We start from the raw sequence: 57,671 nt of genomic DNA, 5'->3' as shown, positions 1-57,671 counted from the left end.
TTTTCCTTCTCTTAAAACGCCTGCCGGAATATCGTACCAACGCGGCGGATATTCATAAGTTACATTTCCGACTTTTGTTCCGTTGATGTAGGTGACATCTGCATCTTTTATTCTTCCTAAATTTAGAAAAGCGGCTTTTCCTGCCTGATTTTTGGTTAAATTAATTTCTTTTCTGAACCAAACCGAACCTTCAAAAGAACCTTCTTTATCTTCCCAAGAACCTGGAATGTTCATTGTTTTCCAATCAGAATCGTTTAGGTCGAAATTTTCCCAATGTTGGTTTAATCCGATATCGCTTTGGTCGAGTTCTGCGTACCAAGCCTTGCTCAACGCCTGTTCGCCAGATTCTGTAGATTTTATCAAATCATCGTTCTGCCATTTTTTTGCTTCGTCCAGATATTCAGGATATTTTTTCAGAGAATTTTCATCCATCCACGCCTGAATCGGAGAACCGCCTAAACTGGAATGAATAATTCCAACGGCCACTTTATTTTTCTGACTTAATTCTTTAGCAAAAAAATAGGCAACTCCAGAAAAATTAAGAATCGTTTGTGGATTTGTAGCTTCCCATTTTCCGCCATCAAGCTCAGTTTGAGGTGACTTAAAATTATATTTTTGAGGAACCGTAAAAAACCTGATGTTCTGATTATTTGCATTTTTGATTTCATTCGCATAAAGCGGAGTCAGTCTGCGCATCGGAAGTTCCATATTCGATTGCCCTGAAGCGAGCCAGACATCACCAATGAGAATATCTTTTAATATAATTTCATTGATGGTCATCGTGTAAGGACCTCCGGCTTTCTGCTCGGGAAGTGTGATTTTCCAGTTCCCGCTTTGGTCGGCTGTGGTTTTATATTTTTTATTGAGGAATTTTACTTCTACTTTTTCTCCTGCATCAGCTTTTCCCCAAACATTCAGTTTTTGGTTACGCTGCAAAACCATTCCGTCTGAAACCAGCGCCGGAAGCTTGATTTTGGCTTCAATGAAAATGCAGAATATGCAGAAAAACAAGCTTAAAATTGTGTTGAGTTTATTGTTCATATGGGGTTAAAATATTTTTAAATAAGTCTTGTCAAGGTTTAGAACCTTGACAAGACTGTTTAGTTTTTATCTGGCACTTGGTTCAGCAATCTTACTTCAATGATTTTCGGTGTAAGCGATTTTTCATTTGTATTAAATTTTACATTAAGAATCTCTTTCCTGCTTTCTGATTCCGGAATCGGGATTAATAATGATTGTGGAGAACCGCCCATTTTTCCATCGAAATTTTTAGAAATAACTTTCACTCCATTGATTTCTGCATTCAAAGTACGGTTGTTATTGGCATCAAAATAAATAAGATAAAGGTATTTTGCATTTTTATCCTTATTTCTCATCTGGTAGCTGAACCAACCTTTTGCCTCACGGAAATGGCGGTCTTCCATATACCCGGTGCTGGAATCTTTGCTATCGATGAAATGGTCGGATTCCGGCTGTTGCTCTCCCAACTGGATTTTATCGGTTGTGATATTATCCAGTTTTCTGATTTCCTCTTCTTCTTTGGCTTTCTGTTTTTGAATAGCTTCAATTTTATCCTGATTCGCCTGTGGAAAATAAATGATGTAACGCTCTTCCTGAATTTTATAAAACGGAACCAATTCTAATCCGTTGCTGAATTTATTCTGAGGGTATAAACCTTTCAATCTGAATGTCAGATCTTTTTCGTTAACAGTTTCCAAATGACTTAAAACAGAAGTTGAACTGCCCAAAATGGTAGGGATTTCATTCAAAGGAATTTGTGGTCCGTGCGCGATATGTCCACCTCTGCTGTCATCGGCGAAAAGTCCGTCCTGATTTTCTTTTCCGTATTTCGCAGCCAAAACAATCGGGCCATATTTAAACGCGAAATAATCCGAATGGTCAGGAAGCTGCTCTGCGGAAAGATGCATCGGCATTTTCACTTCTATAACATCTCCTTTTTTCCATTTTTTATTAATAGTAAAATAACCTTCAGCATCTACAGGAACATTGACATTTTTACCATTCACTGAAATTGTAATTTCAGAAGCTTTTGCCCATTCCGGCGCTCTTAATTTTAAATTTAAATTTGATTTCGGAACAACATCAAAAATCAGTTTTGTTGATGGATTTTCAGGGAAATTATTTTCCTGTCTTAGAACCAATTTCTTTTCAGACCATTTTAAAATAGATGGAATAAATAGATTCACGTACAAATCTTCATCGGAATACGCATAAATCATTTCACCATATTTGGCGTGATTTTCCATTCCGGAGCCTACGCAGCACCAAAAGCTGGTTTCCGGCTGGGAATAAACCCTGTAATGACCGGGACGCATCGGCGTGAAGTAGACAAAACCGCCTTTTTCAGGATTTTGGGTGGAGAGAATATGATTGTATAAAGCTCTTTCGTAATAATCTACATACGATGATTTTGGATTCGTCGCATACAATTCTTTGGAAAGTTTCAGCATATTATACGTATTGCAGGTTTCGGGACCTTCGATACTTTTAATCATTCCGCTGAAATCATTGATCGGGTTAAAATGTTCGCTCACACTGTTTCCTCCGATGATCGCTGATCTTTTTTGAGTGACATTGGTCCAGAAAAAATCTGCTGCATTGCTCCATTCTTTGTTATTTTCTAAATCTGCAATTTTTTTAAAACCAATCACTTTTGGAATCTGTGTGTTGGCGTGGATTCCTGTGAGTTTATCTTCCTGAATCAACAACGGATTTAAAATAGCGAGATGTGAAAAACGATGGGCAAGCTTTAGATATTTCAGATTTTTTGTAATGTCATAAACGTCGGCAAAAACTTCATTCAGACCGCCGTGCTCGCTGCGAAGCATATCCTGAATCTGTTCATCGGAAAGTGCGGAAACTTCATCAGCCATCCAATCTGTAAGCTTTATCAGCATTTTTTTTGCTTTCTCACTATCCGCATACCAATAAGCATCGCGTAAACCTGAATATATTTTGTGAATATTATACAACGGAACCCAGCGGTCATTCAGACCGAAAGTCGCTGCCCGGATATTTCCATCGGCAATTTCTTTCCAGATTTTTTTACCGTTCGGAACGCCAGAAAGATAGCCGTTTCCTGAAAGATTCTGGCACCGCTCCAATTCATCAATCATATAATCCAAACGCTGCCTGATTTTTGGATCGCCTGTTGAAGCGTACATCAAAGCTAAAGCAGAAATGTAATGACCGCCGATATGACCATCCAATCCTGTATTTTCCCAATTGGGATAGTTTTCTTTTTTAGGTTTCAGCCCTGCTTCTTTCAGATAGGGTGCAAGAAGCCGGTCTGCATCCATCGACAGGATATATTTCTCATCCGTCTGCATTGCTTTGCTGAAAATACTTTCGGAAAGATGAACCTTGTTGAGCGGAAAGTAGCTAACATTTTTCTTTACCTGCCCAAAAGCTATTGTAGTAAAGCCTAAAAGTAATATCAGTGATTTTTTGTTCATTAATAAATGTTATTTCTACATTTCTAAAATAAAAGAAAGTATTCAGATAGCAAACAACTTTCATCGTTTAGCAATATGTTCTTTTGAAAAAACATTTTGAAATAAGTAAAAAAAACTTTTACAAGCCCATACCTTATCATAAAAAACAAGAATAGACAAACTATAGAATATCAATTAAATAAATGTAATTCCGTCATTATCAAAATACATATCGTGTGTTTATAAAAACCAGAAAAAATATACATCCGGACTTATCGTATTTTAATAATATCCCTGAAAAAAAGCTGAGTGAAATTCCGGATCAAAATTTTAACATATTTTTAACATTGTCTTCATATAGGATTTACATTAATTTCAGCAAATAAATCATTTAAACGGTAAAAATAATTACCCAAAACACCACATGGAACCAATAAATTCTCAAAAAAAAGTTAAAACACGAAAAATAAAGTGTAACAAATACATTTATTTAAATTTCATAATAAAATCTATCTCAAAAAATTTAACTTTGTATAAAATCATTTTTGATGGAAGAAAATTATCTTAATTATCCCAAACATCTTGTGGCAGTTGACTGTATCATTTTCGGTTTTGACGGAGATAACCTGAAAATTCTTCTGGTACAAAGAAATTTTGAGCCAAAGAAAGGAGAATGGTCCCTTATGGGTGGCTTTGTTGATGATAAAGAAAGTTCTGACCAAGCCGCCAATCGTGTTCTGAATACTTTAACCGGACTAGAAAATATTTATTTGGAGCAACTGAAAACCTACACAGAAATCGATCGTGAGCCCACTGCGAGAATTATGTCTATTTCATATTATGCTTTAATAAATATTCAGGATAACATTCAAATCAATGAAAAATACAGCGCCAAATGGTTTGACCTGAAAGATCATCCTGAACTTATTTTCGATCATAATTCAATGGTAAAAGATGCCGTTTTGAGACTGAGAAGAAGGGCAACGACAAGGCCGATTGGCTTTGAACTTCTCCCTAAAAAATTCACGATGAAGGATCTCCAGAATCTTTACGAAGCTATTTTTGACGAAAAATATGACAAACGAAATTTTACCAGCAAAATCAATGCATTGGATGTTCTGGTAAAAACTAATGAAAAAGATATGAGCTCTTCTAAAAAAGGGTCTTACCTTTATACTTTTGATGAAGAAAAATACAATAAAAAAATATCGGAAGGTTTTATGTTTAAAATTTGAGTTTAAAAACTTCCGGTAAATTTCACTTTGATTCCCAGCTGAAAATTGCCAATCGTTTTGAAAATTTCGATTAAAGTAACCCTTTCTATCTTCGTTAGTTTATTGATTTCGACATAATTATCAGGGTGTTTTTTGTCAGTATTAATTTGATTTGCCTGATTTTTGAGCCGAAGCGCCATCAGATAATAGTAAGACTGATGCATTTCGTTATATTGCTGCTGCGTGAAAATTCCGATTTCAGTCAGTTTTTTCATTCTTTCGCCCGTATTTTCCATTTCCAGATGGTTTTTCAGTGCGTAGACACGCACCAAATCCACAATTGGAGACATCGCCGTTTTGATATCGAAAACTTCTGATTTTCCAATGGTTTGAGTTTTTATCCTCTTAAAAAAAGTCAAAGGAGGTTCATATTGCAGTGCATTTTTCGCAATATGTGCAAAGAAAACCTGATTGGGTGAAACCAGTTTTTCTTTGATAAAAGTTTTCAGTTCACGGACAATATTTTCGTCACCATAAATGAAACGGAAATCAAAAAAAGTAGAAAATTTCATTGCATTTTCCGGCACAGATTCTTCAATCCATTGGGTATAATTTCTTTTCCAGTGAGAAAGAGAATGCGTCCATTGCGGATTGCTTGCCATAAAACCGCCTTTGCAGTATTCGAAACCAATCGTATTGAGATCGTCCGAAACTCTTTTGGCAAAATCCATAAAATATTCCCGCACCATTTCCCTATGTTCGTTGGCTTTGTCTTCGTAGATGATCCCATTATCCTGGTCTGTACTGAGCGTCTGCTCTTTCCTTCCTTCGCTTCCTGTAACAATGAAGGCAAATTTCGCAGGTGGTTTTCCTATTTCCTTTATGATTTTTTCTATTACTTTTCCGGTTATCGTGTCGGCAATCGTAGTGATGACCTGACTGGCAATTTCGCCGTGCACTCCCCTTCCTAAAAGCTGATTAATAATATCCGGAACCTGATTCCATTTTTTGCGGAGTTCTTCGGTATTTTCTGCCTGCTTTACGGACTGGATAAAAACCAGCGGACTTTGCGCCTGCTCGCTCAGCAAACGGTTTCTGCTCAGAAAACCTACATATTCTTCATTGTTTTTCACCAAAAGATACCTTGATTTGGTTTTGAACATCATCAGAACTGCTTCATACAAATAGGCATCGCTGGAAATACTGACAATCGGATTATCCATCACTTCTGAAATGGCTATTCTTGAATCCAGACAACGGGCGATGACATTATCCCGTAAGGTAATATCTGTCGCGTAACCAATAATCTCGTCACTCCCGGATTTTTTGACAAAAATACAGCTTACCTTATTGGCTGCCATTACTTTAGCCGTTTCAAAAACAGGTGTGTTTTCTTCGCACGAAACGATGCTTTTGTAAGCAATACCTTCAATTTTTCTGGAATACAACTGATCAGCTGCGAAATAACTTTCCTCGAAAGTAGCGGGTGTTTTTACAAAATGTGAAAACTCTTCATCCAGCATTTTTTTGCCAAAATCTGAAGTGAAATAGTGGAAAAAATCTTCGTAGGCATTACACAGTTCGTAAAACTCCTTTCTGGGTAAAGTGTAAACTACGGTTCCTTTTTTGGCTATGGCAGATTTCAATGCACGAACCCTGTTTAGAATAATGGAAATTCCGCCAAAACAATAAGGTTTATGATGCTTGGTTACTGCTCTTTTGTTTTCTGAAGCGTCGAAAAAAAAGGTTTCATATTCACCGGATGCTATAATGCTTACTCCTGTCATTTCGGTTACATCCTGACGATAAATAAGCGTATCTTTAGAAAACTCGGTTTTAATCAATGTTTCAGAGATCTCTGCAAGAACCGTTTCAGGTAAAAGATGAAAAGGCTCTGTTATTTTTAACAAAGAAATTATTTTTTCTTCCATGTGCTATTTCATCTTATTTGTTAAAAATTTTAATTTACATTCGATTTCGTGATGGATTTTCTGAAGTTCATCCTCTGAAATTTCTCCACGTAAACGAATTTCAAAGAAACATTTTGCCGTCATTTCCGCATCAATCATAGCATTGTGAGAGCGTTCCATCTTTTTATTGAAAAGAAATTCAAAAAGCTGGTTCAAACGAAGATAAATTACGTTTGGATTTAAAATATAGTCTTTGCTTTTTAACATTGTGCAGTAAAAACGACTTTGCTGAAAAGGGTTTTCCAGACCTGCTCTATGAAAATCACAACTCAACGTATGAATATCAAATTCTGTAAAATGTCCAATAATTAACGGTTGATATTTCTGAATATCTGCTGAAAGTTTTTCTAAAACAAAACTTCTTACTTGTCCGTTTTTGCTTAAAAATTCTCTGGTAATTCCGTGTATTTTAAAAGATTTGGCACTAATTTTTAAATCGTCAACATCAATGTAACAATTTGTTCTTTTAACTTCTCTACCGTTTTCATCATAAATAATCCACGAAACCTGAATTGCTGAAGGCCAGTTTTCTGTTTCAGAATAAGGCAGATTCCAACGTTTCGGAATTCCAGTTGTTTCGGTATCGATAAAAAGGAGATATTTTTTCAAAACTTTATTTAAAATTACAAAAACATTAGAACTTTTAACAAAAATAGGATGCCCATAACGACATCCTATTTATTATTTATTTTAAAACTACCAGAATCTCACGTAAAGAGCGGTCAATAAGAGAACCGTCACTACGATCATAATCAAAGTTCTGTTATCTACTTTAAACATCGTTGCATCAATCGCAAAAGCCTTCGGATTCACTTTCGGACCAGCCAAACTTATCATTATCATTACGACAACTGTGATAAAGAATGACCATCCCATATTAATCAGAAATGGAATTTCTGTAATGGTGTGAACGACGCCGTTTTCTAATTTTTCATACGTGAAAGCCGTATATAGCCAGGTTTCTTTCCCGAAAATATCGACAGCAAAACTGTTAAAGAAAATCGCAAGTAAAAAGCCCAGAAGAACTCCTACCAAAGCTGCAGTTCCTGTAGTTCTCTTCCAGAACATTCCCAAAAGGAACATCGCAAAAACACCCGGACTGATAAATCCTGTATATTTCTGTATGAATGTGAAACCACCTTCTCCTCCGATTCCCAAAACATCCGTCCACGTAAATGCCAAAGCAACAGCCATTGCGATGATAATTGCCCAACGTCCTGTTCTTACCATCTCAATTTCGGTGGCATCTGCTTTCAGGTATTTTTTATAAATATCTAACGTGAAAATAGTGGAAATACTGTTTACTTTTCCAGCCAAAGACGCTACGATTGCCGCCGTAAGTGCTGCAACTGCAAGTCCTTTCAATCCTGTTGGTAAGAATCCTAAAATAGCTGAATATGCACCATCTTTTACCCCGTTGAAGCCAGGTAAATGTCCTTTTGTATATAAAACATACGCTGCAATTCCCGGAAGCATTACGATAATGGGCATAAATAATTTCAAAAATCCTGCGAATAAAATTCCGGTTCTTGCGGTTTTCAAATCAGCTCCCAAAGCACGTTGAGTAATGTACTGATTGCATCCCCAATAATTCAGGTTTACAATCCACTGACCTGCAAAATACATCGCCAGTCCTGGTAAAACCACATATTTCTGAACACTCAGGTTTTCCGGCATTGCCAAAGTTGTTGTGGTGGTCGTTGGTTTGTCTAGAATTAATTTAAAATGTTGCGGTGCTTCATTCATCAAAGTCTGAAAACCTGCAAAAGCATTTCCTACAGCCGCTCCGTTAATTCTCTGGTCAACAATCTGTAATGCCATATAAACCGTTGCAAAACCTCCGATAATCAAAACTGCCACCTGAATAACATCGGTATATCCGATTACTTTCATTCCGCCCAAACCTATCAGTAAAGCCATCAGAAGCAATCCAACCATGATGATATGAAGATTATTTCCACCCAATAAAGTATCGATCGCCAGAGCTCCCAAATAAAGAATTGAAGTAAGGTTTACAATTACATAAAGAAATAGCCAGAAAACAGCCATAATCAGGGAAACCGATTTGTTGTACCGGGTTTCCAGAAATTGCGGCATCGTATAAATCTTATTTTTAAGATAAATCGGAATAAACCACACGGCGATGATAATCAATGCAATCGCTGCAATCCATTCGTAAGCTGCAACAGCAATTCCCACGAAAAATCCTTCCCCACTCATCCCGATGAACTGTTCCGCAGAAATATTGGACGCAATCAAACTGGCTCCAATCGCCCACCAGGTAAGTGAGCCTTCTGCAAGGAAATAATCTTTACTGCCAGTAGCTGCAGATTTTTTTCTGTTGTAAATCCAGATTCCGTAACCGGCTACCACCACAAAATAAACAAGAAATATGATGATATCAATTGTTGCTAAGTTTCCCATAATTTATTTTTTAACTGAGAATTTATAAATCGTTTTAGTCTGATATTTTTGCCCTGGCTTAAGCTCTGTTGAAGGGAAAGAAGCTTGGTTTGGAGAATCCGGAAAATGTTGGGTTTCTAAGCAAAAACCTGTTCGGAATTCATTTTTCCCACCGGTTTTGGTGTCGAATTTCCCATCAAGGAAATTTCCGGAATAGAACTGAACACCCGGTTCGTCTGTCAAAACTTCCATCACTCTTCCCGATTCAGGATGATACACTTTTGCGATGCTTCTCATTCCGCTTCCGTTCAGAATCCAGTTGTGATCGTAGCCTTTTCCTTTTTTCAATTGGTCATCATTTGCATTAATATCTTTTCCGATTGGTTTTGAAGTGGTAAAATCAAATGGACTTCCTTTTACAGGCTTCTGTTCGCCGGTTGGAATCAACGTTTCATTCACAGGTGAGAATTTATCTGCATTGATTTGCAATTCGTGGTCGGTAATCGTTTTTGAGAAATTCCCTGAAAGATTAAAGTATGAATGTTGGGTAAGGTTAACAACCGTTTCTTTATCCGTTGTTGCTTCGTAAGAAATCTCCAAAGCATTGTCGTCTGTCAATGTGTAGAATACCGTTGTAGACAATTTTCCCGGATAGCCTTCTTCGCCATCTGCACTTGTATAAGTCAGTTTCAACGTCGGGAATTTTGCATCTTTTACAGGTTCAATATTCCAGAATTTGGTATGAAAACCTTCTTTTCCACCGTGAAGACTGTTTGGTCCGTCATTTTTATCAATATTGTAGGTTTTACCTTCCAAAGTGAATTTTGCATTGGCAATCCTGTTTCCGTAACGTCCGATCAACGCTCCGAAATAATAAGGATTTCCGTTGAAATAATCTTCAGGTTTTGTGAAACCTAAAACGACATCTTCATATTTTCCGTTTTTGTCGGGAGCCGTGAGTGAAGTGATAATTCCACCGAAATTAATGACTTCCATCTTCATCCCGTTTTTATTGGTTAATGTATATTTTTTAATGGAATCGTCTTTTGCCGTTACTCCGTAATCTGAAACTTGTATATTTTCCATATCTTCTTTTTGAGGCTGATTACTATTTTCTTTTTTGCTGCATCCAACAACACACAAAAGCGCAATAATAATCAGATTGTAGTTTATTATTTTCATAGTTTGAATAATTTTGCAAGATTAACGATAATAAATTTCATTCCAGCGAAGATTGTTCTTAAAATCACGGATTTTTGTATTTTCATCAATAACTAATGACTCAATGCCTGCAATTTCTGCAAAATCTTCCAGCTGTTCAGCACTGATATTTTCACTATAGCACGTATGATGTGCTCCACCTCCCAAAATCCAGGCTTCTGCTGCGGTGAACAAATCAGGAAGCGGTTTCCAAAGGACTCTTGCCACAGGAAGTTTTGGTAATTCCTCTGTGATCTCCAATGCCTTTGTTTTGTTGATTAAGAGTCTGAAATGATTTCCAAAATCCATTAAAGCGGCGTTCAGAGAATCAATATTCCCTCTTGAATTGAAAACCAGACGTACAGGATCTGCCTTGCCGCCAATTCCCAACGGATGAATTTCACAAGAAGGTTTGTCAACCGCCAAAACAGGATCAACTTCCAGCATATGAGAGCCCAAAACGGAAGGATTTGAAGGATTCAAATGATAGGTATAATCTTCCATAAAGGCATTTCCGCCTTCCAGACCTTGTCCCATTGTTTTCATTGCACGAACCAAAGCTGCGGTTTTCCAGTCGCCTTCTCCTGCAAAACCGTAACCTTTTTCCATTAGTCTCTGAACGGCAATTCCGGGAAGTTGTTCCAAACCGTGAAGGTCTTCAAAAGTATCTGAGAAACCTTTGAAACTTCCATCTTTCAGGAATTTTTCTAAACCTAATTCTATTCTTGCAGCGGCTTCAAGTGATTTTCTATGGCTTCCGCCTGAAAGAAGAGATTCTGCCATTTTGTAAGAGGCTTCGTATTCTTCCATCAAAGTTTTAATTTCGCCATCGCCAATAGAATTAACAACGCTTACCAAATCACCGATTCCCCAAGTGTTTACCGAAAATCCAAATTTTGTTTCTGCTTCAACTTTATCACCATCCGTCACGGCAACATATCTCATATTGTCTCCAAAACGTGCAAATTTTGCTCCCTGCCAATCGTCCCACCCTGCTGCAACACGGCTCCAGTCTCCGATTTGTTTCTGAACTCTTTCTTCAGCCCAATGTCCGACAACTACTTTTCGGTTTTTGCGAAGACGGCTTACCATAAATCCGAATTCCCGGTCGCCGTGTGCTGCCTGATTCAGGTTCATAAAATCCATATCCATCGTAGACCACGGAATATCCTGATTGAACTGCGTATGCAAATGCAGCATTGGTTTTTGCAAAGCCGTCAATCCGCGAATCCACATTTTTGCAGGAGAAAACGTGTGCATCCAGGTTACGATACCGATACAATCTTTTGCAAAATTGGCGGCCGTAAGGGTTTCAAAGATTTCTTCCGTGGTTTTTACAGTTGGTTTTAAAACAACTTTTACCGGAATTGATGAAGAAATATTAAGTGCTTCAACAATTTTCTGTGAATGTTCGGCAACCTGAGCCAAGGTTTCAGGTCCGTATAAATGCTGACTTCCGGTGATGAACCAGATTTCTTTTGTATTGAGAGGTGTTAACATATTTTATAAATGATAAATTATAATTGATGATTGATTTTTTAAGCGAATTGCTAATCGCCAAAAGCTAACAGCTATTTACTGTCCGTAGTAGGCATTTTTGCCGTGTTTGCGTTCGTAATGTTTTTTGATGAGAGCATCTTTCAGGCGTGGCGCCTCCGGGTTAATTTGTCTTGTGCGATACGCCATTTCTGCAATCGTTTCCAGAACTTTGCTGTTGTAGACGGCTTTATCTGCGTTTTTCCCCCAGGTGAACGGTCCGTGATTTCCGATGAGCACCATTTCCACTTCTTCGTAAGACAGTTCTTTTTCTTTAAAGCAATCGAGGATCTGAATTCCGGTATTGTATTCGTAATTTCCTTCGATTAAGTCATCCCGCATTGGCGGTGCACAGGGAATATCTGCCGTTAAATGGTCTGCATGTGTGGTTCCGAAAATCGGAATATCCATTTGAGCCTGTGCCCAAGCCACCGAATAAATAGCGTGTGTATGGGAAATTCCGCCAATGTTTTCCCAGTTTTTGTAAAGGTAAGCGTGGGTTTTGGTGTCGGAAGAGGGTCTTAGGTTTCCTTCAACCACATTGGCATCGTAATCTAAAATCACAATGTCTTCCGGTTTTAAAAGTTCGTAGGGAACGCCGCTCGGTTTGATGGCAAAGATTCCTTTTTCACGGTCGACGGCACTTACGTTTCCGAAGGTGTAAACGACCAGCTTTAAGGCATCCAACTGCATATTGGCTTCGTAACATTCTCTCTGGAGTTCTTTATATATGCTCATTTTTTTTATTAAATGATTAAAAGATTAAATAATTTAAAAATTACAGGTCTCTGCTTTGCCTAAAGCAGGTTCTTATTGATTTCCGTCAGCCTTGTCAAGGTTTTGAACCTTGACAAGGCTGACCAGTTCAATTATCTCTTTTTTTATATGAACCGATGAATCTCGTTCCTCGATTTTCATGCAGCCCGGCTTGAGCGGAAATCCTTTTTTGCTGATGGAAAAGCATTGGCAAAAAAGATTGGGAGCGGAAGACGGATAAAGCTGCCATAAAAAATAACTGGTAAAGGTTGTTGGTTCTTAATCTATTAGCAGGCCGCCTCTATGAGGCTTAATGCTCTATTGACATTATGATCGGCTATTAACAGTTCGCTCCTACGGAGCTCCTAAATCTGAAAATTGCTGTCAACTATAAACTTTCAACGATTTGCTTCTTTTTTGATTGGGTATTATTTTCTGTAAAGTCGGCGAGAATCTGATATTGATTCATCAATTCTGCATATTTTTCCACCTGATCTGCCTGAGGAAAATACTCAGCTTCGAAATCTGAGCCCATTTTCCTGCTTGCTTCCTGAACATTCGGGTAAATGCCTGCCGAAACTGCCGCATAAATTGCTGCTCCCAATGCCGGAGCCTGATCAGATGCAGCCACAACGATCGGCATATTCAGGACGTTTGCCAATGTCTGCATAATAAACGGGGATTTTCTGGCAACACCGCCGATTCCTATGACTTTATTGATTTTTACGCCTTCTTCTTCAAAACGGTCGACTATTTTTTTGGAACCGAAACAAATGGCATTCACCAACGCTTTGAAAATATGTGGGGCTTTTGTACCGAGCGAAAGATTGCTGATCGCAGCTTTGAGCTCCTGATTGGCATCTGGCGTTCTTCTCCCGTTGATCCAGTCCAAGGCAATAGGAATGGCCTCTGAAAGAGGAATTTTTTCTGCCTCCAAAGTCAGATTTCGGATAAGATTATTTTCTATTTCTTCTTTTAACAATTGTTTTTGATTGTCGTCAATCGCATTGGAATTCATCAGAATATTGTGAACAGGCCAAGTCAGAATATTCTTGTACCACGCCAATACATCACCAAATGCAGACTGACCGGCTTCAAGACCAATTAAGCCCGGAATCACGGAACCGTTTACCTGTCCGCAGATTCCTTTGACAGTTTTCTCCTGGATAACTTCGTTAGACGCGACCATAATATCGCAGGTAGAGGTTCCCATAATTCGGATGAGCGTATTTTCTTCCACTTTTGCACCGACTGCTCCGGAATGGGCGTCGAAAGTTCCTACGGTAATCACAGTGTTGGGTGTTAAACCTAATTTTGTCGCCCATTCCTGATTCAGATTTCCTGCAACCTCATCGGAAGTGTAAGTTTTATCGTACAATCTGTCACGAAGTTCAGCCAAAGATGGATCTAGCAAACTGAGAAACTCTTTTGACGGCAGCCCGCCCCATGATTCGTGCCACATTGCTTTATGCCCGGCCGCACAACGGCTTCTTTTGAATGCTTTTAAATCCTGATGATCGGAAAGGAGAAATGTGATATAATCGCAATGTTCCATCCAGCTGTAAGCGGAATTTTTTACTTCTTCATCTTGTCTGTTGATGTGCAGAATTTTTGCCCAAAACCATTCGGAGGAATAGATTCCGCCTTCAAATTTGGTATAATCTTCGCCGCCCCAGTTCCTTGCCAAATGATTAATTTCTTCGGCTTCGTTAATGGAAGTGTGATCTTTCCACAGCACCATCATTGCATTGGGATTTTCTTCAAATCCGGGAGTTAAAGACAATGCTATTCCGTCTCTGTTCACAGGAATTGGCGATGAGCCTGTGGTATCTATACAGATGCTCACAATGGTTTCTGCCGCCACTCCACTTTCTCTTACTACATCAGAAATAGTTTGTTGCAGACCTTCAATGTGATCTGAAGGATGTTGGCGAAACTGATTTTTTTCAGGCTGACAGAATTTTCCCTGTTTCCATCTTTGATAATAGCTCACGGATGTGGCTAGTTCGGCTCCATTTTCTGTATCAATCAGTACAGCACGAACGGAATCTGTCCCATAATCCAGCCCTATAACATATTTCTTCATTTTTATAATGAATTAAGTTTTAATAATATTTTGATACACCCTGCGACAAGCTTAGGGGCGAGATTGCTAATGCTAAATATTTAAGCTTATGTTTAATTTGATGATTAAAAAGAATCATTTTTAATTAAGTCTTAATAAATCCATTACATTTCTATTCTTGAAATAACACAAATATAAGATTCTATTTTAAATAAATGTATAAAGTACACTTAATTTTATTTTTCCTTTCGTGTTCGTATCTGAGGCTTATTTAATTTTTAAAACAACCAGTGAATGGGCAGGAATTCCCATTGAAAATGCTCCTTTTTTAATGACAGAATTATCTTCAACAGGCTGTATATTTTCTGTTTTAAAATCATTCTCTGCAGAAAGTGCATCAGCTGCTAAGACTGTTTTCGTCACTTTTTGTCCCAGTTTTATATTTTTAGGATTAATTTCCATTAACTTTTTCTGAGAATCGGTATTAACAATTTTGATGATTACTTCATTTTTTTCACTGTCTTTTACTGCCGTTGCATAGAGTTTGTCCTGGCCGCTGACCGGGGTTTTATTGTGGTAAATCTTCAGTAAATCAGTTCCTCTATTATTCGAAAATAACTTTTGAACATAATAATTGGGAGTTGCATAAGATTGTAAATTGTTAAACCAAATTAAATCCGGTGTCCATTGCCAACCGTCTGCGTGGGCAAAAAGCGGTGCATAAGAAGTCATTGTTACCACATCTGCGTTTCTTTCCAATCCTGTCATAAAAGCGGCTTCCGACAATGCAGTCTGCCAATTGTTTTTGTTATCGGGTTTTACTACTCCAACCGACTGTGCGGCATATTCTCCGGCAAACACTTTTGGTCCGGAACGATCGTAAGCATCATAGCGTGCGGCATTTTTTGTAAACCATTCGGGTGAATTATAATAATGCTCATCAACAATCTGCGCATTGAGTTTTTTGAGTTCTTTCCAGCCGTAATCGAAAAATTCACCGTCAGGCGACGGTCCGCTTCCTGAAATGATTTGGATGTCCGGATATTTAGCGTGAATGGCTTTTTCAAAAATTTTGTAACGTTCGATGTAATCTTCTCCCCATTGTTCATTCCCAACGCCGATATATTTCATATTGAATGGCTTCGGATGTCCCATTTCAGTACGAATTTTACCCCATTTTGTACTTTCGTTTCCATTAGCAAATTCAATTAAATCTAAAGCGTCCTGAACGAAAGGATTTAATTCTTCCAGATGAACCAATTCGCCTGTGTTGAACTGGCAAGCCATTCCACAACTTAAAATCGGTAAAGGTTCTGCTCCCAAATCTTCGGAAAGCTGGAAATATTCATAAAAACCTAATCCAAATGACTGATAATAATCGGGAGCAAGACGGTGTGCAAACCCTGAGCTCCATTTGTTGATGAGATATTCTCTGTCTGCCACATTGCCCAATGTTTTTTTCCATTGATATCTTTCGGCAAGTGTTCTGCCTTCCACAATACAACCTCCGGGAAAACGTAAAAATCCGGGTTGCAAATCGTATAATTTCTGAACTAGATCTTTGCGTAAACCACCCTTTCTTCCCTTCCAAGTATCTTGCGGGAAAAGAGAAATCATATCCATATTAATGATTCCGTTCCCGGTAAAAGTTATTTGCAGTTTTGCTTTTTCAACCGTTCTTGTTGGCAAAAAAACAGTGGCATATTTTTGCCAGCCTTTTCCTTTGATGATTACCGGAACTGTAGAAATTACGGCTCCATTTTTGTCAACCAGGCTTACATTGATGGCAGAAATATTTCCAGATACATTTTCCAGATCGAAACTGAAATCATATTTGGCATCTTTATGAAGTCCGATTCCCCGAAAACCTTCATTTTCCAAGATGTACTTTTTATCATTATGAACGGTAATTCGAGCGTAGTTTTTATTGGTTTTGGAATGATCCGAATAAATGGTCAAAAACCCGGAATCCAGATTATGCGAAAGGGTTTGCGTATTTTGCTGCTTCCAACCCGTTAAAGGCTCATCAAACTCAAAGCTTCGGTTTTTAATAAGCTCGGCATAAATGCCTCCATCGGCTGCAAAATTGATATCTTCAAAGAAAATCCCATACATTGTCGGCTGGATTTTAATGTTGGTAGGAGTTCCATCAAGATCTAAAGTAAATTTTGAGTTTTGCGCTGATGAAAATGCAACGCAACTTGTGAGAAGAATGGTGAAGATTTTATTTTTTGTTTTCATTGATACTATTTTTGATTGTCCAGATAAACACTTCGACTACAGTCAGTGTAGCATTTATAATCGTGAACTTTTAATTGAATGTATTATTCTTCTATTTATTGATAAACCTTATAGGTTTTAAAAACCTATAAGGTTTCCTACATTGAGAATAGTTTACTTGACTTTCAACCGGATACTTTTTAAATCTGAGTTTTTTGAAGTTCCTCCGTAGAAAATGGTATAATCTCCTGATTTTGTAACTAAGTCATCTGCTTTTTCATCATAAAATTTAAAAGATTCTTCAGAGATATTTAACTGGATATTTTTTGTTTCTTTTGATTTGATTAAAACTCTTTCGAAAGCTCTCAAGGTCTTTACGGGCGCTAAAGGATCATTATTTCTTTTCACATACACCTGCACCACTTCTTCCCCATCTCTTTCTGAAATATTGGTAACCGGAAAGGTTATCGTAATATTCTCATTAGGATTGATGCTACTTTTACTCAATTTTGCATTGCCATAAGTAAATTTTGAGTAGCTCAAACCGTGACCAAATGCATACAAAGGATCTTCGGTCATATAGCGATAGGTTCTTCCTTTCATATCATAATTCTCAAAACCCTGATGCTTGCTTGTTGTCGAAAGTGCATTATCCAATTGCTCAAGATTTTTGTAAAAAGTAATCGGTAATCTTCCGGAAGGATTGTAATCTCCAGCTAAAACATCGGCCACGGCAGTTCCGCTGGATTGACCGCCGTACCAGGCATTCAGCAATGCGTCATAATTTTTTTCGTCCTGCTGCAAACCAAGGGCACTTCCTGTACAGAGTACAAAAACCACAGGTTTTCCTGTTTTTCTTAATTCTGTCAGCAGTTGACGCTGAACTTTCGGAAGCTCAATTGAAGTTTTATCACCGCCTTTGAAGCCTTCTGCGCTTACCAACATTTCTTCTCCTTCCAGACTTGGGGAAAGTCCGCCTGCGAAGATAATGACGTCGGCATCTTTCACTTTTTCTCTTACCGATGAAAAATTTACGGGATCTTTTCGGTACACTTCAAAGGCAATGCTTACGTATTTCCCTTTCTGGCTGTGACGTAGTTCTATCTGATACTCTTTCCCTTTCTCCATTTTCACAGGAAATTCCGAAGGATGTCTTGCATCGGGACCTTTTCTGGTAGCGATTTCTTTGCCGTCAACAAAAAGTGTGTAAATATCTGATGTTGCCGCAGAGAATATCACTTCGCCGGAATAACTGCTCTTAAAAATACCTGATATTCTTGCTGAAGTATTTTCTCTGGCAACTCCCGGAGCAAGCTGGGTTCCGCCAAAACTATTGTAGGTAATTCCTGTTTTATTAACGGAAATATTAACCGGTTTTTCTTTTAATTCATTATTATTAAAAAACTCAACCTTCATTCCTTTTTCACCGTTTTTCTGACTTACAAAATTCTGGTAAAGAGATGTTCTGGATGATGGGTCTGCTACCTCACTCCCTTTTTCGTAAATGATTTCTGCATTTGGAAATTTAGCTTTAATTCCGTCTAAAATCGTTACCGTTGAAGAAGGTGTTCCGTTGTAATTTCCCAGCTGCATAATTCCGTCATCGGCATTGGGACCTACAACAGCAATTTTTTTAATATTTTTATTTAAAGGCAGGGCATTTTTCTCATTTTTCATTAGCACAATAGACCTTTGAGCCATTTTCAATGCCTGTTCTTTGTGTTCTTTAGAATCTACCGCAGAATAAGGAATATTGTTCCAGTGAACAGAAGATTTAGGATCAAGCATTCCCAGCTCAAACCAGCCTTTCAGGATTCTGCGCATCGAAATGTCGAGATCTTTTTCGGTGATCAATCCGCTTGCCAGGGATTTATTAAGATTATTGTACGTATCTCCGCATTCCAGATCTGTAGAGTGCTTTAATGCATCTGCTGCAGTTGTTTTTTCGTCAGGATGTGTTCCGTGGTATTTTTCCTGATAGAAATCTGCCAAAGCCCAACAGTCTGAAACCACCATCCCGTCGTATTTCCATTTGCCACGAAGAATTTCATTAAGCAAAGTATTGTTGGCGCAGCAAGGCTGACCGTCAAATGCATTATAAGCACACATCACTTCTCTTACATTACCTTCCAAAACCAGAGCTTTGAAAGCCGGAAGATAAGTCTCATACAGATCTCTTTTGGAAATTTCGGCATTATAGGAATGCCGGTTCCATTCCGGACCGCTGTGAACGGCAAAATGCTTGGCACAGGCATGGGTTTTAAAGTATTTAGGATCATTTCCCTGCAGACCTTTTACAGCAGCAACACCAAGAACGGAAGTTAAATAAGGATCTTCTCCGTAAGTTTCCTGACCTCTTCCCCATCTTGGATCTCTGAAAATATTGATGTTTGGAGTCCAGAATGTAAGACCTTCATAACGTCCGGTTTTATGAGCTTCATCGAAAGATCTATTGTATTTTGCCCTGGCTTCGTCAGAAATCATTTCAAAAGTTTTGAAATGCTCTGAAACATCCCAGGTTGCTGCCATACCGATTGCCTGTGGGAAAACAGTAGCCGTTCCTGCTCTGGCAACACCGTGAAGCGCCTCGTTCCACCAACCGTAAGCCGGGATTTCCAGCCGGGGAACAGCTTTGGAATTATCCATCATCATTCCGATTTTTTCATCCACTGTTAGCAATCCTAGGAGGTTTTCAATTCTTTGTTCAACCGGAAGACTGGGATTCCGAAACGGGTATTTATAATTCTGGGCAAAACCAAAAGTACAGACTACTATTGATATGGTTAATAACATTTTGTTCATATGATTGATTTAAAGCAGTTTTTTTATTGAAACACATAAAATATTATCACTGAATATTGCTTTACAATGCAACAAATACAAATATAAGATTCTATTTCATAATAAATGTATATATTACACTTAATTATAAACTATAAAGAAAAAAAGTCACCGGAAATGAACCGGTAACTTTATTAAAAAGCATATTGTACTTAGGCTTGATCAAGATTATTGTTTTATAAACTTATTTTTGATGTTTTTTCCTGAACCGGAAATTTCAATAAAATATACTCCTGAAGGAAGCTTTGAGATATCAATTCTGTTTTTGCCACTGGCCAGTTTTGTGTTATAAGAAACTGTACTTCCTTTTGCATCACTAATTGAATATACTGCGTCAGAAAGCTTCCAATCAACAAAAATTTCATTTTTAGCCGGATTTGGATACAAGACAATATCATCTTTCATTTCTGTTACATTATGTACTTTAAGTGTAGCAAAGCTCAATGGAAGAAAATTATTCGTATAGGTATTGTTTTCAGTAAGATATCCCTGGAAAGAACTGATTACGGGCTCATTACCCGCCGTTACTTTATAAAAACCTGTCACTCCGTTTTCTGTTTTCAGTACATATCCTCCCGCAGCTACTTTTATAGACTGATAAACACCATTTATCTGGTTGACCGTAATTGCTTTTGGTGTAGATACAGCGCCTGATCCCGTGAATGTTTTGCTTCCTGTAGCGTTGATCAATACAGGAACATTGGCAGGAATCACTCCATTGGAAATAGGTGTGCATTCCACACTTCCTGAGCCCGGCTGTATCATATACGCCGTAACTCCCGAAGGAATAGCTGACTGAAAAGGTAAAAGAACGATTCCGTACCCGTTGAAAGTTCTTGTATATGTTGCGGAATTTGCTGTGAAATTAAACGGAACCTGAAAGTCCTTGCCCTGGTCTGAAAGAGTAAGTGTATTGCAGAGATTTCCTGACACCACGTTTGTGTTGGTATTGCTTACAGAACTATTAACATAGAATAAACTGTTTATGTTTTGAGAGGCACTGATCCAGCTTGATGTTGAATTAATTCCAGTCACATTTCTAAAATCTAATGAAGTATAATATTCATTTTCTAAGGCATCCATAAGATTACTATCAGTCGATGCGTATGCTGCTTCAAACTTAGATGCTCTTTCGTTTCCTACATTGAAATAAACATCACCCAACGTCAGGGTAAGAATTGAACTGTAGTTTCCGCTTCGAAGCCCTATGATTCCTTTGCAGCCATACGGAAGAACTGTTCTGGAAATATCAAATACCAGATTAAAGCTTCCGGAACCCGGAGCAGGAAATGCTACACTGCCATAATTATGGTTTCTTACCGTTCCGTTGGCATCAACGTAATATAATGTGGTATTGGATGAAGTCGGCAAGTTGCTTGTTGTATAATTTAATACATTAAAAATTAACTTGTTGTAACGGTCGTCAAGATTTAAATATCCGCTGCCAGCATCTGTATATGAACTTATCAATGGAGTGGAGTTATAGAAGGTAACCGTTTTTCCGCTCAACTGGTAATCAGTACCAAATGCCGAATTAGTCGAGATTTGAGCTTCAATTTTATTATAATGAACATCGCCGCCTGTCATTAATGATACCGGTCTGTCGCCACTTTTATTAAAAGCAAAAGTCATTACACTGGAAGGGCTCACCTGAACCGTCGGACGGAAACTTGCCGTACTGAAAGAGAAGGATGATGACGCCATATTCAAGGATTGTGACGTGGTGGTCTGTACTCCTGAAGTCGTAAAGAATGGAAGATCAACTTTAAGATCATATGTGTTGGAAGAAGAATTGATAACAACAAGGGTAATCTGGCTGCCGTCCAGCGAAATATAAGAAGAACCTTCTAAAGTTCCGCCTGAGGTTTCCCATTTTGCATCAATTCTTGTTTTGCCTATGGTATTTTTAGCATATTGGGATAAAATATATCCTCTTTTTGTCATCTCACCCGCCACAGTGCCATTTGTACCATCACCCATCATTCCGTAGTATCTTTTTGATGCGTAGTGAACCCATGCATTGATATTACCAAGCATAGCATTATTTACGCTTCTTGCAAAAGTGAAACCGTCAATCGACCAATTAAAGTCTCTTGCAGGCACATTGGTATTGGAATTCCAGTTGATGAGATATTCTGTTTGCCAGATTTGTTTATTATGATTTTGAAATTGCTTGTATACCGACTGCGTAGAGCCATACTGATGAGCTCCATACACTTCAAAATTAGCCATTACTGCAGGACTTAAAAAAGCATTTGCGAAATTATCCGTAAAACCGACACTTTCCGGAGCAATAACGTTACAGTTGATCAAATGTCCATAATCTTTAACGAAAGTAGCAATCTGCGTTGGTGTCCAGATACATCCCTGATACTGTGCCATTTCATCAGGTTCATTCTGTATAGAAATATAATCGAGTGTAACTCCATTGGCAGCCAGATAAGTCACGAAATTGTTGAGATGAAGAGCATAATCCTGGTAATTTGCAGGTTTCAAATAACCAATCTGCTGTACTCCGTTCGTATCTGTGTATACTGCGTTAACGTGATTATTGGTTTTCCATGCTGCAGGCATTGTCCAAGGACTTGCAAATACAATCAATCCCATTGATTTTGCTAACTGTGCAGTGGCCAACACTTGTGGCCAGTTCGAACTGTCTTCCGGAATATACAGCCTCAGCATATTGTAACCTGCATCTGTAGCACCGGTTCCCCAGAGTTTCTGAATTTCTGCGGTAGTCATGTGATTGTAAGCAAACTGGGGACTGCAGACGAAACCTCCGAATCCTGTAATGTTCTGATAAGTAATATTCTTATCAATTTTTACTTTTGCCTGAATATTTTGTGCATTCAGCTGTACTGAAATTGCAATACCTGTAATCATTACAAGTATAAATTTGAAGATTTTTTTCATAGTAATAAGTTGTTAATTGTGATGTTAAAAGTGTATAATGAACTAGATTTATGATAATCGTTAAGCAGTTATTTCAGCTTCTCTCTGAAAATTATCCCTTCATAAAATTCACCATCATCAATTTTCAACAATACCCTCTTCATTTATTTTCCTGAATAATCACTTTGAGGAGCTCCCAGGTAGCTTGGTTTAAGGCTTCCTGTATCAATAAGTATTTTCTCTAAAACAATTCCCGGCTCCAGCACCCTGAATCTCAATGTATGTTTCCCAGGTTGCGAAATCTGATGTTTTGTAATTGATTTAATGATGTGCTCTGACTGCCATCTTCCCAATTCGCCTTTGTAATGACCATTGAAATTGATGACTTGCGAAGTTCCACCATCAAAAGAAATTTCGTATCGTAATCCTTTATTGTGATTGTAATTTAAAGTCGGAGCTAAAAGAAGCTGAACTTCAAATTCTCCTTTGGATTCGAAATTAATATCATATTCCAGATAGATGTTTTCACCAGCTTTCGGATAGGCATTTTGCGGAAAAGTCGTGACGCCGGATTTAGTTTTCCCAAAATCAGGAATGACTTCCCAATGAATCCTGTCTGAATTATTCATTCTCACAAAATTTTCCGCTTCGATAGAAACATAGCCATTTTTTTCTGCAAACACCTTCTCTTTCGGTACTTCTGCCTCGGAAACATAAGTTACTTCAGGCATTACATTTACTTTTCCGTCAAACCAGGCTTTGTATCCTATTTTCATCTGATCCATCATATGCGTCCATTTTCCGCCGGCAATTTCATTATTATATTTATTATCTAAATAAGCGTTTCTTTCAAAACACTCTTTCACTTTATCAGCATAGAAATTCGCTTGAATATCTTTTTTGGCAGCCAGTTCTTTATTTTTAGCCACGGCGTAGTACATTTCATATAAGTTGCTGCACGCATCGATAGGGTAAAGAACCAACTGATAATACGCATCCTGATATTCTGCCGGAATCTGCTCTTTCAAACGCAATGCGTCAACCGCCAAAGCTCTGTAGTCATTCAAAACTGTTTCAAATTCATTGTAATTTTCAAGGCTGAATGTTTTACTATCCAAAGTTTCCGGAGTTACTCTGCGGTTATATTTGGCGTAAAGATTAATCATTCTGGCAATTTCCTTTGAATGTTTTTCTCCAAACTGCTGTGCAGACCATTTTTCAGTGTATTCTAAAAGATTTTTAGAATTGAATTGTTTTGGATTCCAAGCCATTTCGAGGAAGAAACTGATTGGGAATTCCATTGGTTTTAAATCGCCCACATTTACGACCCAAACTTTATCAACTTTGTGTTCGTACGAAAGATTCATCTGCTCCCAAACTCTTTGTATCGGACTGATATTAATCCATTTGGAATTTCTTGGTCCGCCTACATAATCGAAATGGTAATACATTCCGTAACCGCCTTTATGTAAAGGTTTTGAAAGATCCGGAAGCTTTCTCACGTTGCCCCAGTTGTCGTCACAAAACAGCAGAATCACATCATCAGGAACTCTCATCCCTTTATCATAATAATCCTGAACTTCTTTATACAAAGCCCAAACCTGAGGCGTTTTATTCGAATTTTTACCTGTAACATTCTGTATGATTTTGCGTTGATCTTTTACGATATTTTCGAGTAAAGAAATATTGGTTCCCTCTCCCATTGCTTCATCGCCGTCGCCACGCATTCCGACTGTGACCAATTTTTCCCAGTTTTTGCTTCTCACAAGTCCGGCTTTCCAGAATTCCTGTAATATTTTGGAGTTTTTAGAATAATCCCAGATATTCGGCAGGTTATTTCTTTTGATATATCTGTGCCAGTCGGTTTGAGCCTGCGCCATTGGTTCGTGGTGAGAAGTTCCCATTATGATACCCATTTCGTTGGCTAATGGTCCGCTCAAAGCATCATCGTCGTAAAATGCTTTTCCCCACATGGCAGGCCACAGGTAGTTCCCTTTCAAGCGAAGGATCAGTTCAAAAACCTTTTCATAAAATTTAGAATTGATGCCACCAAAAGTGGCTCTTGCCCAACCGCCAAGAGAAGGTTCTTCATCATTCAGGAAAATTCCGCGGTATTCTACAGCAGGTTCTCCATCAGTATACATTCCTTTTTTGAAATATAAATTTTCTTTCTTTTCTACCGGAACATCTGCCCAAAAATACCAAGGGGAAACTCCAATCTGCTGAGAAACTTCATAAATTCCGTAAATGGTTCCTCTTTTGTCGCTTCCTGCAATCACAATGGCTTCGGAAACTCCGGGAAACGGATTGCTGATATTCTGGATGATGTATTTTTCTGTTTTCCCTGTTAATGCTTTCCCATCGATTTTTTTTTGTTTAATCAAATCATCGACTACAGATTTTGTTCCGACGGTTCCGATGATAATTAAAGGAGAATTCATTCCGGAAATCTGATTCAGAATATTCGGCTTTTCACCAGTGACTTTCTGAAAATCGGACTGCAGGTTTTTTACGGCTCTTAATATTCCGTCATCAATATTATCGTTTGTAAATATTGAAATCCTGACTGATTTGTCTTTCAGAAGAATGACATCGTTGCTTTTTTCTGTGGTAATAAAGCGTTCGGTTGCCTGTACATTATAACAGGCACCAAACAATAGTACAACGAGAAATAGTATCGGTAATCTTTTCATAATTTTTATTATTTTGATTGGATAGAAACCTTATAGGTTTTAAAAACCTACAAGGTTTATTTTGATTATTGTTTTCCACAGGTTGCACCTATGGCTATTCATATTGAACCCTTCGGGTCTTATTGTGTCAAATCTCTCGCAGCCCGGCTTGAACGGAGCTCTTTTTGTGAGGAGGAACGACAAGCAAAAAAGCGGGAGTGGAAGACGGATAAAGCTGTCCAAATTATTCCTGCATTAATTCTTCAACACAAATCCGCCATTCGGCTGAATTTCAATTTCGTATATACCTTTTTTACTGATGGAAATCTGTTTTGTAAATGTGATGCCAGATTTATAATCATTAATCAGTTCCACATTTTTGCCAACCAACATTGGAAGATTAAGTGTAAGTTTTTTAGCCGTTTTTTCTGCATTCACTCCTGCAACATACCATTTGTTCTGATGTCTTCTCGCAATGACCGAATATTTCCCAGGATAACCATCGATGAAAACCGTCTCGTCCCAAAGTGTGGGAACTTCTTTCATAAAATCCAATTGGAATTTTGGCGCATCTGTAAGGTTATTGGGCATTACCGCAAACATCTGAATGGGATTCTGAAAAAGAACGGCTGTGGCTAACTGAAATCCGTCCGTCGTTAATCTTCTGTTTTTTTCTGTATTGGATTTGGTTAAATATTTATTGAGAAAAGTTCCGCCAAATTCCATACTTCCCACTGTATTTCTGATAAACGGATGTAAGGTGGCAAAAAATGCTTCCTGCTTACGAACGTCCTCCGAAAAATAAAGCATTTCTGAAGCTAAAACGGCTTCGCTTCCGGCAAAATTTGGGTACATCACTTCCCAACCTCTTGGCAAAGTGGTTCCGTGAAAAATAATCATCAGACCAAAATCATTGGCATCCGACAAAATATCTTCATAGAGACGCATCGTTTCCTGTTTGTCTCCTCCAAAAAAATCGACTTTGAGACCTTTTACACCGGCTTCTTTCAGCCATTTCATTTCTTTTTTTCGTTCGATTGAACTGCTCATTTTGTTTCTCGGTCCCATTGGTGCGTCATTAGCGGTTCCGTTTGAATTATACCAGAGCATTACATCAACATTTTTGGACTTTGCATATTGGATGAGTTCTTTCATTCTCTCTTTTCCAATATTTTTATCCCAAAGCGCATCGATCAAAATGAATTCATAACCTAGTTTTGATGCCAAATCTATAAACAGACTTTGGTCATCATAATTCATACTGTTGTCCTGCCATAGAATCCAGCTCCAGGTAGATTTCCCGAACTGATATTTTTGTGAAGGTTCATAAAGCGGTTCTACCACATCAAAAGGAATGGTAGTTTCCACGATTGGTTTTAGGTTTTCTGCAACTGTGATGGTTCTCCACGGTGTTTTTCCCGGCAGAGAAAGCGAAGCGCCGGAACTCCCGAAACCGTTGTTTTCCACCATATTCGGATAGGCAACCTTGTACAGATTTTTATCTGAAGTGGTTTCAAGATGCGAAGCACAATACAAACTGCTAACACCAGTTTCCGAAAGCAAAATCCAGCCATCGTTTCCGATATGAAAAAGTCCCGGAAAAACATAACCATATTCGGCTTTTGTTCCTAATTCTGCATCGGCTTTGTAGCCACTTTCGTAGCTTGGTGCTGTTCGTGCAAAACCTGTCATCGGCTTCATCATTGGCGACAGAAAAGTGGTTGTTTGCGATGGAAATTTAAAACTTGTTACTTCCGACAGAACCACACAACTAAAACGGTCTTTCATTGCAGGGATATCGTATCGAAATGCGATATTGTTATCACTTACCTGAAATTCAATCTCCATATTGAACTGGTCTGCATTGGTAAAATTGACCGTCAAAGTGTTGGCTTTGTATTCAACTTCAGATTTTTTTATTTTCTCGTTACTGTATTTTTTGGAAACGAAATCTTTTTTGCTGTTGATGAACTTTAAATTTTTAGAAAAATCCGATTCGTTCGTAATTAAACCTAACGGAGATTTTTCAAGCATTGATTTCCCTTGAAAACTTACAGAGTACAATGCTTTTCCTTCTTCTGAAAATATATTCAGCTTCAGCTTACCATCGGGACTTGAGATTTCAGCAACTTGTGCTTTAACTTCTGATAAAAGGCAGAAAATTATTAACGGTAGAAATATGAGTGTAAATTTTTTCATTCTGATTTATTTTGAAAACATCCAGTAATCGAAAAACATAATGTCTTTTTCTGCTTTTCCCTTAAATACAAAATACAGATTGTGGATTCCTGTAATTTTGTTTGATAAATTGATTTTAACGGTCTCAAAACGATCGTCTCCTCCCGTCAATGGAACTTTTATTGTTCCAACGATTTGTCCTGCCAAACCATCTAATCGAACTTCCATCGTTACATCGCCGTTATGGGTTGTTCCTACCCTTGCGGAAAAAGATTGAGCACCTTCTTTTCCAAAATCCACATTTTTTACGCTTGAGTAAGCACCATTTTTCTTTGCTTTGATGAAAACTCCGGCAACTTTATTTTGATAAGATTTTACATTTTCCGACCAGGAAATCATTTCAGCCTGATTGAATGCGTAAGGATTAACGGTTGCAATAGCTTTCATAATACCATTGGTCATTTTGAAAGGTGAAATAGAACCGTCTTTGTTGAAATTAAGTTCATCCACACTTACGGATCTTGTAAAACCGCTACCGCCTGGCAAAGCACCATTGTGATAGAAAAAATAGGTTTTCTCTTTGAAATCAATCACGCCGGGATGGTTGGTAAACGATTTTCCTTCGGCTGGCATAATGATTCCGCCGTATTTCCACGGACCTTGAGCGTTTTTACTGGTCGAATATCCTATGAATTCTGGCAACGGACCTCCTGGCCAAAACAGATAATATAAATCTTTACGTTTGTATAGCCACGGACCTTCTTCGTATTGGGTAGGTCTTTCTGGATTTCCTTCTCTTTTGCCGAACGATTCTTCAGTCATCGGAACCTCAACAATATCGCCGGAATAGGAAATCATATTTTCATTAAGCTTTACATATTTAAGCTTTGGATTTCCCCAATAGAGATGCGCCTGACCGTCATCATCAATGAACACCGTAGGATCAATATCTCCCCATTCACTCTGAACCAGCGGTTTTCCTAACGGATCGTGAAACGGTCCGAACGGACTGTCGGCAACTGCAACACCAATTGCTCCTTTGTTATTGGTTTTGGAAATCATTGGCACATACATAAAAAACTTGCCATTTCTTTCGATACATTGTGCAGCCCAAGCATCTCTTTTTGCCCAATCGAAATCTTTGTAAGATAATATGATGCCGTGATCAGTCCAGTTTACCATATCATTGGTGGAAAACAGCTTCCAGTCGTTCATTGTGAACCAGGTAGAATCATCTTCATCGTGACTGGTGTAAACATATAAACGGTCATTGAAAACCATCGGAGCAGGGTCGGCTGTATAGGCAGTCTGAATAATGGGATTTTGTGCAGAAAAAATTCCTCCATAGCAAATCATCAGACCATTTATTATTGTTTTTAGGGTATTTTTTTTCACTTTCATAGCAATTCGGCTTTAAAAATTTGATTTTAATTTGCACTGAATTTCCACCAATCAAAGTAGAAAAGGTCTTTGCTTCCTTTGAATACGAAATACAAATCGTGAACACCTTTTATATTTTTCATTGGGGATTTTATAGTTTTAAAAATGTCGCCTTCCGCTTTTCCGGTTACCTGAACAGTTCTTAATATTGGTCCGTTCACCGCATCGGTATGGATTTCTATAGTTCCGCCATTCATTGATGCAACCGATACTTCCAGGAATTTGGTTCCTTTGGAAAAATCAACGCCCTGAACTTTTATGTAGTCTCCATTGTTGACAGATGAAACTACGAGACGGTCAGTAATTTTTTTGCCGGTGTCATAAGGATTGTTTCTTTCCCATTCGGTCATTTTTTCTGTTTTTAAACCTTCACTATAGGCGATAGTTTCCGCTTCAACTTTTTCATATGGATTCAGTGTTGCTATTCTTTTTACACCTTCAGGATTCCAAAAAGGTAATTTTTGAATCGTACCATCTGTATTGTAAATCATTTCGCTCACACAGATGGAACGGCGTTCGTAATGTTTACTTATTGTTTGTTTTCCCAGATTGTAATTGAACCCGAAAACATAAGATTTACCTTTGTAATCGATGATTCCGGGATGATTTCCGTTGGAACGTTTGTCGCTGTCCATAATCATTCCCTTGAATTCCCACGGACCGGTCGCCGATTTGCCCATTGCGTAACCAATTCCTTCAGGACAACAGGTTGAGGCATAAGCCATATAATAATTCCCGTTTCGTTTCCAAGCCCACGGACCTTCCTGATAATGGAATGGGTCGGGAGAACCTTTGACTTTAGCAATTGATGAGTCTTTTACAATTGGTCCATCAACAGAAATCATATCTTCATTCAGCTTCACGTACCATAAGTTTGGATTTCCCCAGTACAGATAAGCCTGTCCGTCATCATCAATCAGAACAGTCGGATCAATATCATCACTTGAATTTTTCACAAGCGGTTTTCCGATAGGGTCTTTGAAAGGACCATACGGACTGTCTGCCACCAAAACGCCGATTCCTCTTTGTCCGGGCATCGGGCAATACATATAAAACTTGCCGTTTCTTTCGATAACCTGAGGTGCCCACGCTCCATTTTCAGGGTCTGTCCATTTGAAATCCTTTAATGAAGCTACAACACCGTGGTCGGTCCAGTTGACCATATCGGTTGAAGTGTACAACAGCCAGTCTTTCATTTTAAATCCGAAAGCATCATCTTCGTCGTGACTGGTGTAAAGAAAAACGGTGTCCTTGTAAACCAATGGTGCAGGATCGGCCGTGAATTTGGTCTGAATGATGGGATTTTGAGCAGACAGCGATAATCCTGTTACCAGTAATCCGATATTCAGACTGTACTTTAAAATCTTTTCCTTCATAACTTTTGATTTTAGATTAGTTCTTTACTGATTGGACATGATGATAAACTCAGAAAATTTACTTTTGTCAACAGGTTTAAACAACAACTGCGAAAAAATATACAAATCATTTTTCCATACTTTGAAATCGTGACCGCCCGGCTCGACATAAAAAATATGTGGGATGTTATTTTCTGTGAGATAATCGCTTGTTCTTTTGCTGAAAGGCATCAATCGGTCCTGATCTCCACACGAAATCCAAAGTAGTTTCAATTCGTTGGCTTTGGCAGGATTTGGAAGTAATTCTTGAGGTTCTTTTGTATTTGGCGCAGATGAAAATCCACCAACCCATGCGAATTTATCGATATTGCCCAATCCGAAATTCAGTGTTTGTCCGCCACCCATTGACAGTCCGGCAATCGCACGGTTTTCTCTGTCCTTTTTAGCAGGATATTTTTTTTCGATGAAAGGAATAAGGTCATTCAGCAAATCTTTTTCGAAGGTTGTAAAAGCTTCCACCTTATCTTTTGCCCAAATATCTCCCGTTGCACGATCATCTTTCATGGCTCTTCCGTTGGGCAATACTACAATCATTGGCTGGAGCTTTCCTTGTGCATAAAGATTATCTAAAATAATATGAGGTGTTCCGTTTTTAAACCACTCTTTTTCGTCGCCACCAATGCCGTGAAGCAAGTACAAAACAGGATATTTATTGCCTTTTTTGAAGCCTGGCGGTGTATATATCAAAGCTTTTCTTTGAGTTCCTACCGTTTTTGACTCATAGGTCACGGTATCAATTTTCCCATGGGGAATTTCTTTCTTTTCAACATCAAAACCTTGCGGTGCCTGTTTATCAAAGGTTTGTGCAGAAATAAACATTCCTGACAAGATAAAACCTAAAGCTAATACAACTGATTTATTCATATGTAATTATATATTGTTTTTTAAAGTCATATGCAATCGCAACATTTTCATTAGTATTTTACGTGTCCTAAATAATGGCGATTTCATAAATTTTTTATTTGTATTTTTTACACTTATTGATTGGGATAAAAAAATAATATCCAACGGAACTAATTTTTTCTTTCTTTTATTATTAATCTAAAAGTTTTATTTTATGGTTGAAGAATCCGTTATTCGGAAAAAATCAACATCTACAAACCCTCCTGTACTTTTTGTGGCATAATTGAAAATCGCAAATTTTGAACCCATAAATAATCTTCTGTAATCGAAAATCATTTTATAGCCTTTTTCCATAACTGTCCAGTTTTTCTGGTCGGTGCTGTAAGAAAAATCTGCCAGGTCTTTTCCAAGGTTAAAATCAGCTTCAATACGAAGATAAATCTTATCCGAAGTTAAAGGGATTCGCTTCTTTTCTTCTTTTTTAACATCAAGAATAGCTTTTGTTTTATTATCTAAACTGACTTCATTGGTAGAAAAAGTCAAAAATTTCTGATTGCCTTCTTTTACCACAGACAAAATCCCCGAATCTCCGTTGAAAGCACTCAAACCTGCAACATCACCGTCTTTCATTCCTTTCAAATCTAAGGCAACAACGGCACTTGATTTCGGACCGGTCATTCTTTGCGTCAATGTATTTGGAGCCAAATAAATATTATCAACAATTCTATTGGTTTTCAGTCTCATAAATCCTTTTCTGTCGGATAAAGACCAGGCTTCATTCACAGGATTATGGTTCCATTGCCATTGGATTTTTAGTTTTTTATCTGAAAATTCATCACTTTCTACGATATTATTTTTGGGTTTAAACGGAGGAAGCGGAACCTCGCCATTTAAAGGAATCTTGCCATTATCTCCCAAAACCGGCCAGTCATTTTCCCATTGTACAGGAATCAGAATCGGAACTCTTCCAACGCCTCCTCTATCCTGAAAAATCAAAGAATACCAGTTACCATTTTTATCATCAATCAAAGCACCTTGTCCTGCATAAGAAAATCCGAGGAAATTGTCTTCCAAAATGATTTTCTTTTCGTAAGGTCCGGTCACTTTATCAGCTCTGTAGACTTCCTGACGGCGTTTTCCACCTCTTGGCCAGGAAATCATCATCATATAATATTTTCCGTTTCTTTTAATGATCTGATTGCCTTCCAAAAGTCCGGTTTCCGAAGAATCTTTTTCAAAAACTACAGTTCCTTCAGGATTTCCGATGACTTCTTTAAAATCGGAACTTAATTCAAAAACTTTATTGGAAGTGAAAACATAAACCCTGTCGTCATCATCAAAAAGTAAGGAAGCATCGTGAAAATGTCTCGTTCTGGTAATCAGTTTCCAGTTTCCTTTTTCTGGATTATCCGTTACATAGAAATAGGATTTGAAAGGCTCGTCATTCGGAGAAAACAAAACGTAATATTTCCCTTTGTGATAGCGGATAGAAGATGCCCATTGTCCGCGACCGTAAACTGTTCCATTAAGCAAATCATATTTGGAATTATCATTCAGTGTATTGAAAACATAACTTGACATTTCCCAATGCACCAGATCTTTGGAATGCATTACCGGAGCTCCCGGCATCAGGTGCATTGTGGTGCTTATCAGATAAAAATCATCGCCATTTCTGGTGACTGACAAATCCGGTACATCTGCCCAAATGATAGGGTTAGTAAATGCCGTCGTCTGCTGTTTCTGAGCAGGATTTACCTGGGCCGAAAGGAGATTCAGCCCGATAAACCCTAAAAAAGAAACTATATAAAACGATTTTTTAATTTTCAAAACTTTACTATTTTGGTTGGTTGATTTTAATTCTTTAATCCAATTTTAAAAGAAAAACACTTCGACAAGCTCAGTGTGACACTGCTAATACTAACTGTCTTATTTCAAATATGTCAGGCTGAGCCTGTCGAAGTCTACATTTTCTATTAGGTTTTGGCTAAAGCCCATTTGGTTTTCCTTTTATCGAACGGGCTAAAGCCCGTTTTTATTGATTTAATTCGGCACAATATCGTTAGACAACGTGCTGTACAAACCAATCAAACTTCCTGTGAAACCTCCTGCAACATCGGTAGAAAGAATGTCCCCGGAAACCGGACCTCCAAGGTTTTTGAAGTTTTTGCCATCCAGAGAATAATTAAATTGATGCTCATCTTTTTCACCAACTACCTGCAATTTGATGGTTTTTGAAAGTGAAATTTTTTCACTGGCAATCAGTTTCGATTCTCCTTTTTCGGTTCTTTCCAAAACGATGTAGAAATCTTTATCCTTTTTTGTAATCCCGAAAACGTAATTGAATCGTTCGCTTTGGTAACAAGTAATTCCGGCTAATTCTTTTTCAGATTTTGGTTTATAATCAAGCGTTACGGAAGTTTCAAAATCTTCGTGCTGTAGTCTGTGGAATAATGCAGAAACCGGAGCCAAAGCTTTGATATTCGTTTCCATTGGATTCACTTTTACGCCATTTTTCGTAGCCGTGATGAAGTTTTCACGAGGTCCACGCATCGCAATCCATCGGAAATCAAGATTTTTATCTATCAGTTTATCGTTGTACGTGAAGTTTCCGTTCGGGAAAAATCCGTTTTGTCCGGTCTGATTTTTTACGCCTTCCGGTAATTTTAATTTTGGCTTCATCGGAACCAGTCCGTTTTCAAAAACAGGGTACTTTCCACTCCAGTCTACGGGAAGAATGAAAGTTTCTCTTCCGTGATTCACACGTCCTTTTTCGTTTGGACGAATCGCCAGAAATACTCCGAAATATTTTCCATCAGGAGTTTCAACCAAATCGGCGTGACCAGCCCAATCTACTTTATCTTTTCTGTCTTTCGGGAAATATCTTTGCGTTAAAATAGGATTATTCTGAGCAGGAACAAACGGACCTTTTGGAGAATCAGCCATAAAGATTACTTCGCTGTGATTACCGCCAGTTCCGCCTTCTGCACACATCAGATAATACTTTCCGTTCTTTTTGTAAATGTGCGGACCTTCTATCCAGATTGGTTTTTGAGAAAGATCGACTCCTCCATTCACTATAATTTTGTCTGAACCTGCCACAACCTGGTCTTTTTCCAAATCGTAATCCCAGATTTTGATGACACGGTGACCATTGTACAATTCTGTTCCTTTTGGTGGTGCATCATTGTGAACGATGTATGCTTTACCGTCATCATCAAAGAAAATTGCAGGATCAATTCCATCAAAATTCAGTTTTTGCACTTCACTCCAGCCTTTTGCAGGGTCTTTTGTTTTTACGACCATATTCCCGATTCCACCAGCAATCTGTGTGGTAATCATATAAAAAGTGTCGTTGAATTTGTTGTATTTGATATCCGGAGCGTAGATTCCCTGAGAAACACCGCCTTTTTCTACTTTAAGCTGAGAAGGTCTGTCCAGAACGTGACCAACTTGTTTCCAGTTAACCAAATCTTTAGACGTAAAAATCGGAACACCCGGAAACATTGAAAATGAAGAATTTACAAGATAATAATCGTCTCCTTTTCTGGTAATACTCGGATCCGGATAACATCCCTGAAGAATTGGCGAATAAAATTCGTTCTCTTTCAGTGGATTGTTTGTGTATATTTTATCATTTCCACGATAGGAAAAGTCTGAAAAAGTCTGTGCGGAAACGTTGACAAAAGATAATAGGGCAACAGTAGCCATCAACGCTGTTTTCTTTTTTAAAAATATCGAATTCATTGTTTTCTGGTTCATTATTTTTCTTTTTATGTGATTGTTATTTAATTTAATTATTACTTCTTTGTTAAATTTTGGCTAAAGCCAATTTTTATATCATTCTATTTTGTAAATGGGCTAAAGCCCATTCCTATTGATGTGATTTTCTTATTTTTAAAATGTAAGTTTTTCCTGCTTCTGTCGGAAAATCATAAGTGAATCTTTTTTCCGTTTTCGACGGGTTTAATTGAGCTTCTGGCGATATCAAAGGTTTCTTAATGGCCGGAATTTCAAAATAGGGATTTTCATTTTTCCCAGATGCGGGTTTTAAAATATTTTTGCCTTTCAGTTCAACTTCATTGGGTGTGCTGATTCGGCAATTCTCGCCCAGATTTGATTTGATGATAACCTCGGTCGCCTGATGGTCTTTCCAAACGATGCTGACCACGAAACCGCCATACGTTTTCAGTCCGGAAATATTTCCGGTTTTCCATTCCTCGGGAAGTGCCGGTAAAATGTCTATGCTTCCGTTTTGTGTCTGCAAAAGCATTTCGGTAATTCCGGAAGTACAGCCGAAATTTCCATCAATCTGAAACGGCGGATGCGCATCAAACAAATTCGGATAAGTGCCTCCTTCTTTGCTCCGACCGTCTTTTTCTACTAAAGTTAACTGGTCTTTTATTAATTTATTGGCGTGGTTTCCGTCCAGTAATTTTGCCCAAAGATTGATTTTCCAGCCCATCGACCAGCCTGTTGAAACATCACCACGGTGTAGCAAAACTGTTTTTGAGGCATCAAAAAGTTCTGGTGTTGTGACAGGATTGATTTGATTACTTGGAAACAATCCGTATAAATGAGAAACGTGTCTGTGATTGTCTTTCGGGTTGTCCCAGTCTTCCATCCATTCCTGCAACTGTCCGTATCGTCCGATTTTCATCGGTGGCAATTTGGAAATGATATTGTTCCAAACCGGAATTTTATCTGAATCTACATTTAAGATTTGTGCTACTTTTTTTGTCTTGCTGAACAGGTCAAACATCAGCTGGTTATCCATCGTATTTCCTGATGCCAAAGCGCTTCCCTTGTTTCCCTGCGGAATATTTTCGGGAGACATAGACGGAGTTACGACCAGCCATTTGTGGGTAGGTTCTTCAATCAGGAAATCTTCATAGAACTGTGTTGCAGATTTCAGAACCGGATAGATGGATTTGAGATAATTTTTGTCTCCGCTGTACAGATATTTTTCCCAAAGATGTTGCGAAAGCCAGGCGCTTCCCATTGGCCATTGTCCGGCGTTGGCAAAGTCTACAACGCCTGTAATTCTCCAGATATCAGTGTTGTGATGCGCTACCCAACCACGGCTTTTGTACATCACTTTGGCTGTTTCTGCTCCGGTTACGCTCAAATCTTTTATCATCTGAATCAATGGCTCGTGCATTTCCGGCAGATTGGTTTTTTCCGCAGGCCAGTAATTCATTTCCGTATTGATGTTGATGGTGTATTTGCTGTCCCACGCCGGTTTGTTGGAGTTATTCCAAATCCCCTGAAGATTAGCTGGCTGACCGCCCGGTTGCGATGAGGAAATCAGGAGATAACGCCCAAATTGATAATATAATGAAACAAGTTCAGGATCGTAACTGGTGGCAAAGTTTTTAACACGCAAATCCGTAGGAAATTGTGAAGCAGGAGAAGTTCCAAGATTGAAATCTACCCTTTTAAAATAGTTCTGGTAGGCGTTGAGATGATTTTTAAATAAGGTATTGAAATTTTTATTTTCTGATTGTGAAATGTATTTTTTGCTTTTTGAAACCTCGTCAGTATTCAAAGTTTTGTAGTCTGTGAAATTGGTGGCGATTGAAATCAGAATCATTACTTCATCTGCATTGACAACCGAAATTCCATCGCCTGAAACAGAAGTTTTTCCACCTTTAGTAATAAATTTCGCCAGTGCATTGAATTTAACCTGCCCCTGAACACCGTCTAATGTGGAAGAAAGTCCATCCATCTGCAAGGTATTGGCATCAATGGCCTTCGTACTTTTTTTCAGTTCGCTGTTGAATCCGGCATTGAAATTCAGTGCATTTTTTTTGTCTGAACTTAGTTTTATCACAATTACCTGATCAGGAATTGAAGCGAAAACTTCTCTTTTATAATGAATTCCGTTGGAGGAAAACGTGGTCGTTGTTATTGCTTTTTCAATATCAAGTTCACGATAATAATCTTTAACATCGCTGAGATTATTAAAATCAAGATTCAAATCTCCGATATTCTGAAACGCCGAACCGTGAAGTGTTTTTGCTGTCAAACCTTTATTGGAAAGGATTTCGGCTCTTTTGTAATTTCCGTTAAATAAATAATACCGGATTGAGTCCAACACTTTGGGACCATCAGGATTGTCGTTTCGGGAAGGACCACCCGACCAGAATGTGCCTTCATTCAGCTGCAGTTTTTCTTTAAAAGGATCTCCGAAAACCATTGCCGCCAATCTTCCGTTTCCAACAGGTAATGCTTCCTCCCACAGTTTGGCGGGCTTGTCATACCAAAGCTTGTGTTTCCCTCCTTTTTGTGCAGGGGAGAATCCGCTAATGAAAATACAGATGGTCAATATGCAATGTTTTACGTTCATTCTTTTTTATATTTCATTAATTTCAGATAGAAACTTCAGTCTTTTTCCTGTTGATCAACCAAATAATTCCCCAAGCCACAACGTAAGAAACCCCGGCAATGAAAAATATAATGTTGTATCCTCCGTTGATATTTCCTGATTTCTTGAAGGTATCTAAGATAATTCCGATGAAAAGCGGGAAAATAATTCCTGCTGCTGAACCGAGCATTCCGCCAAATCCAATCACAGAACTTACATAATTGTTGGGTAATTTGTCGCCGACAGTTGTCATAAGGTTCGCTCCCCAACCTTGGTGCGCTGCGGTGGCAAAAGCAATGATGATGGTAATCAGCCACATATTGTCTACATATTTTGAAAACATTACCGGAACGACCATCAACGCAAACAAGAGCATTGTTAAACTTCTGGCTCTTCCGATTGCCCAGCCTTTTTTAATTAAAAATGAGGAAAGATAACCGCCGCCGATACTTCCAATCGTTGTTCCGCTGTAGATAATAATCAACGGAATGGAAGGTTTTGTCATATCCATTTTAAATACATCTGAAAAATAAGCAGGCAGCCAGAACATAAAGAAATACCAGATCGGGTCGGTCAGAATTTTTCCGATGGCAAATGACCAGGTTACTTTGTATTTTAATATTTCGGACAACGGAACTTTGGACTGCTCCTGTGTTTTTCCGTCCTGATCACTTTTGATGTATTCTAATTCTTCCTGACTTAATTTTTTAGTCTTTTCCGGAATTGAATAAAATCTCCACCAAAGGATAATCCATAATAAACCTAAAGCCCCAATCCAAATGAAAGTTTCTCTCCAGCCGTATTGTGCTAAAATAATCGGAACGAGAAGCGGTGCTAAAATGGCTCCGACTGTAGCTCCTGAATTGAAAATCCCCGTTGCCAAGGCTCTTTCTTTTTTCGGAAACCATTCTGCCACAGATTTTATCGCTGCCGGAAAATTTCCTGCCTCACTGATTCCGAGTGTACTTCTCGCAATGATAAATCCAACGGTGCTTTTCACAAAACCGTGGCCTATGGAAGCCAGGCTCCAGACAATCAACGAAACGGCATACCCTATTTTGGTTCCTACCCTATCGATAAATCTTCCCATCGCAAGATATCCGATGGCATAAGTGGTTGTGAATGCCATTACAATGTAGCTGTAATCTTTTTCGTCCCAACTGAACTCTTTTTCAAGAACAGGTTTCAGCAAACCCATTACCTGACGGTCGAGATAATTGATTGTGGTAGCGAGAAAGACCAAAGACAGCATAAACCATCTGATATTATGATTTTTAGGAGCCTGCATTTAGTTTTGATTAAGTTGTTGTAATAAATTCTGAACTTTTTCAGCCAGCTGTTCTGTCGTAAACTCTGTTTTGATAAGCGAACTTCCTAATCCGACAGCGATTGCGCCACTTATCAGCCATTCTGTAATATCATCAAAATCAGCATTGACTCCTCCGGTCGGCATAAAATTCATTCCGGGAAAAACAGGCTGAATGGATTTGATATAATTTTTACCCAAAGCATCTGCCGGGAAAATCTTTACCAATCGAAGTCCGTTTTGGAAGGCTAAATTGACATCCGAAGGCGTAAAACAGCCCGGAATTAAATTTATATTTTTTGCAACAGAATGTTTCACCAGTTCTTCGTTAATAACAGGTGTAATGATGAAATCTGCTTCTGCATTGGCATAATCATCCATTTCATTTATATTTTTCACGGTTCCGATTCCTAATAAAAGTTCCGGAAATTCCGTGGCGGAGAGTTCTTTCAGTTTGGTAAAATTTTCCAAAGCCTGAATGCCCCGATTGGTGTATTCTATCACACGGATTCCTGCTTCGTACAAAGCTTTTAAGGTATTTTTTGAAACCTCGAATGATTCGTTGTAAAACAACGGAACAATTTTCTGGTCTTTTATTTTTTGTAGTATTAGACTCATAATTTTTCAATATTAATGCTGTCATTAATGGTATCACCTTTTACAAAAAGCTTTTTGAAAGCAACTTTCGTAGCATCTTCTAAAATTTGCTGAACAGGATTTGATTTTAAAGTTCCGTGAATCAAAGCTGCCATAAAAGAATCGCCGCTGCCTACTCTTTCTTCAATTTTATCTGAATGATAGTGTTCAGAAACTAAAAGCTTTTCATCTGCGAATAAAGTCGCAAAATAATTGACTTCTTCGCCACTTGTGAAACGGAACGTATTGGCAATCATCGTTACATTTGGATATATCTTCTGAATTTCTAATGCTGATTTTTCTGCCTGTTTCAGAAGGTTTTTATCATCAAAATTCCCATTTAATTCATATTCAATCGGAATACTCAAAAACTGTTGGATTGACCAGATATTTCCCATCAGAACATTGACAGAAGGCATTAATGCTTTTATTTTATCTGAAGGATTTCTGTTCTGCCAAAGGGCGGAACGGTAATTTAAATCGAGAGAAACAGTAATGTTTCTGGACGTTGCTTCTTTCATTAAATCCAGACATTTCTGATAGGCATTTTCACTCAATGCCGGTGTAATGGTACTGATGTGAAGCCATTTTACTTCTGTAAATATTTCGTCAAAACTGAAGGTATCAAGATCCGACTGTGTGAAAACCGATGGAAAACGGTCGTAAACCACCGAAGCGTTCTGCATATCGCCATCCGAAGAGAGGTAAAACGTTCCGATTCTGCCGTTGTTTTTCTCTGCAAGAATTTCGATTCCCTTATTTTTCAGCTGAGATTCCAGTTGATTTCCTACAAAATTTTCAGGCAAAGCTGAAAGAAGTTTTACAGGATTGTTCCATTGTGCAAGAGCTGCAGCTACATTATATTCTGCACCGCCCACGAAAATTTTCAGAGATTGGTCATTGAGCCAGTTTCCTTCGGAATCCGGAGCGAAATGCAAAAGCAATTCTCCGAAACATAATATTTTATTTGAATCAATCATTTTTTTGTTGAACCCTTCGATTGTTTTTACTCTTTTCAAACCTTATAGGTTTTAAAAACCTATAAGGTTTATTGAATTCTGAATAATTTTTTTTGATAAGATTTTCATCCTATTCTTTGCTAAGTCGTCCCTTCGGGACTTTCCTATAGTTCAAAATAATTTTTCGTGTTGTGATAACTGATATCCTGAATGATTTTTCCTACCCATTCTTCATCATTGGGAAGCAATCCTCTTTCCATTTCGCTGCCGAACATATTGCATAAAAGTCTTCTGAAATAATCGTGTCTTGAGAACGACAGGAGACTTCTGGAATCTGTAAGCATCCCAACAAAAGTGCTGATAAGACCGATGTTGGAAAGCGTGTTCATCTGTTTTTTCATTCCGTCTAATTGATCGAGAAACCACCAGGCTGCACCAAACTGAACTTTAGACTTCATTCCGCCTTCATTGAAGTTTCCGGCAAGTGTCGCTAAAACTTCATTGAAAGTTGGATTAAGGTTATAAATAATGGTTTTAGTGAGCTGTCCGGCAGAATTAAGTTCGTCCAGAAGGATGCTCAATCTGTGTGCAAAATATTGTTCTCCAATGGCATCATATCCGGTATTAATACCAATTTTTTTCAGCATCTCTGAATTATTGTTTCTGGTTGCTCCGACGTGAAATTGCTGAACCCAGCCTTTTTCAGAGTACATTTTGCAAAGCTCTTTCAACAGATAACCGCATAAGGCTTCCGGATTTGAGAATGATGGATTATTTCCTTTCAAAAATTCTGAAAATTCGGTTTCCAATTCCAGATTCCATTTTGTGGTATCGGGAAAATATTCAAAGCCGTGGTCGGCCACTTTAGCTCCGATTTCTGCGAAATAATTGATTCTGGATTGAAGTGCATTTAATAAATCGGAAACTGATTCGATTGAAGTTTCGCAAACATTTTCAAGCTTTTTGATGTTTGAAAGATATTGCTCAGGATTGATGATATTGATGTAAGAATCCGGTCGGAAAGCAGGTAAAATTTTTGTTTTGAAACCGCTATTGCTTAAGGCTTTATGATAATTCAAATCATCAGAAGGATCGTCTGTTGTGCAAAGTGCCTGTACTTTGAAATTCCGGATGATGGATTGTGGTAAAAAATCTGCGGTCTGCAAACTTTCATTCATCTGATGATAAACAGAATCTGCATTTTTCGGGGAAAGATATTGTTTGATTCCGAATGGATTTTTAAGTTCTAAATGACTCCAGTGAAATAAAGGATTACGAAGCGTAAAAGGGACAACTTCTGACCACTTTCTAAATTTCTCTAAATCTGAAGCTTTGCCGGAAACGAATTGTTCATCAATCCCAAAATTCCTCATTGCCCGCCATTTGTAATGGTCACCATCCAGCCAAATTGCTGTCGGAGAGCGGAAATTCTGATTATTTGAAATCACGTCCGGCTCAAGATGATTATGGTAATCGATAATCGGCATTTCTTTCGCATATCCGAAATATAGATTTTCTGCCTTTGCTGATTCCAGCAAAAATGATTCTCCGAAAACTTCTTTATTTTTAATGGAATGAGTCATTATTCAATTTAAAAGTGATTTGATTTTATGAAAATCTTTAAAAGCAAGACCTTAATTGAAATCTATAAGATCATCTAAGGCCTTGCAACTACTATATGAAGAAAAATAATACTAATCTTAAACACCACTGAATGCACTGAAACCACCGTCAATAGGCAATAAAGCACCCGTGATAAAACTTGCTGCGTCTGAACACAGGAACTGAACAGCTCCGTTGAGTTCATCTGCATTTCCAAAACGTCCCATTGGGGTTTTTGCAATGACTTTTTTGCTTCGGTCGGTTAAAGAACCATCCGGATTTAATAAAATTGCCCGGTTTTGATCTCCGATGAAAAATCCGGGAGCAATTGCGTTGACACGAATTTTATCGCCAAATTTTAAAGCTAAATCTGAAGCCAGCCATTGTGTAAAATTCGTAATCGCCGACTTTGCCGCTGAATATCCTGCCACTCTTGTAATCGCTGAATACGCCGCCATTGATGAAATATTGACAATGCTTCCGCTGCCTTGTTCTGCCATAACTTTCCCGAAAACATAGCTTGGGTAGACCGTTCCGTTGATATTTAAGTCGGTTACTTCGTTCCAGGCTTCCATTTTCAGGTCGAAAAAGGATTGGTCGGGAGCTAATGTTGCAGAAGGAATATTTCCGCCGGCAATATTGAGGAGAATATCTATTTTACCGTATTTTTCAAGGATTTTTTTTGCAGCAGATTCAAGACTTTCTACGTTCATTACATTGGCTTTCACAGCGAATGCATCACCGTTCAATTCTGCTAATTCTTTAACACGAGCGTCCAGAGTTTCCTGATTTCTTCCAAGAGCGACAACTTTTGCTCCGGCTTCGATGAAACTTCTAGCTAAACTTCCGCCCAGAACACCTGAAGCTCCTGTAATGACTGCTATTTTATCTTTTATGCTGAATATTTCGTTCATTTTTTATGATGGATATTGAACCCTACGGGTTCTGTTTATTCAATCTACATTTTTCCATAGGCTTCACCTACGGCTAATCAAATTAAACCCTTCGGGTTTGGAGTTAATTTTATTTGGACTCAGAACTGACGGCTGCCATTACCCCTTCAATTTGTCCTAAGGCAAGCATTCTTCCAAGGAATGAATAACCAGGATTGTAACCTTTGTCAATATCATCTGTCAAAAGACGACCGTGGTCTACACGCATTGGCAAATCTGGATTTTCTTTTTCAAAAATTTTGATAACTTCTATTAATTTCCCTCTGCCTTCCAAATGGTGCGCTTCGATAAAATCGCCGTTTTCAAAAACATTAGTGCTTCTTAAATGGACAAATTTTGTTCGGTGGGCATATTTTTGGGCAAGCTTCGGAACATCGTTCTGAAGGCCGGCACTTAAAGAACCCGTACAGAATGTGAGTCCGTTGTGAGGATTGTCGACGGCATTCAGGAACCAATCGATGTCATCTTCATTGGTCACGATTCGTGGTAAACCTAACAATGAAAAAGGCGGATCATCGGGATGTACGCACATCTGGATATTCCATTTTTCGCAGACAGGCATTATTTTTTCAAGGAAATATTTCATATTCTGACGGAGCTGATCTTTATCAATTCCATCGTATAATGCCAATAGATTTTTGAATAATTGAACAGGATTTTTGTCGCCTTCTTTGATATTTCCATTTACAAAACCTTGGGTTTTCACAATGATAGAATCAATCAGATCATTATTGTCTTCTTCAGACAAAGTTGTTTTCAGTTCTTCAACTTTTGAGAGAATTTCGTGATTATAATCTTTTTCCGCGCCTTTTCTTTGCAGAATATGGATTTCGAAATAAGCAAATTTAGCTTTATCAAAATATAATGATGATGAACCGTCTTTCCATTGATAATAAAGATCTGTTCTTGCCCAATCCAAAACAGGCATAAAATTATAACAGACTGTTGTAACACCTGCCTTACCGAGGTTTTCAAGACTCTGAATGTAATTTTCTATTAACCGATCTCTGTTTTCCCCTCCATATTTTATGGCTTCACTTACTGCCAGACTTTCTACAACAGACCAATGAAGTCCGAAACTTTCTATATAATTTTTATAATCGTTAATTGCATCCAACGACCAGATTTCTCCGTTAGGAATATCATGAAGTGCAGAGACAATACCTTCTACGCCAATTTGACGCAGCATGTCCAATTTGATTTTATCTTTCTTCCCAAACCAACGCCAGGTTTTCTCCATAGTCTTTATTTTTTCATTTAAACAAAGCAGATGTAATAAATACATCTACTTTGCTTCTATTAACATGAATGTGTATAAATATTAATTGTAACCAGGGTTTTGATATTTAGCCTTGATATCGGCAGAAACTTCCATTGCATCAAGCTGCCCCTGAGGAATTGGTCTCAGATAATGGAATTTCTGAATATTACGCGTTACCGTCTGAGGGGTATGGTCTCCATAATTAGGACCTCCAATTTTATAAGTAGCTGCATATTCTTCCCATTTCTGCGTACGTACCAGATCATACCATCTGTATCCCTCGCCATAATACTCACGGGATCTTTCTGCCAGAATGTAATCTATTGTAATAGTATTTGGTGTAGCAGCAATCATCGCAGCACTGTTATCCTGTACTTTTGCAACGTTTCCGCTAACACTCCATACCCATTTTCCTGCTCTGGCTCTGATTACATTAATAAGATCTCTAGGGCTCATAGATCCGGAAGCTCCTTTAACTGCTGCCTCGGCTGCTAAGAAGTAAAGTTCTGAAAATTTAGCGGCTACAAACGGGCGGGTTAAACTTGGATTTGGATATCCTAAGCCGTTGCCATTATCTGTGCGGTACGTTCCGATTTTCCATATACCCGGATATACTACTCTGCTGATACCGTTTGGTGCAATTATCCAGTCTGCTCTTCCCGGAAGTGTACCTGCTCCAATATTACTATTGCCAGCATTGGAAGGATATGTTGGCTGTGCAGAATCGTCCTTGAGGAACGTTAAGATCGCATCACCAGGATGTACCGGAAGATTATTGGCATTATACAAGGTAGTCTGAGTCATCCCTGCTTTGTCCCAGTTACCGCGGTAGGTGGTCACGAATGTTCCGTCATATCTGGAATCATTTGTTTTATCTGCAAATGTATTTTTAATCACATCAATGGTAGGAGCCATACGTGTCCACGGACGTCCCAAATCCTGAACCGCTGCTCTTTGTACTGAGCTTACAGCAGACCATGATGTACTGGAAGTACTGCTTCTGATATTAGGATAATTCCAGGTCATCATCCAGGCAGCAAAATTATTTGGAGACCAGCCATCCCCGTAACTTGCCTGAATAACGCCTTCATTATAATAAGCACTTGTCTCTGTATGGTCTGCATACAGCATACACTCCTTATTACGGTCATTTGATCCTAGATTCAAATTATAATAGGTAGGCTGTAAAGCGTAAGGCCCCGGGTTATTGATCCCGTCTAATGCAATATCGTAAGCTTTTTGGAAGTACCATTGTGCATTGTGACCATCAGGATCTGTTCTTGTTGTCTCCGGATAGGTTGGGATACTGTTTGGGTTTTGAAGCCACCAGGCATACGTTAAATATGCTTTTGAAAGATATAATCTCGCAACATTTTTGGTAACACCGCCGGTAACCCTCGGACTTGCTGGAAGGTTATCAATGGCTTTGATTAAATCGGGAAAAATGGCTTTTGTGTAAACTTCTGAAACGGTATTTCTTACTGAAGTAGTTGTTGGTGAGATATTGAATGCCAGTTCTCCTGAACCCAAATCCAGCGGTGCACCACCATAGGTCTGAACCAGTAAAAAGTAATAAAATGATCTAAAGAATCTTGCTTCTGAAATCAGTGATTCGGGTACATTAATTAAAGGACCGTTTTGTATAACCCCATTTGCAGAATTGATGGCAGGAAAAACAGATCCCCACACCATACTTGTTGGAAATGTTGAGCTGTCAATATTACCATTATTAGACATATCCAAAGCTTTAAAATTACCATCCGCATCTTTTCCCCAAGTCGCCTCATCAGTACCTGTCATGGTAGAATTTAAGAAGTATCCGTTCCCATAAAGCATTCTCATCTGTCTGTACAATGCTGTAACTCCTTGTGTAATTCCTCTTTCTGTTGTAAAATCTTCCGGCGTATATATGCCTCTTGGCTGTTCATCCAATATCTCATTACATCCTGTACTGAATGTTAATGATGCCAGAAATAGAGCAGCGATAAATTTTTTATTTAAATTGATCATGATTTTTCTTTTTAAAAGGTTAGGTTTAGCCCCATCATATAGTTTCTTGTAGAAGGATTATTTGTACCAATTACTAACTGATTGCTTTTATATGAGTTTACGGCCTGATTCTCGTTTCCTCTTGAATTCGGCTCCGGATCCATACCCGATTCTCTGTAGTAGGGAGAGCCAAAAACAAATGGATTCTGTACTGTAACATATAGTCTCAGACTGTTTACTCCTAAATTTTCCAAAGTATTTCTATTGAAATTGTAACCTACTGTAATGGTTCTTATTTTTACATATGAGCCATCAAATAAGCCTAAAGTTGAGCCGTATTTCGGATTGTCTCCGCTCATCATTCCACCTGGTTTCGGATAGCGTACGTTTGGATTTTCTTCAGTCCAGTAATCGACATCCACGTTATTTCCTCTTCCCGATAGCCTGTTGAGATATCCTGAAGAGCCGTATAGTGTACTGATTAATACTCCACCTTTCTGAAATGCTCCAACCACGCTAAGATCAATGTTTTTATACGCTAATCTTGTATTGAAACCTCCCATAAAATCCGGATTAGTATCAATAATCTGCCTGTCAGCTGGTCCGATAGCTCTAATCGGAGTTCCGTCTGCATTATATCCGCCTGTGTATAAAACTTTGATCATTCCTACATTTCCTCCAGGCTCCAATACGCTCAGATAAGGATCTCCATGCTGCCATAATCCTACGTACTGGTAATCATATAAAGCATTGATATTATGACCTACAAACCATAAATTTCCTTCATTACGGTCTGTCCCGGAAGCTAATGATGTGATTTTATTCCTATTGGCATATAAATTACCTCCGACTTCCCAGCTAAACCCATCAGGATTATTGAATATAGTACCATTAAGAGATATTTCGAAACCTTTATTCTCCGATGCTCCCACGTTCTCGGTTACGGAACCTAAACCGCTGGATGCAGGCAATCCTTTGCTTAGCAATAATTGCTCTGTCTTTGTGATATAATATTCTAAGGTACCGCTAATTCTTCTGTTAAGTATAGTGAAATCCAGTCCATAATTCCAGGTTTTTGAAAACTCCCAGCCCAACCTTGCATTTGACGCTGTGTTTACATAATTCCCGATAACAAATTCATCCCCGAAATTATAAGGAACGGTACTTAAGCTTCCAAAAGTGGTATATGGACCTACAGACTGGTTAGAAGTTTGTCCGAAGCCGGCTCTCAGTTTAAGCAGATTGATATATTTTGAATCTTTTAGGAAGTTTTCATTGGCAATATTCCAACCGACAGAAACTGCGGGATAAGTATGCCACTGATGCCCTTTAGCTAAAACTGAAGCTCCGTCTGAACGGACAGTAGCAGTCAGCATATAACGGTTGTCATATTGGTATAAGGCTCTTCCCATGAAAGACATGAGACCTCTTTTATAATATCCCTGGTTATTAGGATCAATTGTAACCTCCCCTTGTGCGTGGCCTAAATTAAAGTATTGAAAGGCATCAATAGGAACATCCCTTGCTGATATGTATGAGCTGTTGTACTTGGTCTGTTCTGCAGAATACAATGCCGTTGCACTAATTTTATGTTTACCGAAGGTTCTGTCATAAGAGAGTATATTTTCCAACACCCACTGTGTTGTCAGCGAATTTCCAATTCCAGCCGAAGACTCAGTAGCAGGATTTACATTGAGTATACCGGTTCCTGTATAGGTTCCGCTATTTGAATTTCTGTAGGTAAGACCAACATTTAGCCTGTATTTAAGACCTTCAACACCTGGGATTTTTAATTCTCCATAAAGATTATTGTATGAACTGAAAGCATTGGTACGGTCAGCATAGGCATCGCCTAAACTTTCGAGAATACCTCTGGTCTGGAGAGCAGTCTGATCAATGGCACTATACATGACGGTCTTAGGGCTTCCATCGGCATTATAGGGGGTAACCAATGGTGAATAGCCTAACATAGGGGCACCGCTGACACCGTTAAAATCATTGATAGAAAAGTTGGAGTTTGTGGAGAAACCTACTTTTATAAACTTACTGACTTCCTGATCTAAGGAACCTCTGATAGAAAGTCTTTTATAGCTTTGCAAAGGGACTACTCCATTCTGCTGAAAATACGCTACCCCAAAGTTGTAATTTCCTTTTTCGCTTCCTCCTGCAACCCCTACATCATGGTTCATCATCAATCCTACACCGTAATATTTATCCTGCCAGTCTGTATTTATATCATTAAATTCATCCTGTGCATTGGTAAACATTTTGGCATCTGCACGTAATTTGGCGAACTTAGGTCCATCCATTACCGGATATTTAGAGAAGATAGTCTGAAATCCAGTATATCCGTTATAGGTAAATCTTGCTTTCTGACCTTTTGACCCTCTGTTTGTTGTTATTAAGATGACTCCATTTGCACCACGTGATCCATAAATCGCTGTGGCAGATGCATCTTTAAGGATGTCTAAACTTTTAATATCTGATGGGCTTATATCTCCTAAAGAGCCTACAAAAGGAATTCCATCCAATACAATCAAGGGATCATTAGAGCCTGTTAATGAACGTTCTCCTCTGATACGAATCTGTTGTACAGCACCTGGTTTTGTAGAGGTCCTGCCAATATCAACTCCTGGAAGACGGCCTTGTATTGCATCCGTTATATTTGCCGAAGGAACTTCTTTGAGAGCGGTTCCGCCAAGGGACGATACGGATCCTGTAACCGCTTCTTTTTTCTGTGTACCGTATCCAATTACAATAACTTCTTCTATCTTATTTTCTTTGGCAACAGTATCTTTTTTACTTTGAGAATAAGCTAAGCTTGACGGTAACAGAGCCATGGCGAAAAATATCGCAGCCCTGTTGGTTTTAGCAAAATGAAATCTGTTCATAATTATTATTTTTAATATTACATTAATAGAAAGGCCATTGATAAATCCTTAGTGTTATACGAAAGCCTTCTATAATTATTTAGATATACATGTTCACGATTGCTTCAAACAATTCCTGTTTTCCACTTTTGGCCTGAGGTTCACCAACCTCATGAGCAATTCTCTGAAGATCTTCCAATGTAAGATTCCCTTCTTCAAAAGCTTTTCCGTTACCACTGTCGAAAGAAGCGTAGCGTTCTGCACGTAATTTTTTATAATCGGAGTTTTCCAGTATATCTGCAGCAACCAATAATCCTTTGGCAAAAACATCCATTCCGGAAATGTGGGAGATAAATAAATCTTCAGGATCGGTAGAATTTCTTCTGATTTTCGCATCAAAATTAACACCTCCGTTTCCTAATCCTCCTGCCGGAAGAAGTACCAGCCAGGCTTGCGCGAGATCACGGTAATCAACAGGGAACTGATCTGTATCCCATCCGTTTTGGTAATCTCCTCTATTGGCATCAATACTTCCCAACAATCCTGCGTCAACTGCTACCTGAAGCTCATGCTCGAATGTATGTCCTGCCAAGGTAGCATGGTTCACTTCGATATTAAGTTTAAAATCTTTGTCTAAACCATAATGTCTCAGGAATCCAATCACTGTTTCAGAATCGTAATCGTATTGATGTTTGGTTGGTTCCATCGGTTTCGGTTCAATAAGGAAAGTTCCTTTGAATCCCTGATTGCGGGCATAATCACGGGACATTGAAAGAAAGCGGGCCAGATGGTCTTTTTCTCTTTTCATTTCTGTATTCAGCAGGCTCATATAACCTTCTCTGCCACCCCAGAACACATAGTTTTCGCCACCAAGAGCGATGGTTGCATCGATGGAATTTTTCACCTGCGTTCCTGCACAGGCTACCACATCAAAATTAGGATTGGTAGAAGCTCCGTTCATGTATCTTTCATGCGTGAAAACATTAGCTGTTCCCCACAGAAGCTTGATCCCTGATTCTTTTTGCTTTTCTTTGGCATATTCTACAACAGCCTGAAGATTCTTTTCATAGTCTTTCCAGTTATCTGCCGGAGCAACTAAGTCTACATCATGAAAACAGTAATATTGGAATCCAATTTTAGACATGAATTCAAAACCTGCATCCATTTTATGTTTAGCTCTGGAAACCGCATCATTGCCAATATCCCAAGGATGGTGGATCGTTGCTCCGCCGAACGGATCACTTCCGTCTGCACACAGAGTATGCCACCATGCCATTGCAAAACGCATCCATTCTTTCATTGGTTTTCCCATCACGATCCTATCTGCATCATAATAACGGAATGCCATAGGGTTTCTACTTTCTTTACCTTCAAATCTGATGTTTTCAATACCTGGAAAAAATGCTTTTGTTTCTGTTAAAATGTTCATATTATTTGATTTTATTTTTAATTTGTTCTTTATAATTTAATACAGGAATCCCCTGCCTGCTGATTTAATAGGTCCGCAGGTACAATGAATAGCTTCGTTGCAGGATGATTAGATGATTTCGTTAAGATGCTGTTTCCACCTTGAGTATGCTTCTAAATATTGTTCTCTTTTTTCTGTTTCAGGTTCTATAACTGCTATTTTTTCGAGTGAATAAAATGCCTCTTTAGAATCGGCATAAAAACCTATTCCCATCCCGGCGGCTCTGGCAGCCCCTACCGCTCCGTCTGTATCATAAAGCTCAATCATCGCATTGCTCACGCTGGCAAGCGACTGCCTGAAAATTGAACTTAAAAACATATTGGCATTTCCTGCCCGGATCACCTGGATGTTCATCCCCATATTCCTCATAATATCCATTCCATATTCGTAAGAGAAGACAATTCCTTCCTGTGCCGCACGCAAAATATCTCCTTTTGTATGGATATTGAAATTAATCCCGTGCATAGAACAGCTGGTATCTTTGTTTTCCAGTACTCTTTCTGCTCCGTTTCCAAAAGGGATAATACTCAATCCTTTTGATCCTATCGGGGAAAGTGATGCCAGGTCATTCATATCGCCATAGGAAGACAGTGAGGTTGCAAAATTGTGCTTTAACCAGGAATTTAAAATTCCTGTTCCGTTGATACATAATAAAACTCCCAATCTGGTTTGCTCAGGGCTGTAATTGACATGGGCAAATGTATTTACTCTCGACAGCGTATCATATTCCAATTGATCGAGCACTCCATATACCACTCCTGAAGTGCCGGCTGTTGAAGCTATTTCTCCGGGATTGAAAACATTCAGAGAGAGCGCATTATTGGGTTGGTCTCCTGCCCTGTATGAAATAGGCGTTCCGGCTTTTAATCCTAATTCCTGAGCAGCTGATGCCGAAACTGTTGACTGGATACCGAAAGTAGGAATAATTTCAGGAAAAAAGCTCTTAGGAATTCCATAATAATTAATGACATCTTCAGAAATACGGTTGTTCTTAAAATCCCAAAATATTCCTTCAGAAAGTCCTTCAATTGTTATTCCTATTTCTCCGGAAAGCCTCATGGCTATATAATCCCCCGGCAGCATTATTTTATCAATTTTTTCAAAGATTTCAGGCTCATTTTCTTTTACCCAAGCTAATTTTGATGCTGTAAAATTTCCGGGTGAGTTAAGAAGATGGGATAAACATTTCTCAGTTCCGATTTCCTGAAAAGCCTTTTCGCCATAGGGCACAGCACGGCTGTCACACCAGATAATCGAAGGACGAAGCAAATTTTGGTCTTTATCGACCAGGATCAGTCCATGCATCTGCCAGGTAATACCAATTCCTTTAATATCTTCAGGATTGATTCCGGATTCATGCATTACAGATTCATGTGCCAGCTTTAGGTTCAGCCACCATTCTGCAGGGTTCTGTTCTGCCCAGCCTGGGTTGACTGCCATGATTTTCATTTCCTTTTTTGGAGAAAAGTCTGATGCAATAATTTTTCCACTGGATGCCTCAATGAGACAAACTTTAACAGAAGAACTGCCTATGTCATATCCTAGCAAATACATAATTTGAAAAGGGGGATTTATTTAATTAGTTTAGTGTTGTTTTTCTTATAGATTTTGGCATCAAACCGATAGTATCTTGCTGCCCGATGCGATACGTTTTGCTCTATCTCTTCTAAAGGAATAATATAATTAAATGACGAAATTTTTTTGTGAAAATTCTTGATATCGATCTGTTTTTCACTTAACGCGCTGTAAAGTTGATACAGCTGTCTTATGGTAAACTTTTTTGGCAGCAATTCAAAAATAATAGAAAAATCTGTCTCAATCCATCTTCTTATCTCTGTCAAGGATTCATTGATGATTTTATTATGATCAAAGGGCAATGCAGGGACCTGATCTACAGGATACCAATCGACTGTTTCATATTTGGTGCTGTTAATTTTATGATCGATTTTACATAAAGAAAGATAGGCCACCGTAATAATTCTGTCAATATTATGCATATATTCCGTTCCCATCCACTTGATATCAGTCTGATTGCTTGCTCGAAATGGATCAGCAAAACATTTGAACTGCTTGAGAACCATTTTTTTAATTCCTGTTAACTCATGAAGAACCCTATGCGCTGCATCATCCACATCTTCATTACTGAAAATCAAGCTGCCCGGCAATTTTCTTTGCCTATCCACAGGCACATCGTCAACATGACGTTGCACAAGCAAGATATTGAGCCTGTTGTCATGGTCAAATCCAAATACCACACAATCAACAGAAACATAGGTATGAATAAAATCCTGGTTCATCTTTTATTAACATTAGCGTAACATCACAAATATAAAAATTCAATTGAGAAAAAAAAATAAAATATACATTACAGGCTATATATCAACAGTTTATATATCATTTTTTTATGATAAGAATGATGTAAAAAATATGATAAGGTTATCATTAATTTTATGATTATTATTTCAGAATACCTTAATATATAGCTATTTAAATGTTAAATTGACACTTAAAAAATTAATATTTATTTTCATCTAATTTATGATAAGAAAATTTTAAATTTTATTGATATTTTTTAAAAAAGTTATAAGAAAAACGTCCATTTTCTGATTAAACCCATATATTTAAGACGTGTATTTTTTACAATTATTTAACCTAAGAGGTAAAAAGTTATCATATCATAGGATTTTTCTATACACAGTAAGGTAATTCTTAAAGGGTTTTCATTATGTAAATTATTTAATAATTAGTCTAACAGTTAAACAAATTGAATCGTAAACTTTCTGTTCCAAAGGTTTTAAGATAGAAGTTGAGCGTTCTAATCTCCTGACAGTTACCTGTTGCCTTCTGAACTCTATTATCCCACTTCTCTGGGGCCAATATATCTTTTAGCGGAAATTTCAGCTGCCTTGCCATCTATCGTGATTCGTAAGTAGATGTGAGCCGTTCCGTTTATTCTGATTTTATTTTTTTATTAAGAATAACAGGTTGAATGTTTTGTTCATTGTGCGATAGCTTTAATTGTTTAATAATTTACTTATTGCAACCTCTTTCTGCAAGATGCACAATCATTAGACGGCCTAATTGGTTGGCTTTCCACGAGTTTTTAATGACCTATTTTCAAATTTTCACGATAAGCCATTAAAAAGATCATATAAATAGTGACCTCTTTTGATTTTCTTCTGTTACTAGAACAAAAAACGCTGTAAACATTGATGATTACAGCGTTTTATCTTATTTTTGGTTTCTGACTTTGCGGGCATAGAGGTAGTACAATCGAACACTTAATTCCTATTTTATCATTTATGATTAGATTAAGTATATCCCGTAACAGGAGATATTGAAAATATTCACTACAATTTGGTATATGAATAAATATATCTATCTGTAAATCGTCAACAAACAAGGTTCACAGTAATCCTGAGCTGGCGAATTTCAAACTCGTCTTAGAAAAATCCAACCAGCAACGCTTGTAAGAAAACCGTAATTTCTGCTGTAAGATTTCGGCTTAGTACGAAAAATCCCTCCTATTTTCGAATAATCGAATCCATATTGTCAATGAATTTTTTCTCTTTTTTAAGTTGTCTGAAAAATCAGACCATTAATATACTTTTTCTTCCGAATTCTTACTGAAAAGAATTCACAGTATTCTTTAGGGCTGTATTCGAGAATTCGAATGGTTTGATATAGAATAACTTTATTACTTCATTGTTTTTAACTTATTTATTTTCAGTGATTTAAACATTAAAAAAAACTCCCTCTATTCCATCGCAAGTCAATAGAGTGAGCCGTGAAAAACTATATAAAAAAGCCAGCTTAATAAGCTGGCCATTCTATTAGTTTTTAAGAATTTTTTTAATTTTTATTGTATTTGCATTCGTTGTTATTTTTAATATATATTCTCCTTTAATTAAATTATTTGCCTGAATAGTCTTTTCTTTAAGACTTCCCTGTTTAACTAACTTTCCGGAGATATCATATAGTTCATAAGACTTCAGGTTTTCTCCTTTAACCATAAAGAAACTATTAAATGGATTTGGATAAACATCTATCTTAGTATCCGTTTCAGCATCCGCAGATTGTCTCACACTGCTTTTCGCAGATGGAGTACTTCCTGTTATTTTTCCAATATTAGACGCTGTTCCCAGTAACTGTCCAAATTTCGACTCTTCTTTCACACATCTTACGTTCATAGCATTCATTGGATGATTAATAAACGCATCATTCATTGATGTTAGCTTAGAAGAAGTAAGACTATTGGTCCAAAAAGTCAGGTTATGTGCTGTCCCATAGGAATTGGCAGATCTTAAGGCTGCCGTCCATACTCCTGAAACGCCTAACTTTATTGAAGCTGAAACTGCCTCATTATTACTAAAACCTCTAAATCCTGTTACAGGGTAATTTCCGATTTTATATTTTGAATTAGGATTATTATTGTCATTTGAAATACCAAACTGATATCCGTATACTGTGCTTGCATTTTTAATTGTATTTCCTAAATAATAAGGAACACCACCATTATAAATATCCGTTGGATTTTTGATATCAAAATCTACCTCCTGAGCAATACCCATACTGTGAATTCTAAACGGATCTACAGATGCATTTTTCTTATAAAAGCCGTTATACCATGGTGAACTTCCTTTATTGTCATCCAAATGATCAGGATCATTAGGATCATTATCTACTACTCCGTTAGAAATATCCGGAACCCTCCATCCTCCGGGGCATGGATCAAATACCGATTTTGATGTGGCATGTCCCCATCTGTCCATCATTTGATTAGGTGTAGAATACAACCAGTCCTGTCCGTAAAAAGAGTTCAGAGTTGATCTGTTTGTGTATTTTGTACCCGGAATCATAAAAGCGAGTGGATTTTCCACAGAATATTTCAAATTATTCATTATGTTTTCAGCCTTCGTAATTCCAACAGTTCCGTAATCAGTACCTCTTTGCTTAACATAAGTATTTTCATAGGTATTGCCTGTAAGTTCAGTGAATGATGAAGGGTATATATTTCCGTTTGCATCCGGTCCAGATGACGTCCATATACTGTACTCTCCTGTTTTTGCAGCTCCATTGGAAATGTTTACTCCAGTTGTAATAAAACTAGGAATAGGGTCTTTTCTACCCCATTGGTACTGCATTCCTGCAGAACCGTTGATCAAAGGAAGCTCATTTGTATTATCAACCGATTCAGGATTAACAACATCCGGGAATACATCTGTAGCACCAAGGTTTCTATCCATGAATGTATTTTTCATTGGTTGAGCACCAGAGTTTGTGAAATTTACATAATTTGCTGTGGGTGGTAATAATACATCTTCTGTCTGATAAGCCACTTCATCTACATTGGTATTGGTTACCCAAATATGCCAGCTCCAGTAAGCAGGAGTAGAAATATTTCCGTTATGTAGTGAAACAACTGCATTTCCAGATTGATCTGATGCCACCTTTACAGAGATATAAGCATCTTTGATATTATCTCTACTAGTTGGTGTATTGATCACTTTTATGTTGGAGATCAGAGATCTGTTATCTGACCAGTATACGTTTACCTTTAGATTGCTAAAATCGAGCATTCCATGATCTGACAGATATTGATTATAAACAGAAAATGCTTTACTAATTGGGATTTTTATTTCCTTTTCAGTAGTTGTTCTGGTAACTAAATAACTATTTGGGTCTTTAATTCCTTCTGTATAATTTACAATAGTTTCATTAGTAAAGAAACTGGTTGGGAAGTCATATTCATTGGCATACTTATCTTCTATACAACGGCAAGCCATTGCTGCGCCCAGAGAGGATGTAGACTCTTGTGGATTAAGATAATATTTCCCAAACATATTAGGGTATAAAGCCGGATCAGGATGTGATGGTACATAAACATTTGAACTATTAACACCTCCCATTTGTCCTGCATCTCCATAAGCGTAAAAAAAGTACTCATAAGGATTTGTATTGGCAACTGATGCCGAGTGGATAGAAGTTTCATGTGGATCCTGATGATAAAATTCTCCTGTTTTTCCTACAACATATTTACCATTGCCCGGATAAACTCCCATATTTCGAGAGAACTGTCCTTGAGAATATGGAGATGTCGTATTGGTAAAATCCATTCCTAAATTAGGATAAATTTTTATTCCTTTCAAGACCATATTTTCAGCAGTTGGTTTTATATCTTTATAGCCCGCATCATACATCATGCTGCTTCTGTTTCTTCCCCATGGCTGCATAGAATTACTGACATTGGTACTAAAAGCATTAGTTATATAAGATGGTATTCTCCATTTATTAGGGCAAGGATCATATGAGGTCTTTGGCTTATATACATTAATTTCTCCCCCTGTTGTTGTTGGAATATTTTCCGAGTTATCACCCCAAAGATCAGCTTTTTTTCTGGAAGCCGGAGTATTACCTATGCTTTGTGCAAACCATGCATCTCCTAATACAATATTTGTAAAGATGAGATCTAAAGGATTATTTATTGAAAATTTAACATTGTTATTAATATCATTAGTCCCACTAAAAGGTCTTTGTCTACTTGCTATCTTATCCGTAGTATCATTTCCGGTATAATCATACAAATGTTTTTTTGTACCTATAGTTCCACTGATCTCATATTTTGCACTATCTTTATATTCAAAAGGTGGGAAAGGATCTTTTCTTCCCCATTGATAAGTAAGTCCTCCTGATTTATTCCAATCATAGCCAATAAAGTCACGGTTGGTTGCACCAAGGTTTCTATCCATCCATTTTGGTATGAAGGATTTAACAACTCCATTTTCAACATATTTAGCTCTTTGCTCTCCATTCACTGTATTATTATCATAGAGATTTCCATAGGTTACCCCGTTAGACGGATCATCCGTAACCCAAACATGCCAGCTCCAAATAATTTTATTGTTAATCTTTAATGCAACAACCGCATTTCCTTCGCCTTTTGCCTTATCTATTTCTACTTTGATCCTTGCATTCTCTCCTGAACCATCTACTACAAGATTATAATTTGTAGAACGAATTAAACCTGCAACATCCTCCCAGTATACTTCTGCTGTTGGTATACCATCAAGTGCTGTAGCATCATTTAATAATCCATCTTGATCCTTCCACATTGCATAGGCTTTTTTTACAGGAATGTAGAACCCATCATTATTTTGATTAGG

Annotated in this window: 34 protein-coding genes (2 of these 34 only partly in view); 1 reads left to right on the top strand and 33 read right to left on the bottom strand. The window is 38.0% G+C overall.

The features are described 5' to 3' along the window. Positions 1–1,041, bottom strand: the 5' portion of a protein-coding gene (locus tag DRF60_RS08110) for a sialate O-acetylesterase (protein WP_116011589.1). The gene continues 867 nt to the left of window position 1, outside the view; 1,041 of the gene's 1,908 nt are visible here — the first part of the coding sequence; its start codon is at positions 1,039–1,041; the stop codon falls past the left edge of the window. A 59-nt stretch (positions 1,042–1,100) separates the two neighbouring features. Continuing rightward, entirely contained in the window at positions 1,101–3,476 is a 2,376-nt protein-coding gene (locus tag DRF60_RS08105; RefSeq protein WP_116011588.1) for a glycoside hydrolase family 127 protein, read from the bottom strand. A gap of 527 nt (positions 3,477–4,003) precedes the next feature. Between DRF60_RS08105 and DRF60_RS08100 the strand changes: the two genes are divergently transcribed. Beyond that, complete coding sequence (locus DRF60_RS08100) at positions 4,004–4,690, top strand: NUDIX hydrolase (protein WP_116011587.1); 687 nt, start codon at positions 4,004–4,006, stop codon at positions 4,688–4,690. 2 nt (positions 4,691–4,692) lie between these two features. Here DRF60_RS08100 and DRF60_RS08095 read toward each other — a convergent pair whose 3' ends face one another. The 31 genes from DRF60_RS08095 to DRF60_RS07945 form a co-directional block, all read right to left on the bottom strand. Beyond that, positions 4,693–6,579: a DUF294 nucleotidyltransferase-like domain-containing protein gene (locus tag DRF60_RS08095; RefSeq protein WP_238640104.1), complete on the bottom strand. Its 1,887-nt coding sequence runs from the start codon at positions 6,577–6,579 to the stop codon at positions 4,693–4,695. A 24-nt stretch (positions 6,580–6,603) separates the two neighbouring features. Further along, positions 6,604–7,248, bottom strand: coding sequence for a 3'-5' exonuclease (locus DRF60_RS08090; RefSeq protein ID WP_116011585.1), 645 nt, complete (start codon positions 7,246–7,248; stop codon positions 6,604–6,606). Positions 7,249–7,335: 87 nt separating this feature from the next. Further along, entirely contained in the window at positions 7,336–9,063 is a 1,728-nt protein-coding gene (locus tag DRF60_RS08085) for a sodium:solute symporter family transporter (RefSeq protein WP_116011584.1), read from the bottom strand. 3 nt (positions 9,064–9,066) lie between these two features. Further along, positions 9,067–10,224: a galactose-1-epimerase gene (locus DRF60_RS08080; protein WP_116011583.1), complete on the bottom strand. Its 1,158-nt coding sequence runs from the start codon at positions 10,222–10,224 to the stop codon at positions 9,067–9,069. A gap of 21 nt (positions 10,225–10,245) precedes the next feature. Next, complete coding sequence (gene araA / locus DRF60_RS08075; protein WP_116011582.1) at positions 10,246–11,742, bottom strand: L-arabinose isomerase; 1,497 nt, start codon at positions 11,740–11,742, stop codon at positions 10,246–10,248. Positions 11,743–11,817: 75 nt separating this feature from the next. Beyond that, positions 11,818–12,516, bottom strand: a complete 699-nt coding sequence (locus DRF60_RS08070) for an L-ribulose-5-phosphate 4-epimerase (RefSeq protein ID WP_116011581.1) — start codon at positions 12,514–12,516, stop codon at positions 11,818–11,820. Positions 12,517–12,922: 406 nt separating this feature from the next. After that, positions 12,923–14,620: a ribulokinase gene (locus DRF60_RS08065; protein WP_116011580.1), complete on the bottom strand. Its 1,698-nt coding sequence runs from the start codon at positions 14,618–14,620 to the stop codon at positions 12,923–12,925. 246 nt (positions 14,621–14,866) lie between these two features. Further along, the gene (locus tag DRF60_RS08060) at positions 14,867–16,840 is read right to left on the bottom strand and encodes an alpha-L-arabinofuranosidase C-terminal domain-containing protein (RefSeq protein ID WP_116011579.1); all 1,974 of its coding nucleotides are present in this window, start codon (positions 16,838–16,840) and stop codon (positions 14,867–14,869) included. A gap of 153 nt (positions 16,841–16,993) precedes the next feature. Further along, positions 16,994–19,621, bottom strand: coding sequence for a glycoside hydrolase family 3 C-terminal domain-containing protein (locus DRF60_RS08055; RefSeq protein WP_116011578.1), 2,628 nt, complete (start codon positions 19,619–19,621; stop codon positions 16,994–16,996). A gap of 207 nt (positions 19,622–19,828) precedes the next feature. Beyond that, positions 19,829–22,573, bottom strand: a complete 2,745-nt coding sequence (locus DRF60_RS08050) for a T9SS type A sorting domain-containing protein (RefSeq protein WP_238640101.1) — start codon at positions 22,571–22,573, stop codon at positions 19,829–19,831. A 143-nt stretch (positions 22,574–22,716) separates the two neighbouring features. After that, positions 22,717–25,245: a glycosyl hydrolase 115 family protein gene (locus tag DRF60_RS08045; RefSeq protein WP_116011577.1), complete on the bottom strand. Its 2,529-nt coding sequence runs from the start codon at positions 25,243–25,245 to the stop codon at positions 22,717–22,719. 234 nt (positions 25,246–25,479) lie between these two features. Then, the gene (locus DRF60_RS08040; protein ID WP_116011576.1) at positions 25,480–27,423 is read right to left on the bottom strand and encodes a glycoside hydrolase family 97 protein; all 1,944 of its coding nucleotides are present in this window, start codon (positions 27,421–27,423) and stop codon (positions 25,480–25,482) included. Positions 27,424–27,429: 6 nt separating this feature from the next. Next, the gene (locus tag DRF60_RS08035; RefSeq protein ID WP_238640099.1) at positions 27,430–28,803 is read right to left on the bottom strand and encodes a glycoside hydrolase family 43 protein; all 1,374 of its coding nucleotides are present in this window, start codon (positions 28,801–28,803) and stop codon (positions 27,430–27,432) included. A gap of 26 nt (positions 28,804–28,829) precedes the next feature. Beyond that, positions 28,830–30,218 (bottom strand): glycoside hydrolase family 43 protein, encoded by a 1,389-nt coding sequence (locus DRF60_RS08030; protein WP_116011575.1) that lies wholly within the window; start codon positions 30,216–30,218, stop codon positions 28,830–28,832. A gap of 24 nt (positions 30,219–30,242) precedes the next feature. Then, entirely contained in the window at positions 30,243–31,121 is an 879-nt protein-coding gene (locus DRF60_RS08025) for an alpha/beta hydrolase (RefSeq protein WP_116011574.1), read from the bottom strand. A 186-nt stretch (positions 31,122–31,307) separates the two neighbouring features. Then, positions 31,308–32,927 (bottom strand): glycoside hydrolase family 43 protein, encoded by a 1,620-nt coding sequence (locus tag DRF60_RS08020; protein WP_116011573.1) that lies wholly within the window; start codon positions 32,925–32,927, stop codon positions 31,308–31,310. 213 nt (positions 32,928–33,140) lie between these two features. Beyond that, entirely contained in the window at positions 33,141–34,844 is a 1,704-nt protein-coding gene (locus tag DRF60_RS08015) for a glycoside hydrolase family 43 protein (RefSeq protein ID WP_394337448.1), read from the bottom strand. A gap of 127 nt (positions 34,845–34,971) precedes the next feature. Beyond that, positions 34,972–37,446, bottom strand: coding sequence for a glycoside hydrolase family 95 protein (locus DRF60_RS08010; protein WP_116011571.1), 2,475 nt, complete (start codon positions 37,444–37,446; stop codon positions 34,972–34,974). Between the two features lie 22 nt (positions 37,447–37,468). Then, a complete protein-coding gene (locus tag DRF60_RS08005) occupies positions 37,469–38,752 on the bottom strand; it encodes an MFS transporter (RefSeq protein WP_116011570.1) in 1,284 nt (427 codons plus the stop codon). Beyond that, entirely contained in the window at positions 38,753–39,388 is a 636-nt protein-coding gene (locus DRF60_RS08000; RefSeq protein WP_116011569.1) for a bifunctional 4-hydroxy-2-oxoglutarate aldolase/2-dehydro-3-deoxy-phosphogluconate aldolase, read from the bottom strand. It abuts the gene before it with no gap. After that, complete coding sequence (locus DRF60_RS07995) at positions 39,385–40,425, bottom strand: sugar kinase (RefSeq protein ID WP_238640098.1); 1,041 nt, start codon at positions 40,423–40,425, stop codon at positions 39,385–39,387. The genes DRF60_RS08000 and DRF60_RS07995 overlap by 4 nt, the downstream gene beginning before the upstream one ends. Positions 40,426–40,529: 104 nt before the next feature. Then, positions 40,530–41,948: a glucuronate isomerase gene (gene uxaC / locus DRF60_RS07990; RefSeq protein WP_116011568.1), complete on the bottom strand. Its 1,419-nt coding sequence runs from the start codon at positions 41,946–41,948 to the stop codon at positions 40,530–40,532. Between the two features lie 117 nt (positions 41,949–42,065). Continuing rightward, positions 42,066–42,881: an SDR family oxidoreductase gene (locus DRF60_RS07985; RefSeq protein WP_116011567.1), complete on the bottom strand. Its 816-nt coding sequence runs from the start codon at positions 42,879–42,881 to the stop codon at positions 42,066–42,068. 109 nt (positions 42,882–42,990) lie between these two features. Next, a complete protein-coding gene (uxuA, locus tag DRF60_RS07980) occupies positions 42,991–44,160 on the bottom strand; it encodes a mannonate dehydratase (protein ID WP_116011566.1) in 1,170 nt (389 codons plus the stop codon). A gap of 81 nt (positions 44,161–44,241) precedes the next feature. Then, positions 44,242–46,191: a RagB/SusD family nutrient uptake outer membrane protein gene (locus tag DRF60_RS07975; protein ID WP_116011565.1), complete on the bottom strand. Its 1,950-nt coding sequence runs from the start codon at positions 46,189–46,191 to the stop codon at positions 44,242–44,244. Between the two features lie 11 nt (positions 46,192–46,202). Then, on the bottom strand, positions 46,203–49,061 hold the full coding sequence (locus DRF60_RS07970) for a SusC/RagA family TonB-linked outer membrane protein (protein WP_116011564.1): 2,859 nt from the start codon (positions 49,059–49,061) through the stop codon (positions 46,203–46,205). Positions 49,062–49,140: 79 nt separating this feature from the next. Next, positions 49,141–50,469: a xylose isomerase gene (xylA, locus tag DRF60_RS07965; protein WP_116011563.1), complete on the bottom strand. Its 1,329-nt coding sequence runs from the start codon at positions 50,467–50,469 to the stop codon at positions 49,141–49,143. 108 nt (positions 50,470–50,577) lie between these two features. After that, entirely contained in the window at positions 50,578–52,062 is a 1,485-nt protein-coding gene (locus tag DRF60_RS07960) for a xylulokinase (RefSeq protein ID WP_116011562.1), read from the bottom strand. A gap of 17 nt (positions 52,063–52,079) precedes the next feature. Next, the gene (locus DRF60_RS07955; protein WP_116011561.1) at positions 52,080–52,805 is read right to left on the bottom strand and encodes an NUDIX hydrolase; all 726 of its coding nucleotides are present in this window, start codon (positions 52,803–52,805) and stop codon (positions 52,080–52,082) included. A 557-nt stretch (positions 52,806–53,362) separates the two neighbouring features. Further along, the gene (locus DRF60_RS21885) at positions 53,363–53,431 is read right to left on the bottom strand and encodes a hypothetical protein (protein ID WP_394337450.1); all 69 of its coding nucleotides are present in this window, start codon (positions 53,429–53,431) and stop codon (positions 53,363–53,365) included. 910 nt (positions 53,432–54,341) lie between these two features. Beyond that, positions 54,342–57,671, bottom strand: the 3' portion of a protein-coding gene (locus DRF60_RS07945; protein ID WP_116011560.1) for a PKD domain-containing protein. It continues 1,602 nt past the right edge of the window; only the last 3,330 of its 4,932 coding nucleotides appear in the window; its start codon lies off the right edge, out of view — the gene reads right to left on this strand; the stop codon is at positions 54,342–54,344.

Source organism: Chryseobacterium elymi, assembly GCF_003385495.1.
Lineage (GTDB): Bacteria > Bacteroidota > Bacteroidia > Flavobacteriales > Weeksellaceae > Chryseobacterium > Chryseobacterium elymi.
The sequence above is the reverse complement of the archived record's forward strand: the minus strand, read 5'-3'. Positions and strand labels throughout refer to the sequence as shown.

Excerpts from the sequence above, each read along its gene's own strand:
- DRF60_RS08105 (WP_116011588.1), bottom strand. The coding sequence starts at position 3,476 with ATGAACAAAAAATCACTGATATTACTTTTAGGCTTTACTACAATAGCT.
- DRF60_RS08100 (WP_116011587.1), top strand. The coding sequence starts at position 4,004 with ATGGAAGAAAATTATCTTAATTATCCCAAACATCTTGTGGCAGTTGAC.
- DRF60_RS08085 (WP_116011584.1), bottom strand. The coding sequence starts at position 9,063 with ATGGGAAACTTAGCAACAATTGATATCATCATATTTCTTGTTTATTTT.
- DRF60_RS08080 (WP_116011583.1), bottom strand. The coding sequence starts at position 10,224 with ATGAAAATAATAAACTACAATCTGATTATTATTGCGCTTTTGTGTGTT.
- araA (WP_116011582.1), bottom strand. The coding sequence starts at position 11,742 with ATGTTAACACCTCTCAATACAAAAGAAATCTGGTTCATCACCGGAAGT.
- DRF60_RS08070 (WP_116011581.1), bottom strand. The coding sequence starts at position 12,516 with ATGAGCATATATAAAGAACTCCAGAGAGAATGTTACGAAGCCAATATG.
- DRF60_RS08065 (WP_116011580.1), bottom strand. The coding sequence starts at position 14,620 with ATGAAGAAATATGTTATAGGGCTGGATTATGGGACAGATTCCGTTCGT.
- DRF60_RS08060 (WP_116011579.1), bottom strand. The coding sequence starts at position 16,840 with ATGAAAACAAAAAATAAAATCTTCACCATTCTTCTCACAAGTTGCGTT.
- DRF60_RS08055 (WP_116011578.1), bottom strand. The coding sequence starts at position 19,621 with ATGAACAAAATGTTATTAACCATATCAATAGTAGTCTGTACTTTTGGT.
- DRF60_RS08050 (WP_238640101.1), bottom strand. The coding sequence starts at position 22,573 with ATGAAAAAAATCTTCAAATTTATACTTGTAATGATTACAGGTATTGCA.
- DRF60_RS08045 (WP_116011577.1), bottom strand. The coding sequence starts at position 25,245 with ATGAAAAGATTACCGATACTATTTCTCGTTGTACTATTGTTTGGTGCC.
- DRF60_RS08040 (WP_116011576.1), bottom strand. The coding sequence starts at position 27,423 with ATGAAAAAATTTACACTCATATTTCTACCGTTAATAATTTTCTGCCTT.
- DRF60_RS08035 (WP_238640099.1), bottom strand. The coding sequence starts at position 28,803 with ATGAAAGTGAAAAAAAATACCCTAAAAACAATAATAAATGGTCTGATG.
- DRF60_RS08030 (WP_116011575.1), bottom strand. The coding sequence starts at position 30,218 with ATGAAGGAAAAGATTTTAAAGTACAGTCTGAATATCGGATTACTGGTA.
- DRF60_RS08025 (WP_116011574.1), bottom strand. The coding sequence starts at position 31,121 with ATGAATAAATCAGTTGTATTAGCTTTAGGTTTTATCTTGTCAGGAATG.
- DRF60_RS08015 (WP_394337448.1), bottom strand. The coding sequence starts at position 34,844 with ATGAATTCGATATTTTTAAAAAAGAAAACAGCGTTGATGGCTACTGTT.
- DRF60_RS08010 (WP_116011571.1), bottom strand. The coding sequence starts at position 37,446 with ATGAACGTAAAACATTGCATATTGACCATCTGTATTTTCATTAGCGGA.
- DRF60_RS08005 (WP_116011570.1), bottom strand. The coding sequence starts at position 38,752 with ATGCAGGCTCCTAAAAATCATAATATCAGATGGTTTATGCTGTCTTTG.
- DRF60_RS08000 (WP_116011569.1), bottom strand. The coding sequence starts at position 39,388 with ATGAGTCTAATACTACAAAAAATAAAAGACCAGAAAATTGTTCCGTTG.
- uxaC (WP_116011568.1), bottom strand. The coding sequence starts at position 41,948 with ATGACTCATTCCATTAAAAATAAAGAAGTTTTCGGAGAATCATTTTTG.
- DRF60_RS07985 (WP_116011567.1), bottom strand. The coding sequence starts at position 42,881 with ATGAACGAAATATTCAGCATAAAAGATAAAATAGCAGTCATTACAGGA.
- uxuA (WP_116011566.1), bottom strand. The coding sequence starts at position 44,160 with ATGGAGAAAACCTGGCGTTGGTTTGGGAAGAAAGATAAAATCAAATTG.
- DRF60_RS07975 (WP_116011565.1), bottom strand. The coding sequence starts at position 46,191 with ATGATCAATTTAAATAAAAAATTTATCGCTGCTCTATTTCTGGCATCA.
- DRF60_RS07970 (WP_116011564.1), bottom strand. The coding sequence starts at position 49,061 with ATGAACAGATTTCATTTTGCTAAAACCAACAGGGCTGCGATATTTTTC.
- xylA (WP_116011563.1), bottom strand. The coding sequence starts at position 50,469 with ATGAACATTTTAACAGAAACAAAAGCATTTTTTCCAGGTATTGAAAAC.
- DRF60_RS07960 (WP_116011562.1), bottom strand. The coding sequence starts at position 52,062 with ATGTATTTGCTAGGATATGACATAGGCAGTTCTTCTGTTAAAGTTTGT.
- DRF60_RS07955 (WP_116011561.1), bottom strand. The coding sequence starts at position 52,805 with ATGAACCAGGATTTTATTCATACCTATGTTTCTGTTGATTGTGTGGTA.